Genomic DNA, 56,006 nt, shown 5'->3' with positions numbered 1-56,006 from the left:
TGCCGAGGGCGGCCGCCGCCAGCAGCGCCGCCGAACCGACGAACAGGCCCAGCGCCAACAGGTGCGCGGTGGCGCCCGCGACGTTCTCCGTCGCCAGGTCCAGGCCGCCCAGCCGGACCCCACCCCAGATCCCGAGCCCCGTGAGCCCCGCGACCAGGGCGACGAGCGTCGCCTGCGCCGCCGCCGTCGTGGCCAGCATCCGGGTGCGGGTGGTGGGGGTGGACAGCAGCACGCCGAGCCGGCCCGAACGTTCGTCCGATCCCAGCCGCGACGCCACCGCCGCGCCGGCCAGGATCACGGCGGCAGGGGCCATCAGGCTCATCGTCTCGCCCCAGTAGAACCCGGCGGGGGAGGCCATGTCGGTGGCGCCCCAGACCTGCATGAGCTCGGGCGGCAACGATTTCGACGCCATCTCCAGCTGCGGGGCCATCTGCTCGTACAGCGGACCCATCAACAGGCCCATCACCGCGAACATCACCACGCCCAGCACCAGGAGCAGACCGGTGTGGCGGGAGACCAGGAGGCGGTAGCGGGAGGGTCCGCGACCGGCAGTCGAACCGGTCCATCGGGTTGTGGCGTGCCGGGCCGGGCGTGTCCTGGAGGCTGCCCGACGCAGGTCGCGGACCACCAGGCCGGCGATCCCGACGGCCAGCAGCGCCGCCGCGACGCCGAGCATCAGCGCCAGGTAGCCGCCGTCGATGCCGTTCAGCAGCACCGCCGGTTGGCTGTACCAGTACCACGGGATGAACCGCGCCAGGTCGCGGCCCTCCGACCACTGGGGCAGCAGCCCGGCGAACAACCACCCGAGCCCGAGGACCGCCGAACCGAGCCCCAGCGCCAGGCCGCGGCTCCCGGTCGCACCCCCGATCGCGAACGCGATGCCCCCGTACACCAGGGCGTTGGCGCCCAGTGCCAGGCAGAGCTCCCCGAGATGGGCGTCCCCCAGCGTGAGGTCGAAGGGCAGACTCGCCAGCGCGGCCGCACCCCACAGCCCCAGCGACGTCACACCGACCGCCAGCACCAGCACCGCGGCCTTCGTCACGCCGACGCCGAGCCGGGAGACCGGAAGGCTGAGCAGCAGCGACAGCGTGCCGTCCTTCTCCTCACCGGCCACCAGCTGCGCCCCCACCGCGACGGCGAACCCCGCCACCGCGATCGCGCCCAGGAAACCGAGCATCTGCGTGTAGGACATCACCGGGGCCGAGGCGCCGGCGGGAATCCCGGCCATCGCCAGCAGCGCGGGCGGCAGGGATGCATAGATGTTGGTGTCCATCGACTGCACCATCGCGACCCCCATCAGCAGGAAGGCGAGGATGCACGCGACGATGACGCAGACGGCCTTCCAGCGCGGCAGCAGACCGCGTCCCAACACTGCGAGGGTGGTCATGACTGCTCCTGGTAGAACGCGAGGAAGATCTCCTCCAGGTCGGCGTCGTGGGCGGTCAGGTCGACGACGCGGCGGTCGCCGAGCGAATCGAGCAGGGTTCCGAGCTCCCCGTCGAAGGCCATGCGCACCCGCGGTCCGTCCACGGTGATGTCGCGGGCCCCGGGGATGCGGACGAAGTCGCGCGGGTCGGCGTCGCCGTCCAGGAGCAGATCGACGCGCCGCACCGAGCGCAGGTCCGCGACGTTCTCCACCGCCACCAGGCGGCCCGCGCGGATGATGCCGACCCGGTCGGCCACCTGCTGCACCTCGGAGAGGGTGTGGGAGGACAGGAACACGGTGCGGCCCTCCGCGACGATCTCCCGCAGCACCTGGTGGAACTCGTGCTGCACGAGGGGGTCGAGGCCGGCGTTGGGTTCGTCCATGATGATCAGCTCGGGTTTGTGCATCAACGCGGCGATCAGCCCCACCTTCTGACGGTTCCCCGAGGACAGCTCCCCGACGCGCTTGTCGAGGTTCGCGTCGAATCGCTGCCTCAGCTCGTCGACATGATTCCAGTCGACGCCGCCGCGCAACCGGGCGAAGAACCGCAGCGTCTGCGCGCCGGTCATCGCGGGGTAGAGGGCCAGGTCGCTGGGCAGGTAGCCGAGCCGGCGGTGGATCTCGACGGCGTCGCGGCGGGAATCGAGACCGAGCAGCTGGGCGGTGCCGCCGGTGGCGCGGATCTCGTCCAGGAGGATGCGGATGGTGGTGGACTTGCCCGCGCCGTTTGGGCCGAGGAAACCGAAGATCTCCCCGGTGTGGACCTCCAGGTCGATGCCCTTCAACGCCTCGAAGGAGCCGTACTTCTTCCGGAGCTCCCTCACCTCGATGGCGTTCATTGCTCTTTCTCCTTTCCTTCTGTTTTCTCCTTAAGTTGGGGCCGCAACTGCTCCAGCAGGTGCGGGGTGAACAGGCTCGCGAACAGCGTGAGCTGCACTTGCACGTAGTCCGTGACTCCCGGTTCGGCCGCGATGTCCCCGGCGGTGATGTCGATGTCGAGGAGGCGTTTCAGGTGGCGGCCCAGCACCAGCGAACCCAGCGAGTAGATGGTCAGCATCCGCGCCGCGGCGGGAACGTCGGGGATGGGGGTCATCAGGTTCGCGTCGATGGCGCGGCGGATGTAGCCGGCGGCGTCGTCGGCGAGCTGGTCGACGAGGGCGTCGATGGCGGTGCTGGACTCGGTGAGGCGGTGGGCCAGGTAGCCGAGGATGTTGTCCTGCCCGGTTTCCCGCAGGGTTTCCAGCACGTTGGGCATCGGCCCGCGGATGGCGTCGTTCTTGGCGTTGCGGATCAGCGTGGCGATGTGCTCGTCGCAGGTCAGCAGCAGGCCGTCCATGGTGCCGAAGTGGTGCCGGATCAACCCGATGGACACGTTCGCCCGCGCCGCGACGGAGCGCGCCGTGGGTTTCTCGCCCGCCGCGATGAGCGCGATGGTGGCGTCACGGAGTCGTGCTCGGGCTGTCAGATCATCAGTCATGATACAAGCGTATAGGAAACTGAACGCTTGTACAAGGGGCGGGCGTGTCGAACCCGCTCTCCTGCAAAACCACCAAAATCCGCATCCCTCCCGCGATTCGTGCGCAGGCCGGCTCAACCAGCTTTACGCCTCACACGTACCATTGCGGCGAATGGGTATCAGGAGGGGATGTGGCTGTCGTAACCATCAGGAATCTGCCTGACGCGACTCATCGCGCCTTGAAGGTGCGGGCCGCCCGCAACGGTCGCAGCACCGAGGCGGAGATCCGGGCCATCCTGAACGATGCCGTGATCGAACCGGGTCAGGTGCGGCTTGGAACCCTGCTGCGTGAGATCGGGCGCGATGTCGGTGGGGTCGATCTTGACATCACCCGCGACTCCGCTCCCTAAGAAAGTGCTCTCGGAGGTCCATCCATAAGCGTGCCTGGCGGGTCGTCACGTGGGAGGCCGGAAGTCGGCGCCCTGCGAGGTAGGTTCCGGCTGCGCGCCCATCATGGCGCGCAGCTCGTCGGTGAATCCCTCCACCACGACCTCGCCGTCGAGGCGACGGAACCGGTCGGGGGTGAGTACGACGCGATGCATCTCCACCACCCGTTTCCCGAAGATCTCGACCCTGGTGCCGTTCGGTTCGTAGCCCGCGCTGCGGGAGACCCCGAGTGACGATTCGTTGCCTGTCACAGCCTCCGACTCGGCCCGCTGCGCCCCCAGGTGATCGAAGGCGAAGTGCAGCAGCAGTTTGCGCATCCGCGCGCCCCAGCCTCTGCCCTGGTGTTCCAGCGCCAGCCAGGAACCCGAGTACACCACCCGGCGTTTGGGGAACTCCTCGGAGATGAGGTCCTGGCAGCCGACCAGCACACCACTGACGTAGACCCCGAACGCCAGCGTCCAGGACTCCGGGCGGAATCCGGAACGCCACCCCCAGTGTGCCTGGATGGCGTTGCGGCGCCGCTCGGGAACTGGTGCCTCGCACCACGGGAAAAACCAGTCCACGTTCTCCTCGGCGAAGATCGGGGCGCTCAGCAGGTCGAGGTATTCGGGCATGTCGGCGTCGCGGAACACCCGCAGCGTCATGTCGTCGTGGGTGATGCGCAATCCGAAAGGCGGATAGGCCTCGACGAGGGGGTCGCTCATGATTTCACGACGAACTTGAGTTCCCGCCCGTCGGCCAGGCGAGGCAGCTGGTCCGCCAGCAGGGTGACGATCCGGGGCAGCATGGCGGTGGTGTTGCCGCCGATGTGGGGGCTGATGAAGGCCCCGTCGGCCTGCCACAGCGGATGGTCGTCGGGGAAGGGCTCCGGGTCGAACACGTCGGAGGCCATCCGCAGCCGTCCCGCGACCACCTCGGCGGTGATGGCGTCGGTGTCGACGACGGGGCCGCGCGCCACGTTCACCACCAGGGCGTCGTCGGGCAGCAGCGCCAGCTCCTTCGCGCCGATCAGGCCGCGGGTGTCCTCGGTGAGCGGCACGATCAGCACCAGGATGTCGGTGTTCGGCAGCAGCTCGGGCAGCTCGTCGATGCCGTGGACGTGGCCGTGTTCGTCGTCGCGGGCGGTGGTGGCGACCCGCGTGATCTCGGTCTCGAAGGGAGCCAGCCGCGACCGGATGGCCTCGCCGATGGCCCCCGTCCCGACGATCAGCACCCGCGAGTCCGCGAGCGCCCGGGTGGATGCGGCCTGCCAGCGGCGTTCGCGTGCCCAGCGCGGCAGTTCCCGCTGCGCCGCGAGCATCAAACCGACGGCCAGCTCCGAGGTGGAGGCCTCGTGCACCCCGCGGGCGTGGGCCAGGGCGACGCCGTCGGGGGTGATGTGGAGGAGGTTGTCGTAGCCCGCCGACTGCGCCTGCAGCAGACGCAGCCTCGGCAGGTCCGCCAGCGACCTCCACTCCGGGGCGGGACGGAAGTACGGCAGGACGGTGGCCACCACGTCGTCGGCCTCGTCGCCGAGCACGTCGCGGATGGGGGAGTTCCAGTCCCAGATGCGCAGCTCGACGCCGAGCCGGTCCGCGGGGGTGTGTGAGGTGAGAGCTTCGAGGAGCTGTTGGTCCGGAAGAGTCACGATCATGTATCGAGTCTAGGGCTAGGCTCGATACATGACCGAGATCGATCCCCGGGAAGTGCCGGGTGACCCGCTGGCCCTGCACTGGGTGGTTCGCACGGGCAGCCAGGACGTCGTCGGCGAGGTGGCGGCCGCACCGGGCCCCCTCGGCGCGCTGCTGGAGGACCGCGTGGTGTCGCTGGCCCTGCTGGAGACCGAGGGGATCTGGACCTGGCTGGCCCCCGGGAACACCTGGGCCGACCGCACCGACGAGGTGCGCGAGGCCATCGGTGAATCGCTGGAACTGGACGGCTGGCAGATCCGCGACGACTCCGCCGATCTGCTGCGCCTGATCGCGAACGACGTGATCGACAACGACCTGGCCGATTTCATCGAGGCTGCCGACACCACCGTCGAGGTGATCGAGAACGACGCCCACTGGCTGTTGCTCGACCTCGGCAGGGTCGACGCCCGTGGCCCCGCCGCCAGCGACGAGCTCCAGCTCAGGATCGAGGTGGCGATCCGGGCCCGCTACCCGATCCTGCGGGAGGTCTCGCGGGTGGGCGGTCCGGAGAGCGGTCAGGTCGGCCTGGCCAATGCTCCGCGCAGGGCACTCTGGACGGACGGGTGAACCCGGCTGAAAGTTAAGGTTCGCGACACCAACCCTCGTAAATCTTGTAAGGCAAGGCGTTGCTAAGTTCGCGAGTATGAACGAGACACCTGCTACCGCAAGGACACTCGCCGACCTGAAGGTCGGGGCGAGCGCGCGCATCACCGGGTTCGACAGTGACGACGTGATCAGCCGCCGGCTCTTCGACCTCGGTTTCGCCCCAGGGCTGACGTGCAGGCTGGAGCGTCGCGCCCCGCTGCACGACCCCCTCATGTTCAACGTCGGCGGCACCGAGATCGTGCTCCGCCATTCCGAGGCGTCGAGAGTGCTGGTGGCGTCATGACCTGCCACGACGAACATTCCGCACCGGTCGCAACGGGTCTGCGTCGTTTCGTGCTGGTGGGCAGCCCGAACTGTGGCAAGACGACGCTGTTCAACGCACTGACCGGGCTGCGCGCAAAGACCGGCAACTACCCGGGGGTTACCGTCTCCCGCTACGAGGGCGTCCACAAGCTCGGTGACGTCGAGGCGATCATCGAGGATCTGCCCGGCACGTATTCCCTCGACCCCATCAGTCCTGACGAGGAGGTGGTCACGGAGGTCCTGGACGCGGGTGAATCCGTGCACTCCCCGATCTCCGGGCACATCGTGCTCATGGATGCCACGCAGCTGCGCCGCGGCCTCGGGATGCTGGCCCAGGTGCAGCAGCGCGAACGCCCCACCATCGCGGTGCTGACCTTCACCGACGAGCTGGCGCGGCGCGGCGGTTCCGTCGATGTCGACGCCCTGTCGCGGGCCGTCGGGGTGCGGGTGATCCCCGTCGTCTCCGGCGACAAGCGCGGCGTCGAGGTGCTGTCCAAGGCTTTCACCGAGGTCGACTCGTGGCCTGCGCCGGTCGTGCCCCCACCCACCAGCCACGAGGAGGTCGCGGCCTGGGCCGATTCGGTGCTGGAGAGCGCCAACTACCGCGCCCCGGACATCGACGAACGCACCCGCCGCATCGACAGGGTGCTGCTGCACCCGCTGTGGGGGACGCTGGTCTTCTTCGCGACGATGTACGTGTTCTTCCAGATCATCTTCACCGTCGCGGCTCCCATCAACGACGCCTTCGAGGGTTTCTTCGTGTGGATGGGCGGGATCGCCAAGGACATGATCCCGATCGACTGGCTCGCCTCGCTGGTCGGCGACGGCATCTTCGCCGGTGTCGGCGCGGTGGTGGCGTTCGTGCCGCAGATCACGCTGCTGTTCCTCATGATCGCGCTGCTGGAGGGCAGCGGGTATCTCGCGCGGGCCGCGTTCCTGATGGACCGCGTGATGGGGATGGCCGGTCTGGAGGGGCGCGCGTTCGTCGCCCTGCTGAGCTCGGTGGCGTGCGCGATCCCGGGGATCATGGCCACCCGGACCCTGCCGTCGGCCAAGGACCGGATCGCCACCATGATGGGTGCGCCGCTGATGACGTGTTCCGCGCGCCTGCCCGTGTACACCCTCATGATCGGGATCATGGTTCCCGGCGACCTGTTCTGGGGTCCGTTCCAGGCCCAGGGCACCATCATGTTCGGCCTGTACCTGCTCGGCGCGGTCTCCGCGATGATCGCCGCGTGGGTGTTCAAGCGCATCGTCGGACGCGGTGCCACGCAGCTGCCGTTCTACATGGAGATGCCCTCCTACCGGATGCCCAGCGCCCGCTCCGTCATCATCGCCGTGTGGGATGCCTGCAAGGCGTTCCTGCGGAAGGTCGCGGGGATCATCATGGTGGTCACCATCGTGCTGTGGGCGCTGCTGAACTTCCCCAGCCCGAGCGAGGACGCCATGACCGCCGCCGGCGTGGACGTCGGCGACGAGGCGGCCGTGACGGCCTACACCCTCGACAACTCCTACGCCGCGGCCATCGGCCGCGCGGTCTCGCCGGTCTTCGACCCGCTCGGTTTCGACTGGCGCATCAACATCGGTGTGATCAGCTCCCTGGCTGCCCGCGAGACCGTCGTCTCGACGCTGGGTCAGGTCGCGGCCGCGGAGGACCCGGATGATCCGGGCGAGTCCCTGGAACAGATGACCCACAGCGACGGCCCGCACGCCGGTGAGCCGGTGTTCACGCCGAGCACGATCGCGGCGCTGCTGGTGTTCTTCGTCTACGCGTTGCAGTGCGCCTCCACCCTGGGCGTGATGAAACGCGAGACGGGGACGTGGCGGTGGTCGATCATCGCGTTCGTCTACATGGGCGGGCTCGCGTGGGTGGCGGCGTTCGCGGCGAAACTCATCGTGGGGGCGTTCACGTGACGAGGCCGCTTCCGATCCATCCCGAGGCCGTTCCCGGCGATCCGCAGGCCGTCCGGTGGGTGGTGCCCACCGGCGGCGTGCCCGTCGGGGAGGTGCGCGGCGCGCCCGGCAGCTTCGGGTCGATGCTGGAGTACGGGGTGATCTCCCGGGCCATGGTGGAGGCCGACGGCGTGTGGACGTGGCTGGCCTCCGACCAGGCGTGGAGCAGGGTCGGATCCAAGGTGCGCGACGCCATCGTCTCCTCCCTGGCCGAGGAGGAGGGCTGGGATGTCGAGCCCGGCTCGGCCGACCTGCTGCGGTACATCTCCCGTGACGTCGTGGAGCACCAGCTGGCGGCCTACATCGCCAGCCACGGCGGTCAGATCCAGGTGGCCGACAACGACGCCGAGACGGTGGAGGTCGACTTCGGCGGGGCATGCCAGGACTGCCCCGCCGCCGGCCAGACCCTCCACCAGCGCATCGAGACCACCATCCGGGCCCGCTACCCGCAGCTGAAAACCGTCAAACGGGTGGGCGAGACGGGCAGGAAGAAGCGGGGCATCACCTGGCTGAACCTCCCGGGCCACAACTGCTGAGGTCGCGCGCCCCTGTCAACCGGCAGGGGCGCACCGGGACAGCGTAGTCCGCCACACTTCATGAGATATGACTGTTCGCCTGACGGGAGGTGAATGTTGCGGTGAATTCCTCAAACAAGTATTTGCGGTATCGAGGATTCAGGGGCAACTTTGGTGGTTATAGCGCCCTTGCATTTGGGATTTCTGTAGTTCTCTTTGAACTCTATTTCAGAGGGTTTGGTCTAGTCGATGGAGAGTGTCGCTTAGATAGTGATTTTAGCAAGCTGCTTTTGCCTCAAATACTGTGTGGAGTTCGTGAAACACCTTGGGCCAATTTCAGTGATATACTTCTGGTGTTGACCTTTCTAGCTGCTGCTGCTATAGGGGTTTTTGTCGCCAGCGGGAACAGTCCGAATGTAGAAAATGATAATTCTGCGCATGGACACGCCTTGGGGGTGTCCAGAGTTGATCTGGCTGACGAGGCGGTCGAATACTGCGCATTTTTCGTTGCTGTTTATTTGTGGAGAACGCTGATACTGACTTCTGCAAAAATACTTATGGCAGTCTTCCTGTCGAGAGATTCGGCGCGCGAGGAAGCCCCTGATCTGATAATTTTTGGCGCCTTGGGGGTAGGTATCCTGGGGTGTGGGTGGATTAATAAAGCGCTGATCCCTAAAGTTTATGTGCTCCGTCTCGGCCTCAAGGGAATGGAGCGAAGAAAGTGGCGTCTAGTGCTGCTGGAGGCCGAGCTCAAAAGGAGTCTAGAACTTGATTGCGGCGTCGGCAAACATGTAGTTCCAATGGCGGGAATACATCCTCATTGCGTGTGGATTATTAGATGGCTTCCGGTAGCGCGGGTGTTGCTGGCTATAGTTGTTTTTAGAGCATTCCTGTGGATGTCGGTGGGATATAGCGATAATCAGCTTGAAGAAATGCTTTTCTGGCGGCTAGCAATGATTCCGATCGCCCTCGTGGTCTTTTCCGAATTTATATCGGTTTTCACGGATAAAAGATACCATGAGGTTTATTCACGGGCAACACCTCGGCCAGCGAAACCCCTAGTCAGACAACACTTGAGGACGGCTATGAATAAGCCTCCATGTTGACAGGTGTCTTAAGTGTTTTGTTGAGGGAGCGCGAGCTCCTTCATGGGAGCTCCTCGTTTTCGGTAACGGGCTTCGCGCTGGAACGTTTCTTCTCGGTGGGTTCATATCTTGTTTGATCATTTTGTTCGACGATCATAAATTCTTGTTTCTGGGGGTCCTGTGTCTGGCCTTTGTGATATGGCATGTGGCGGTATCTCTCATTGCCGCGATGCCGGGAATGCATGGGAAAGAAGGACTTTGGGATGCAAGCTGGTGGACTGAATTGAAGGAATGGAAGGAGAGGGACTTGGGGCGTGTGTCCCCCGAACAGGCGCGATGCGCTCTGGTACTTCAGGATTACATGCGCGCGGAAGCAGGGGAACGTTTCAAGTGGCTGCGATCTCCCGTCGAATGGGTGAGAAAATCTCAGGGTCCTGTCGGAAAATCGATGGAATCTATGAAAAACCGAATTGAAAAGTCTTGTGCGCTGCTTGCGGACGCCATTGAGGACATGGGTGGCGGAAAATCCCCAATCCAATGAACATCTCAGGTTTTGAAGCTAACGGCTTGAGAAGCTGATCCTGAGGATGCGCACCATTGAGCCGGTTTCGTAGTGGTAGACATCCGACCAGCTGTCTCTCGCGTATTTGTCCATTCCGCGCAACGTGGTGCACTGGCCTATCGGGGCACTGGATCTCGGTGAAAAGGCGTCGCTGCGGGGAGCCCGGAGCAACGTTGTGCCGCGCTGGGCGGCTTCCGCATTGAATTGCTATCGATGTCACTCGCGTTGGGGTGGGTTGCGGGTGAAGCGGATCGATCGGGTGTGGAGGGTTTCCCCGGTGGGGCCCTTGTAGGGGATCGGCTTGCGGGGGTTCCGACCCCGGATGCCGCTGATGGCGGCGGCCTTGGCCGAGGCTTCCGGGTCGCCTCCGATGCGCTGGCCGTGCTGGTTGGTGAACGTCAGGCCGCCGGGGATGTCGGGGTTGCCGGTGATCGTGTAGCGGCCCTGGTGGTGTTGCCGGTGATGGGTGGGGCAGAGCGAGACCACCGTTTCGCGGTTCGTGGCGCCGCCGTTGCTCCAGTGCTGAATGTGGTGGTTCTCGAGGAACCCGGTGACGGGGCAGCCGGGGTAGCGGCAGCCGCGGTCGCGGTCCTCCACCAGGCGGCGGGTCCGAAGCGGCACGATCCTTTGCGAACGGCCCACGCTGACCGGCAGGGAATCGGTTTCCCAGACCGGGATGAGGACGCCGTCGCAGGTGAACTCGGCCAAGAGGTGGTGCGGCAGGGCGCCCTTCTTCGTGAGCCAGCCCTCGCCGGTGGTGTCGAGGTGCAGGTGGACGCGGTAGTGCTCCTTGCGGCTGCCCGAGATGATCGCCCTGAGGGAGCGGTTCGCCATCTCGAACAACCCGTCGGCGAGGGTGGCCTCGGTGTTGCCGCTGGTGAACAGGGCGTCCTTGGCCTCGCGGATGGCGGTTTCCACCAGGGCGCCGTCGACGGCCGGGGCGCTGAGGCGCAGCTCGAAACGCCCGGTGCGGGAGTTGGTGGTCATGGACAGCTGTGACGCGTCGGCCCGGGCGGTTGCGTGCGGCTCCGGGGAGGGCGTCTCGACGTCCGGGTGGTGGTAGCGCGACAGGGTGCGTCGCAGCTGCGTGACCGTCGCCTTCTCCGCGAACTCGGTGATGCTGGCCGAGTACGACTCGGGCGCGTGCTGGGCGACCACAGCGGCCTGGTCCAGTCCGAGCCGCCCGGCGCCCAGCGCCTCGACCACCTCGGGAAGCTCGCTGGATCGTTGCGCCACCCGCGCCACCGCTGCCGCGTTCGCGGGGGAGAGGCCGACGAAGACCTGCAACCAGTGTTCGATGGAGCGGATCCCGTCCCCCGCCCAGGTGTTGGACGAGAGCAGCTCCTCGGCCAGGGCGACCAGATCGGCGTGGACCACGGCCAGCCTGCCCGCCAGCTCATGGGCTGCGGTCACGCGCCGATGCCAGGCCGCGGCGTTTTCCTCCGCGGGGCCCTCGACGAGGGGGGTGTGGTCCGATCCAGCCATAAGGTAATGGTACATGAGTTCGATTAGATGCGCAAGAGTGATCCCGAAATTAATTGACCCAAGCGGCAGGTCTTCTGGGTGACGGTCGAGTTCTGGCAGCCGGACGGCGAGGTGGTGTCGAGGAACTTCCCGAGGCGGGTGCTCTGACATCGGGTCACTGGTCGGGCGGGGGCTCGACCGTCAGGACCTCGGCCCCGCCAGGCAGACCCGGTTCGTGGATTCCAGGGCTGCGCGTTTGACGTGCGCGTCGCCCCAGTCGGTGACGGTGAGGCCCGCGTCGGGGTGGGCCGCGCAGGATCCGATCACCGCGATGTCGAAACGCATGCGACGGATGACGCCGGCGGTTCCGGAAGCGGTGAAGGAAATATCCGACGGTACGACCGGAAGCAACAACTCCCAGGGGGTTCTCACATGGCTTGAGGGCCGTCTCGGCCTCGCGAACTGAACCGAACCGCGAAACCGGGCGCGGGATGGTTTCGACTCAGCCGTTCGCTTCGCTCACGTGCTGGCTCAACCGGTTTCGATGGGGGTGGTTTCGACTCGGGCTGCTCCTTCGCCGCGGGTCGTCTCCTACCTGCGACCCCCGTGACCCACCAGGTAGCCGAACGCGACCACGGCTCCGGTCCGGGTGAGGCCGAGCCGGGCCAGCCAGTAGCCGTCGATCAGGCCTCCCACGACCACTCCCGCCAGGCCGAGGTCCGCCGCCGTCAGGGAGAGCTGCTGCATCACGGCCCCCGCTTCGAGGAGGGCGAAACGACCTCCCCGCTCCCCGTACTTCGCGGTCAGGCGGTCGGGGAACAGCGTCGCGACCACCAGGCACGCGGGCTCCCCGGCGATGGGGGCGTTGATCCGCGACTGCGCCTCGGGCCATGGCGGGGACGGGTCGGGGAGGGTGACCAGGCCGTGGTCGACGGGGTCGTAGTAGAGCATCCGGCCGGTGTGGTTCTCCACCCGCCAGCCGACCACGAACACCTCCGTCGCGTACGACGCGCCCGCCGACGGGAAGGCGCGATGCTCCGGGCCGCCCCACGCCCGGCAGGAACCGAGCAGCCGCGCCAGGTCCCTGGCCCCGAGGAGTCGCGACGAGAAATCCCGCCCGCTCCTGCGCCGCGCCGCGAGTCTTTCCAGGGGCCGCCCACGGGTGTGGGGCAACGGGTCGGGCGCGAGCGGGTGGTCCAGGCGCAGCTGCCTGCCCTCCGGGTCGTAGGAATCCATCATGCGGGTGAATTCCCCCACGTTGTGGGCATTCAATTCGGAGGCCTGCCAGAAGTCGTCGAAGAATGGTGTGTCCATCACCTCACCCCAGCGGATGTGGTTTCAGATTGGGGAACCGGGATTCCGCACCCCGTCCTGGATAGCGCGATTCCACCATGCCCTCCACCTTGTGCAGGAACGGCCAGGCGTCGTGGGAATGAATCAGCGCCATGTCCGGCGACAACGCCTTCACCACCCGCAGCCCCGCCTGGATGGCGTCGATGGTGCTGACCTCCCGGTAGTACACGCGGATACCGGCGTTCCGCACCGCCTCCCGGACCGCGTCCAGCGCACCTCGCGGCTCCTCGGGGGTCGTCCGCCGCGACGGGGCGTGCAGGACGTCCTTTCCCCGTAGGATCGGCAGCTCCGGCCACAATTCCGGATACAGCGTGTAAATACATCGCGTGTTCGTCGAAGGAATGCAGATCGGTGTCCTTCGGGATCCGGGAAACGTCGGCCAGTTCCCCGTAGACACCCGCGAACAACACCCCCTGATTCCATTCCAGATAGGCCTTGTCGACGGCGGAGTTCCAGTCGTGTTTGCAGGCCACCCCGAGCGAATACCGCCACAGGCCCCGTTTCGGTATCCCACCCATCACCGCGGCGACGGGAAACGGGCTGTAGGCGGGGGTGAGGTCGAGGACGGTGAACCCGCCGCCCAGCCGCGCGACCTCCGAGGCCAGGGAGCCGGGAGGGGCGACGGCGTGCCCGGACAGGCCGTGCAGCCACGTCGTCATCAGGGCGTCGCGTTCGATCAGCTCCTGCACCCCGCGCAGCAGGGCCGCGTGCGCGTCGGGTCCCGCCGCCAGTCCGGAGGAGTTCGGCACCCCGGTGCGGTGCGGGTCCTGCAGCGACACGAAGGGCTGCGGCACCCACACCGGGGAGTTGTCGAGGAGGGAGAAGACCTCGACGTACGGGCATTCGGGATCGTGGATGCGGCCGTGCGGGAAACCGGGCCGGGCGCGCTGATCGGGGGTGAACAACGCGAAATCCTCGGCGTCGATCCGCTCGTCGGACGGGATGTCGCGGCGAGGTCGCGTCGGCAGCCGGACCAGCCCCGAGGCGGTGCGTTCGACGGCCTCCCCGATCGCCGCCAGGCGTGCGTCGCGCTCCCGTCTCGCGACCCCTCCGGAGGCGCTCTCCCAGGGCGAGTCGATCCTCCGCGGCACCCCGTAGTGGACGATGTCGGCGTCGGCCATCGACAGGGGAGCGCGCTGCGGCGGCAACACCATGCCGTGGCGCTGCCCGACGGCCTGCTGCATCAGATGGGCGCTGAAGGTCATGGAGATGGAGGCTGGGAACCTTCGTCGGTCTCCTCCGGTGAAGCGGAGGGGGCGAAGAGACCCTCGGCGACCTTCTCCACGAAACTCTGCCCTCCGCGACGCCAGCGGATCAGCAGCGGGATGGGCGCCAGCGTCCCGACCACCGCGGCTTTCACGCAGTAGAAGGTGATGTCGTCGAGGCCGTTCTTGCCGGGGCGGAGAGTGAAGTCAATCAGGCCGAGTTTGCCCACCATGATGAGTTCGAAAAAGAACAGGAACAGGAGAATGGTGGTTCCGGCGATCGATATCGCGAATGCCTGACGAGACTGCAGTAAATCGAGTATGAACCAAGAGCCGATGAACAACATAAATACGGGTAAAACCAAGACCAGAAACAGGCTCGGCAATCCTGACGGCAACCCGACTGTACTCATGAATAGGGCCATCAGTAGAGCGGACATGGGAAGCAGCAGGGTCAGGAGGGAATAGAACATCACATCCGGTTGATTGACCCGGCCCGTCTTTCGTGTAACCATGACCACGCCCGCGCCGATGACGCCCGCGGCGGCGCACGTCGCTGCGCAGCAACAGCAGCTGCAGCAGCAGGTGGGGGTGGCCACCGTCCTTGGCGCGCCGGCCCCATCGAACTGGGTTCGCAGTGCCTTCATGGTGCGATGCTACCGGGCAGGTCGATCCCGCGGCAGTAGTCGCAGAGAGGGACGGTGAGCAGTTTCTCGCGCAGGACGGAACGGTCGGCGAGGTTCCAGGCGACGGTCCAGCCCACCAGCGACGTATCCCCCTGAAGACAGCGTCGCACCTCCGATGCGAGCAGCGCCGCGACGAGATCGGGATATCGCCTGGCCACCTCGGGGTCGGCGACCGGTCGGCGTTCGCCCCAGCGTTCCCGCAGCCGGCCCTGCAGGCAGGCGACGCACGGGGTTTCGTGCGGGATCACCAGTGGACCGATGGAGACGGTGTGATGAAAGGACATGTCGACGAACAGATGCGGTCGCTCCAGCTCGGATGCCTGCCGGACGATGTCCGACGCGGCAGCGGTGTGACGAACCAGCACCAGCAGGTCGGCGGTCCCGGCGTCCCGGGGCTCGCCTGGCAGCACCGCATCGACGGGGAGAGGATCGCCGATGACCGCCACCGATCCGCGCCGCTCCTCCGCGATCTCGGGACGGATCATCCCCGCCGACAGCAGCTGCTCGAACTCGACCGCTCCCGCGGGGTCGAGGCCGTCGCGGGTCACCGCATCGCCGGCCGCCAACCGTGAAACGAGAGGGCTTGGGTCGAGCTGGAAACGGGCGTCGTCGCCGCCGTAGATCTCGAAACCGTCATTGCGTTCCACGATCCGCCACGACGGGGACAGCCGGTACATGTCCCGGAGAATAGTCGCTCGCTGAAATGGGTCGGGGTCGAGAGCCGAATCCGCATGCGGTGATCGAACTTTCCGCGGTCACTCGTCCCGGGGCCCCGGCTCCGACTCAGGGACCCATCGCCGAAAGACGGCTTCGGAAACGGCGGCGACGACGACCACTCCGGTCGCGCTCCAGAACAGCGGATGCCCGATCATGGGTGCCAGCACGGCCACGCCGGTCAGTGCGTACACCGTCAGGGTGTATGACGCCGAGGCGGATCTGTCGGAGGCGGTGTTGAGCTGGTAGAGATTCACGCCCGTCGTGACCAGCAGAAGTGCAGCGAAAATCAGAATTCCTCTCCACGGGGGAATCCATCCGAGAGCCAACACCAGCAGCACTGCGAGTGCGATGACAATGGCTTTCGCGGCTGTCACCTTGATGAGGACGCCGAGCCGGGTCGGATGCCTACCCATTGGTGATGCTGCAGGCCGCCACGCCCGAGACTAGCCCGCCGACTATACCTGCGACACCGCGGAATGCTACGCGCGGAACCGTTCGGAGCAACCAAGAGGCGACCTGCATGTACTTTCCTCTTTTCAGCCAATTGGCGACTGTTCCATCAACGACCCCGAGGACACCTGAGCCGAAAGACCAGCCAATGACGCATTTCATGGAAAAGTTCTTTCCTTCGGGTCTGTTTGTGTTCGAGTTGTTTCCCGCGGAAAAAAATCTTCTTCAGACTTGGCGGCAGTCTAGGTGGCGTGTTCACTCGACGCAAGCATCTGGTGATGGCTCATGTTGATCGGGTCGGATCGATCGGCTTTCCCGCATGCGGAGAAAGGTGGAGGATGGGGGGCGTGCTAGATGACCTCGGGATGGAGATCGCGCTGGACCGCCCACCCGGGCGGGTGGTCTCTCTGGTGCCGTCGCTGACGGAGGCGATCGCCGTCACCGCGCCCGGTGTGCTCGTCGGCGCCACGAACTGGTGCACCCACCCCGCCGACCTGGACGTCGCGCGGGTGCGGGGCACCAAGAACCCCGACCGCGCCGCCATCGCCGCGCTGCGCCCCGACCTGGTGGTGGCCAACCAGGAGGAGAACCGCCGGATCGACGTCGAACGCCTACGGGCCGCCGGAATCCCGGTGTGGGTGACCCGCATCGACGACATCGACGACGCCCTGGGCAGCCTGACCCGGTTGTTCCGGGAGGGATTCGGGATCCGGCGGGTCGGGTGGCTGGAGGACGCCCGCGAGGTGTGGGACCGCCCGCCGCGGCTGTCGGGAAGGGTGGCCCTCCCGGTGTGGCGGGACCCCTGGATCTGGGTGGGAGGCGGCACCTACCCCGACGACCTGCTGCGCCGTCTGGGGCTGGTCAACATTGTCGATGACATGCGGTATCCGCATCTCAGAATCAACGACACCCTCGGTGGCAACCCCGATTTCGTCATGCTCCCCGACGAGCCCTACCCCTTCACCACCACCGACGGACCGGAGGCGCTGGGTGGGGTGAGGGCGCTGCACGTGAAGGGCAGGTCGCTGTTCTGGTACGGCCCCGCCATGGTCGAGTCGCGCGCCGACCTGGAGGCCGCCATTCCTGAAGTCTGTTGAGTCGGCCTGCTCGCTCCGTGAGCTGGCCAAGCCGGGTTGAAGGAACTTATGGGTAGGCCTTGCTGTCGCGACATGCGGCGAAGTCCATCGCACCCAGTCTTGTGTTCCAGATCCTTACGCCGCCTGCGGGGCGAATCTCATGGCTGGATTGTGGTGATTTCGGGTCAAACCATGATGCGGTCTCGATTTTTGCCGAAGCAAGTGTCAAGGCTTCGTCGAGTGAGGGTTCGAGGTCGGTGTCCTGCGAGCACAGGATTACCAGATCGATGTCAGGATCCCGAGCTTCTCGTATGACGGCGAGGGCCACGAGGACGTCTATGCCCTTCTCCCGGGGTTTTCCGATGGTCAACCAGCGTCCCTGCTGGTCGGTTGCTTTCCGTCCGTGCCCATCGCGTTGGTACTGATATCGCAGTGGTCGGTGGGTTACCCTCACCCTTGGATCGAGCTCCCATTCGGCCTTCTGGGCCAAGTTGCGTCCGTAGGATCGAGGGTCGATGTCCGCGGATGGAAGCCCGCGGTACACCAGCACCTTGGTTACGACAGCGTGGGGAAAACCGGGTCGTTGGCGTTGGTTCCGGCAACCGACAATCCGGTTGGCGTAGTGCAGTGGATGCACGAGATGCTCATGCGGCGGCTGGTGCGGCTCGAACAGTCCCACTCCGGTGAGGTGCACGTTCTGGTAGTCGATGACAAACGCAGCCCGAAGATCAGACACCGTTGCCTCCTGTAGACAAAAACCCCACCAGTCCCGGAGGACGGTGGGGAGCTATGGCCTCAGTCTTCCACGTCTGTGGCTCGTGCGCAATGGTTTCGCGCAGATTTCTTTCCCAAAGCGATGTTGTCATGGGTGGGTCGGGTGCGCCCGTCACGGACGAACAGATCCAGGCCCGGGCGGACCGCGTGACCTGCGTCGGGCTGCGCGGAAATGCTATCGCCGCACCTCTGCGACCGCCTCCGGGGTGATGGAGTAGTCGGCCACGGTTCTCGCGGCCATCCGTCGCACCGCCGCCGGGCGCGCCAGGACCGGGGCAAGTGCGGCGACGAACGGGACGAGGGCGGGCGGGTCCTCCAGGATCGGGGTCAGGACCTCCCGGGCCGGTGCCAGGGGAGCGCGCCCGAGCAGGGCGCGGGCAACGGCCTTCACCACTCCTCGGCGGGTCCCGGTGGTCTCGGCGGCTCCGAGGCCGATGGCAAGCGTCGAGCGGGTCCGCACACCTTCTCGCGCCACCACGGGCTCCTCGTACGGTGGGGCGGCGTCGGCCAGGCCGGTCATGAGGGCGGGGAGATCGACGCCGGCCGCCGCTGCGTTCGCGGGCTCGGAGATGCGGGGGTTGCACTCGATGAAACACGGCCTGCCGTCCTCGTGGAAGTAGTCGAGGCCGAGGCCGCCGTGCCACGACAGGAAACCGCCCAGGCGTTCGAGGGCCGTCACCGCCTCGGGATGATGGACGCTCACCCTCGCGGCCGCGCTTCCCCCGACGCCGGTCGCCAGCAGCTCGCTGGACGCTGCCGCCATCAGCCGGCCGCGGCGGAACAGGCCCTGTACCTGGGCGTACCGGCCGGGCGCCGGGGCCTGCGCCATGACCCGACCCCGTGGGGTGAGCGACGTGAGAGCCGCGGCCGCCCCGTCCCGGGAGGAGACGCGGACGACCCCGCGACCGGCGGTCGAGAACTCAGCCTTGAACCAGACGGGGAAACCCAGTCCCGAGAGATCGTCCTCGATCTCGACCAGTCGCCACGCGGGCTGCGGCAGCCGGAGGTCGTCGAGGAGGCGTGCGAACTCGATCTTCGACTCCACCCGGTCGAATGCGGCGATGTCGGCGACCTCCACCCGGTGTCGCATCAGGTGCCGGCCGGCGGAGAAGAGCCAGGCCTGCTCGTGGGTCGGGAGGAGGGCGTCGTATTCCCCGGAGGTCATCAGCCGGTCCGTCGCCGCCAGATAGCCCAGCGGATCCTGCGACGGGGGCGGGACACGACGAATGGCGCGGCAGTACCTGCTGAACCGTGCGATGGGGGTCCGGACACTGGACATCGCATCGACGACCGCGCCGTCGCGCCCGAGCACCGTCACGAACTCCCGGGCCGTGAGGCTGGAGGCCTCGGAGAGCAGCACCCGGCGTCCTGCGACCGACCTCATTCCGGCCCGGCCCCCGTGGCGCCCGTGCCCCCCGTGACGTGGTGCTGGATGGCGGGGGCGAGGGCGTCGACGAGGGTGGTGAGGTCCATGGTCGCGACCGGGGGAAGCCCCACCACGTAGCGGCCGATCGCGACCCCGAGCAGCTGGGCGGCCGCCAACTGGACGCCCTCCGGGGAGTAGCCGTGGTCGGTGATGCGGTCGTCGCGCAGCAGTGAGGCCTGGACATCGGCGAGCATGCCGGTGAACTCCCCGGACTCGGTCACGGCCGAGCGCACGATGGCGCTCAGCATGGGGCGTAGCCGCGCATCCTCCCACAGGTCCAGGTAGGCGCGGGTGAAACGCCTGCCCGCATCCCCAGGGTCGCCGTCCAGGGCTGGGTAGATGTGTTCGGGAAGCCTGAGCCGGGTGGTGATGGTGGCGGCGAACAATTGCTGCTTGGTGCCGAAGTAGTGGCCGACCAGGGCCGCGTCGACGCCCGCCGCGCCCGCGATCGCCCTGATGGAGGCTCCCTTGAAACCGCGCTCGGAGAACTGGCCGAGGGCCGCATCGAGGATCGCCTCACGGGCGCCGGTCGGCTGGCGGGGGCGTCCTCGGGGCCTGCGGGTCGCGGTTTCTTCGTCGCTGCTCATAGCGACAGGGTACCGCCGCCCCTTGAATAATTCTACAAGTGTTGATTTACTGGTCGTGGAGCACCCGACGGGGCTCGTCCAGGAAGGAGACGTCATGTCAGATCTCAGCTACACGGTCATCATCGACGGGGTGGCGTACACCGATGAACAACTCGCCCACTGCGAGTACGAGCGCACCCTCCACGTCCTCCACGAACTCAAACGTCTCGGCGCCGACGTGCGCGACGGCGGGAGGGTCCTGTCCCACACCGACATCAACTGGCTGGAACCCGAACGCGCCGCGCAGATCTCCCTCGACATCCGCGAGTCGCTGGGCGAGGACGGCGTCACGGAGCTGTTCGCCGACGTGCTTGCCGACTCCGATCGACGCTGGAAGCAGTACAACGAGGGCTACGTGACCGGAGACGTCCACACCGCCGGGATCGAGATCGACGTGACCGGCGTTGGGATTGCCGAGGTCGTGGCGGTCCTCGGTGGGGTCGCTGACCTGCGGGCGGCGCTCGCCGCAAATCCGGAGCACTTCTTCGTCGTCGGTGACATCACCACGGGGCAGCGCGGCATGGAGACCTTCGGGATGTTCGGCGAACCCACGGCCTTCCACGGCGTGGGCAGCTCGGATCCGGACGCGATCCCGGAGGCTATGCCCTTCGGGCCCGACCCCGACTACCCCGTGCGCATCTACGGATCCGCCCTGCTCCTGAGCGACGACACCGACATCCACGTCGGCGCTTTCCACCAGTTCCGGCCCCGCGAGGACGGATTCCGGGTGAAGTCGATCTTCTTCTGCCCCCGGAAGGCCCCCAGGGCCGTCGCCGACGGACACAAAATCCATTTCGCCCTGGAGATCCTGAACTCCGTCAAGACCGCCCACGCCGCGAAGCAGAACGCCTGAAACCCGAACGAGACGACGGCGGAGATGAACATGACCACGGCGCGACTCATGGACCGCCCCGAGGACCTCGAACACCTCGGCCTGGAGGCAGGTGTCGTCCGGGCCTGGGAGGACGGGCGCCGCGACACCGACGAACCGATGCACAACGAGGTCTGGTACTTCGACGCGACCGCCGAGGACGGCACCAAGATCGTCGTCGGATTCCGCCCCAAGATGCCCGGCGACATGGGTAGGGAGGTCGGCAGCCCGAACCTCAACGTCAACGTGACCACCCCCGACGGCCGGGAGTTCGTCGACTTCATCGAGGTCGACCCCGCGGACGCGGAGATGGCCGGCGATCGCTGCCACGTGCGTTACGGCCGGCACTCCGCGACCGGCGACCTGAGGGAATACCGCGTGGTGGTCGCCCCGGTGAACGGGGTCGGGGTCGACCTGCGCTACGAGGCGCTGGTCGAACCGTTCCGCCCCGGGGGCACCGCACACGTGGCGCTCGGCTCCGGCGACGAGTACTACTACACCGACTTCTCGATCCCCAGGAACCGGGTGACCGGCACCGCCACCGCGGGCGGAAGGACCTGGGAGATCGTGGGAAGCGGCTACCACGACCACCAGTGGATGAACATCCATCCCTTCGTGGCCTGGCACCACTGGTTGTGGGGGCGGTTCTACGGTGAACGTTTCACCGCCGTCATTTATGACTTCACCACCTCGGAGAGGTTCGGTTTCACCAACATCCCGATCCTCGGTGTCATGGACGCCGCGGGGAAGCTCGTCCTCGACAACCGCCAACCGGTGGAGCGTGTCGTCGAGACCTACCACGACGAGGCGACCGGCAAGGACTACCCGAGACGAGCCCACTACGTCTTCCACGACGGGGACGTGACGGCCACCCTCGACATCGAGTGGGTCGAGCTGATCGAGTTTCGCGACACCTACGGCGACGCCGACCGGGGTGACCGCTACGGCATGTCCGGTGAGGGCATGAAGGCCCGCTACGATCAGATGGGTATCCAACCCACCTACATGCGCTATTACGCCACCGCGACCCTCCGGATCGACGATGGAAGCGGCGTCACCTCGGAGTCGGGAGACATGATCTATGAGTTCAACCACGTCGGAAGACCCGATCCTCGCGCCGGAATCTGAGGCGGGCCGAGCACGGTGACGGGATCAACCGGTATCAGGCGATCCGTGAGACATCGCACCGAGGCTGAACATCGCAACCACCCTGCGTGACGAGGCCCTCACGGGGCTCACGCGGCAAACTCCGGGGTGTGAGACGCGGCTGCGAAGCGCCGGCGCCTCACCGGCGGCGTGGGCTGGTTCACGCGCTCGACGAGGACGGCCGAAACCCTCCCCGGGAAAGCCCGCGAACATGCTCGCACCGTTCGTCGGGCACAATCCCGGAGTGCCTGCTGAACGTCGCCCCCTGACCCGGTTGCGGTTGTTGCCCGTCCGGATGGTCCAGTTCGCGCTCATCGAGCTGGCCTGCTGCGCCTTCCCGATCGCGATCTTCCTCGGTTTGGCCGTCACCTCCGTGATCTGGGGTCGCGTCGCGATGCCCATCGCCCGGTACGACGCGCTGCTGGTCTACGTGGTCGTCGTGCAGGTGGCGTTCGTGGTCCTGAGGCTGGAGACCTGGCGCGAGCTCTGCGTCATCTGCGCCTTCCACCTGATCGGCCTGGCCCTCGAGGTGTTCAAGGTGCACGTCGGGTCGTGGAGCTACCCCGACGCCGGGATGGTGCGAATCGCGGGGGTGCCGGTGTTCTCCGGGTTCATGTACGCCTCGGTGGGGTCCTACATCTGCCAGGCATTCCGTCGTTTCGACCTGCACGTCGGCGGGTTTCGCTGGGTGTCGGTGAGCCTGCTGGCGGTGGCCGCCTACCTCAATTTCTTCACCCACCACGTCATCGCCGACCTGCGCTGGCTGATCGCCGTCGCCTTCCTCGTGGCGTTGTGGGGCTCCACCGTCCACTTCACCGTCGGCGGCGACCGCTACTGGATGCCGACCGTGCAGGCCTTCATCCTGATCGGCGGTTTCCTGTGGCTGGCGGAGAACGTCGCCACCCTCCTGGGTGCCTGGAGCTATCCCGACCAGCTCGGCGGATGGCATCTCGTGCACGTCGGTAAGTTCGGGAGCTGGGCGCTGCTGATCACCCTCAGCTTCGTGCTCGTCGCGGCGGTCAAGGCCAAGGAAGGGGTGCTCTACGGCGCCGGCGCGCCGCGAGTCACCCGCGACCGGTTGCGTCCGGACGAAACCATCCGGTGAGGCGGACCGGGAGATCCAGAGGCATCGAATTGTCCGTTTCCTGAGACACCCCGATGGTTGCTCTTTCAATTATCTCCGAACTGTGGCAGCGTGACGACTGGAGGCCAGGCCTCGGGGGAGGCGCAACATCCAGAGCCCCGGAGATCGGGGTTCGCAACCAAAAGGAGTGGATATGTCCACCGTTTCCCGTCGTGTACTGCTCGGCGCAGGGGCCGGAGCGCTCGCCGCAGCCGCAGTCAGCCTGCCCACCAGGGCCGAGGAAAGTCCTGATGCGGAATTCGCAACGAAGCTGCTGGCGACGATGTCACTCGAGGACAAGGTGAGCCAGCTATTCGTCCAGCACATCCATGGCACGAGCGCCACCGAGGCGGACTCGCGCAACGAAGCCCTCTATGGGGTAGCTCGACCCGTCGATGTGGTGCAGCAGCTACGTCTTGGAGGCGTCGTCATCACCTCTGAGACGGGCGACTTCGGGGGGTCGGCGAAGAAGGTCCAAGATTTCACGAATGCGTTGCAGAACGCGGCCATGCAGGGCGGTCGACCCGCGCTGCAGGTGGTGACCACGCGCTCCGGCAACGAGCTGCGAGCCCAGGGCATCCCGATCACGGAGTTCCCCAACGAGATGGCCTTCGGGGCCGTCCAGGGGAGCGTCGCCATCGGGTGGGGTATCAACGATTACCAACCCAAGGAAGCCGGAGTCCTGGGAATCAACTCCTACCTGGGAATCGTCGCCGACGTGGAGTCCAATCCCAGCAATCCGGTTCGGGGAGTGCGCTCCCACGGCTCCGATCCCGACATCGTCACCCGGCGGGTGCGCAACTTCGTCGACGGCGCGCAGCTGGGTGGCCCCATCCTGTCGGGCATTCAGAGATTCCCTGGGGGCGGAGACGTCACCCAGGGGCCTGACGGCCTGCCGGTGCTCAACCACTCACGTGAGGACTGGGACCGGATCGATGCCGTGCCGTTCAAGCAGCTCACCAACACCAGCTATGTGAACACGGTGCTCGTCGGACACATCGTCGCTCCCGCCCTCGACCCGTCGGGTCTCCCGGCCTCCCTCAGTGCCCCCATCATCACCGGGATCCTGCGCAAGGAGTTCCGCTACGGCGGCATCGTCATCACCGACGCGCTCACCGAACCCTCCCTGCGGCAGCGCTACGGCGACGCCGAGCTTGCCGTCATGGCCCTCGAAGCGGGTGCCGACCAGCTCCTGATGTCGGCCGATCCGCGCGCCGCGCACGCTGCCGTCGTCGCGGCGGTGGGTTCCGGCAGGCTCACGGAACAGGACATCGACCGCAAGGCCAAGCGGGTGCTGCGGATGAAGTACTCCCAGGGTCCGCGCGAGGAGGAGGACCTCCGCAACATCGGTGGTGAAGGTACCCGCCAGGCGGTCGACAGGGTGGCGACCCGGGCCATCACCCTGGTGCGCAACGACAACGCGCTGCCGCTGTCCGCGAGTGGATCGAAGGTGCTCGTCGTCGGCTCCCGTGCCGGTTTCGTCAAGGAGTTCGGCGAGGCCCTCGGAAAGACCGGGGCGAACGTGTCGGTCGTGACCATCGACGACCACCCCACCGCCGACCAGGCCGCCCAGGTGCAGCAGGCCGCCGGGTCGGTGGACGCCGTCGTCGCGCTGACCTACAACGTCGCCGAGAACACGGAACAGGCCGATCTCGTGAACGCCCTCCACGACGCGGGTCTCAGGGTGATCGCGGTGGCGGTCGGAAACCCCTACGATGTGGGCCGCTACGGCTCCGCCGCGGCGCTGTGCACCTACTCCGACCAGTCGCTGATGGCGGCCCCGCTGGCCACGATCATCACCGGCGGGCAGAAGCCGCAGGGCAAGCTGCCGGTCGCGATCCCGGCCCCGGACGGTGGTTCCATCCCGGTCGGCACCGGCCTCAGCTGGTGACCACCGAGGGCCGCTGACCCTTGTCCGTGCGGGCGGGTCGCGGCCCAACCATCCGGATTGCGGAATATGCCCGTTGATGGAGTAACATGCCCGCATGTCCATGTCGCAACCGGTGTTCTGGATTCTCGTGGTGCTCGCGGGCGGCCGCCGCCACGGGTACCAGATCATGCGGGAGGCCGACCTGGCCTCCGAGGGCCTCGTCGCTCTCAAACCGACCACTCTCTACGCCGCCCTCGAACGGCTCGAACGCGACGGATCGATCCAGCAGGACGGGGAGGAGGTCGTCGACGGCCGGGTGCGGCGTTACTACCGCATCACCGAGGACGGGAAGCGTCTGCTGGCCGCCGAAACCGCCGTGCTGGAGCGGTCCGTGCGAGCAGCCCGCGTCGGTCTGGGTCCCGCGTGGGGACCGGCTCCGCGTCTGACGGGCGCGTGACATGGCCGACGAACAGAAGTACCGGAAGCTGCTGCGGTGGTATCCGAGGCCGTGGCGGGAACGCAACGGCGATGCGCTGCTGGGGGTGATGCTCGACGATGCCGAGCGGCGTGGTCGCACCGTTCCCTCGTGGGGGGAGCGCTGGTCGGCGTTCACCCACGGGGTCGGGACGCGGTTGGATGCCGCTCTGGCGTGGCGTTCCGCGATCGTGGCAGTCGTCCTGAACTCCGGCGGTCTGCTCTGGATCTTCGCCGCCCCGCGGGAGCTGAGGGCCTGGGTCCCGGATCCGGCAGTGCAGTTGATCATGACGACTGCTCCCGTCCTGCTCGTCATCTCGCTCGCAGCAGTGGCCCGGGAACGTGGAATCCTGCCTGATCCCCATGCTCTGCTGGCGACCGTCGCCGGGGCGCTGGCGGCCCTGGCCGGAAGCCTGGCGTGGGTGTCCTGGAGCATCCGGTTCGATGCGGCCGACGCCGACCAGCCCATTCCCCTGGCCGGGCAGCTCTTCCTTCCGTTGCTGCTGTGCGCGGTGCCGTTTCGTGTGGCTGCGGTGAGCATCATCACCGATGGGCTGTCGTGTCTCTAGAGGCTGTCCCGGCCTGTTCGTCTCCTCATCGGAATCGGTGCCGGGGCTCTCATCACCCCTCTCGTCATGGGAATGCCCACGCAGTTGTCCCCCTACGTGACGGTGTTGGCCGCCGGCGCGATGGTGCTGGCGGGCCGGGAGACACGGACGCGGCGCACACCGGCGGACAGCGTGCCTCCTTCCGGGGCGCGCCTGGCGAGGTTCCTCGGGGCCGTGTCCGCCATTCTGGGCGTGGTGGGTGCCGGATGTTTCGTGGCCGGGGTGAGGGATGTTGCCGGGGGCGGCGAGCTCATGGTGCGGGGAGTCCAGATTCTCTGCCTGACCGTGTGGTCCTGCGCGGCCGCCAGTGCGCTGTTGGTGGTGTCGCGTGAGCCTCGTGGCCCCGTGGTCCAGTGCACGTCTGGGGGCCGGCCGTCCTCCTGAGTGTCTCCAGTGCCGTGGTCGCCGTCGCGTTCCAGGTGGTTCCTCCCGGGCCGGGAGATGGCATGGTGCATGCTCTCCAGATCTCCGGGGTGCTCGGAGGTGCGGCGGTCGCGTGGATGCTCATCACCCGGTTGCGGCTTCCCGGGTGCCGGCGGGTGTTGAGCGGCATCGCGGTGGGGCTGGCATACGCGGCGATCGCCTGGATACTCGCCTGGTCGTTGCTCTTTCTGGTGGCACCGGCGCTCGGGGCCGTCATCGCCTTCCAGCGCCTACCGGGGTTGGCGTCGGACAGGTTGCGTCCACGGTGAGCCGGAACCGGCCGGGCATCGAGGTGGGCAGGGCTACGTCCTGATCGGTGCTTTCCTGTGGCTGGCGGAGAACGCCGCCACTCTTCTGGGGGCTTGGAGCTATCCTGACCAGCTCGGCGGATGGCGTCTCGTGCATGTCGGCAAGTTTGGGAGCTGGGCTCTGCTGATCACCCTCAGTTTTGTGCTGGTCGCGGTGGTCAAGGCCAAGGAGGGGGTGTTCTACGGTGATGGCGCACCGCGGGTCATCCGCGACCGGCTGCGCCCGGACGAAACCACCCGGTAATGCAGCACTCAAAGCCGTCAAACCCCGATTTGGCGGTCAAAACGGAGTTGAGTGCTGCAAAACCGTGAAAATCCCGGGATTGCGCCAACCGCCGGTCAGAGGCTGTCGTAGTACTCGTCGGAAACGGGCTCGCACCACTCGTTGCGGGTGTCCTCGCCCGGCACCTCAATGGCGATGTGGCTGAACCACGAGTCCTTCTTGGCGCCGTGCCAGTGCTTGCGATTCGCTGGGATGGTCACGACCGAGCCCGGTTCCAGGCTGACGGGGGCCTCGCCCTCGGCCTGGAACCAGCCGCTCCCCGCCGTGCACAGAAGGATCTGCCCGCCACCCCTCGACGCGTGGTGAATGTGCCAGTTGTTGCGGCAGCCCGGCTCGAAGGTGACGTTGGCCACCGCCACCCCTTCGGTGTTGAGCATGTTCAGGTAGCTCTGGCCCGTGAAGTACTTCCCGAACGCCGTGTTCTTCTCCCCGCGAGGGAAGATGCTGTCAAATGCTGCGTCGCTCATCTGAATCCTCCTCGATGTGGATGATTCACACGCTACCGCTGCATTCCAAAAGGGGAAGCGGTGCCCATCACGAGGCGGAGGGTTCGGGGTCGGGATCCTGGGTGATCTGCAGCCGGTGACGACGGGAGATGATGCGGTCGACGATGGCGGCGATGGCCCCGTCGCCGGTGACGTTGGTGGCGGTGCCGAAGGAGTCGATGGCGATGTAGGTGGCGATCATCAGGCCGACCTGCGCCTCGTTGAACCCGAGCATCGACTGCAACAGGCCCGCCGCGGTGACGATCGCGCCGCCGGGAACCCCCGGGGCGGCCACCATCATGACGCCGAGCATGCAGATGAACCCGATCATCAGCACCGGGTCGATGGGGATGCCGGAGAGCATCATCACGGCCAGGGAGAAGCAGGTGATCTTGATGGTCGACCCGGCCAGGTGGATGGTGGCGCACAGTGGGATCGCGAACGACGCAACCGGCTCCGAGGTCCCCGACTTGATCGACTGGCGCAGCGTGACGGGGATCGTCGCCGCCGACGAGGAGGTGCCCAGCGCGGTGAGGTAGGCGGGCAGCATGGTGCCCAGCATCCGGAACGGGTTGCGTCCGGTGACGGCCCCGGCGACGAGGTACTGGAGCAGCAGCATGATCCAGGTGAGGATGAACACGAACACCACCACACCCAGGAAGGTGGCGATGACGGTCAGCACCTGACCGCCCTGGGTCATGTTGAGGAAGATGCCGAAGATGTAGATCGGCAGCAGCGGGATGATGATCTTCGAGATCACGAGATTGACGACGTCGCGGAACTCCTCGAATCCGCTGCGCAGCGCCCTGCCGTCGATGGCGGTGAGTGCGACGCCGATGACGAAGGCCAGGATGAGCGCGGTCATGACCCCGAACAGCGGCGGTATCTCAATGGAGAAGTAGGGCTTGAGCAGGGCGTCCTCCGGGTTGCTGAGGGCGCCCGTCTCGGCGGGCAGCACCTGGGGCAGCACCAGCAGGGACGCGCCGAGCCCCATCAGCCCGGCGAAGAGGGTGGAGGCGTAGGCCAGACCGGCGGTCAGCGCCAGCCACTTGCCCGCGCCGCGACCCAGCTCCCCGATGGCCGGGGTGATCAACCCGACGATGATCAGCGGGATGGAGAAGCTCAGGAACTGGCCGAAGATGTCGTTGAAGGTGACGAAGATCCGGGTGGCCCAGGTGGGTAGGACCGACCCCAGGAGGATCCCCAGCGCGATGGCAACCACGATCCGGGGCAGGACCCCGAACCTGAACCCGGTGCTCTTCTCTGTGCTCATTCCTGAACCGTAGTGGAAGCCGGTCCGACCGGGGAAGCTGTCCGTGTCCGGCATCGGACCGGCCCCTGGGAATGGCTAGTTTTCTTGCCGAACGTGCCGGGGTCGCGGTCCTCGTAGGTGGAGCTCCGTCCGGTGCCCAGCGCGGCGCGGAGCTTCCGCAGCGTTCGGTTTCGAGAACGAGAACCTCCCTGCGGAGGAGAGCGGTTAGGGTTGGGAGCTTGTGCGCCTCCGATGGCTTCGGCGCTTCGAGGAGCACAGCGGGAGCCCCCCTTGGTGTTTGATGACGGTTGGGAAGAATCTGCGTCTGGCAAGGAATTTCAGGTCGTTAATCCTGACCGAGTTCCGGAACTGCCGGGTCGGGAACTCCGTTTCTGCCAGGACCTGAGTTCCGGTTCTGCCGTCGCCCCGGGACGGAGTCTGTAATATTTGAGCTTCCCTTCAGTAACTCGAAAGGCGGGTGTGATGGGGCGTGGCGACGGGCTGCCGTGGGTGTGGGGCGTGCCCGTGGAACCGGCGGGGTTGCCAACTCCGGAGGTCGCACCCGGCTCGCGGCTCGCGATTCGCGCCGTCGCCATGGAAGCACCGCGGGAGATCGGTTTCCTGTGGCTGTGCCAGATGCGTCGCGCTCCGTACTCCTACGACTGGCTGGACAATTTCGGACGACGCAGTCCGCGACGGGCCGATCCATCGCTGACCGATCTCGCGGTGGGCCAGTCGTTCATGACGATCTTCGAGCTGGTGGACTTCACCGACAGCGAGTCGCTGACGCTGCGGATGAAGGCCGGTCGTCCGACCCGGATCTTCGGCGCGATCACCCTCCACTACCGCGTCGAAACGATCGCCGGGTCTCGCAGCCGGCTGGTCGCGGCGATGTGGATGCCCCCCATCGGTCGGGTGCTGGGACGGCCCCTGAGGTATCTGCTGGCCTGGGGCGACCTGCTGATGATGCGCAAACAGCTGTTCACCATCGCCGCACTGGCGGAACGCGACGCGGGTGGGTCTCGGGGAATCGAAGGGGGTTGCTGAGGGGTGGGTTGTGAAGCGTGACGACGGAGATCCCTGCGCCTTGTCCGCCATATGGCCGACAAAGCGCAGGTCGGTTAGTGACCAACCCGTCATGTTCTTGTCGGTCCCGGTTTCCGGGCTTCAACGCCGGCTTCGTAGCGCGCAGTGGATGAAAGGTGGTGGCGATCTTGGCCAAAAGTTATCTACCTCCTTCCTTGTTGATGATTAGCGTGGTGACGCATACCCATCGACATACGGTTAATGGGTCACTGCAAGGAGGTGACATGTTCATGTCAACAAAACACAAGATCTGGAGTGCTTTCTGTGCGGCGTTGCTGACGCTTGCTGTGGCGTGCTTTGGGAGCATTCCTGCTGTCGCCGACAATCCTGACCCGACAAAGACTTCCGCGGCTGAGGCCGGGCCAAAGGCGTTTGAGGAGAATCTCAAGCGAGTGGCTGTGGCCGATGCGGAGGCATCCGCCAACTTGGAGAAGTTCCATGCACTCACACCTGAGCAGCAGGGGCAGATCGAGCAGGTCGTTTCAGACGGTACCGCAGGGAAAGAGCTGCAAGAAGCGCTCACCGGCTCAAATCCCGAACAGGCCGGAGCGTTGTCGAAGATCACGGTCGACAACGGTGTGGAGAACGAATCGACTGGCGAAAAAGAGGATGCAACCAGCGATCGTCGTTCCTCGTATTCGGTCAAACAGGAGATTTTCGGAATCACCATCACCAAGCTTTCGCAGAGTTTTATCTATCAGGTGCAGGGTGGCTCGGTTGTCGCCACCAAGTCCTGCACTGCGTCCAGCGTCAACTTCAATCTCGCGGTTGCCCTGAGTGAAGACACCAGCCACTGGACGCAGAACTCTCACGGGGTCTGCGAGACGACGTGGCATGGTAACATTTTCTTCAAAGGATTCGGTGTTCGTCTCGACAAGATTCAGCATCTGGAAGTCGATGCCAGAGGCTTTTACAGCGGGTGGCTTGTCAACGCGTGACTCATGGACAAAAATCAGGCAGATCATCACGAGGAGGGACAATGGTGCAACAACACAAGGTCGCGGAGCAGGGTGTTCGAGGACTGTCCTCTCTCACCTGGGTGTGGATCCTTTTCGCCGTGAGTGTTGTCACCCTGATCCCGGCGCTGCCCATTTCCCTGGGTCTCTCTCTGGTGGCATTGGTGTTGGTTTTGCAGACGCGACGTAACGTACCGCACCGGCGCTGGGGGCTGGTGGTGGTCCTGATCTGGATTGGAATTCAATCCGTTGTCACGGCTGCGGGAATTGTTGCGTGGCTGTCATTCCAAGCCTGATGTTGGGGCTGGGGTCGACTACCAAGGGTCGGCCCCAGTCTCACCTTGGTTTCTTCTGCTGGGGTTCTTCGCTATCGACCGTTTTTCGTGGAGCATAGGGGACTCGAACCCCTAACTTCCACCTTGCAAAGGTGGCACTCTACCAATTGAGTTAATGCCCCGGGACCGGGCAAGCATACCCGAGGACGGGGCCTCAGGGGAAGTTCGGGTGGTGGCGGTGGTTTCGACACGGCTGCTCCTTCGTCGCGGCCCGGTTCAACCAGCTTGAGGGAGGGCTTGGCTCAACCGGCTTGGGGAGTGTCGGTTTCCGGGACCGTCGACAGCGCCCAGTGCGGGCCCTGGGCCCAGCCGGTGAACGGGGTCACGGGTTCGCCCCGGTGGCAGCGGGCGAGGTCGTCGAGAATCCGGGTGGCGGGCCAGGTGGTTGCTCCGGGGAGGCTCCGGAGGGCCTCGGCGGCGGTGTCGTCGCCACAGACGGACAGGAAGAACACCGCCTGTCGCCAGGCGTAGGCGGCGTTCTTGATGGTCGACAGCGGCCAGGGGCTGTTCCTTGCGCGCTCCAGCAGCTGGAACGACCTCCTCGCGGCGCGGTGCGCCAGCTCGGCCCAGCTCCGGCCGAGTTGCACGCCGAGCTTCACCAGAACCGCCAGGTTGTGGGTGGTGATGATCTGCTGGCGTTCGATGACCTGGCCGTTCGCCGCGATGTTCCAGCCCACGGGAACCTCCCCCGCGACCATGCGGTCGAACCCACCGACGCTCCCGTGCCCGTCCGGTTCCGGCAGGCTCAGCACGGCTGCGTAGTCGATGCCGTAGTAGCGCTCGTACAGCGACCCGCGCAGCAGCCCCGCCGCCACCTGCGCGGCCCGCTGGAACTTCGGCGCGAACCGGCCCATGAAGATGTCGGCGGCCAGCTCCTCGGTGAGCGGCAGCCGCACCTGCGCCATGTCGAGGAGGGTGCCGTACTCCCGGATGAACCCGTTCGGCAGGATCGTGCCCGGGAACGCGTCCAGCACCACCGACCCGAGCCGCCGCGCCAGCACCAGGGGATCGTCGAGAGGGCCACCGGCCGTGAGCACCTGGAGGGCCGCCACCCACGGCAGCTCCTTGAACCGCACCTGGGATTCCAGGTCGAGCAGCAGCAGACTCCGGCGCCGCCGGAACGCCCGATAGGTGGCGGCGAGCAGCGCGCCGACCAGCGGATCATCCGCCGACGAGGCCACCTGCCCGGCGGTGAGCTGCGGGATCAGCGACGCCAGCACCTCCGCCGACGGCACCACCCCGAGCGCGATCAACTCCTCCAGATCCGCCACGAGCCCCAGCCGCAGGGTGCGCAGCACCGACGCCGGCAGCGGGGTGCCGGCGGGCACCACGTCGGTGGCCTCGTCGTCGGAGATCGGCGCGGAGGCGGCGGGAAAATCGGTCAGGCCGACGTCCCCGCGCAGCTGCGCCACCCGGTCCGCGACGACCACCGCCACCTCGGCGTGCAGGGGCCGGGAGGCCGCAACCGACTGCCGGGCGCGCAGGTCGTCGGATCGTCGGCTGCCGGGCAGGCCGCGTTTCGCCTCGATCCGCGCCAGGACGTGCCTCACCCGCCCGGGCGGCCAGGCCCCCGGCCGCCCGTCGATCACCTGCCGCAGCGCGTCGATCAGGATCGGCAGGTTCTCGCCCGGCCGGCGGTACTTGCGGCAACGGGTGTGCTGCTGTGCCGCCCGGTCGTAGTCGGCGATCAGCGCACGGGCCTCGTCGATACGGCCCTCGTCGAAGGCGGGCGCCTCGACGATGCCCGCCCAGAACGCGACCACCCGGTCGGTCAGCGGCAACCAGACGGTCAGGGCCTCGCGCTCCGCCGCGACCCGCGGATTGACGCGGGCGCGTTCTAGGGATCCCGCGACCTGCCGGGCCGTCCACCGCGACACCTGGTCCGGGCGCAGGGGCGACGGCGTTCCCGGATACGGCGAGAACCGCAGCGACCCGGCCAGCGGCGAGACCTCGTCGAGCAGCGCCCGGGCGGAGTCATGGGCGCCGTGCCTCAGCAGGGCCGCGACGCTCAGGAGGACGGCGTGTTCCGGGAAACCGACGTTGTAGGCGCCGGTTTCCAGCAGGACCTCCAGCTCGGCCAGGCCCTCCGGGGTCAGCCACGATTCGAAGATCGCCCGGCGGGTGACCTTGATGCCCAGCTGTTGGGCGCGGAGCCTCTCGTCCTCGGCCGGCGGGATGGCGGCGGCTGCTTTGCCGGTGGCGAACCCGCCCCGCACCACCCTGGGGGTCACCCAGGTGGGAAACCCGACGAGCGGCATGCGGCTGCCGATCCTCAGGGTGCCGTCCATCACACCGGCGATCACCTGCTGCCATCGTTTCACCCGCTCCAGGGCGGCCTCCCGGACGGCCGGGTCGGGGTGGTCGGCGGCGGTGTGCATCGCCTGCAGGAGCTGGTGGTGGGCGTACTGACTCACGATGTCCCTCCGGGCGGCGACACGAACCTGGCCGGCGTGGCAGGTGCTGCCCCTGCGCCTTCCGGGTCCATAGCCCGGTGCTCTACTACTGAGCTACACGCCGTGGCAACGAGTGTAGAAGACCCGAGCGGCGGGCGTCGAGAGCGGTCCGGTTGCGTCGCTCACAAGGTCTGGGCGCGGTTGAACGCCATGCACGCATCGACCCAGAAACGCAGGCGGTCGTCGTCGGCGATCGCATCCGCCGACACCTGGATCCAGCCGGGACCCATCTCGCGCCCCGGGCCCATCTCGGCGGGCGAGGCGCCGGGTTCCCCGGCAAGCTTCGCATCCTCGGCGGGGTCGGCGTGGGCCAGCAGGTGCCCGCCCTTGAGGGCGCAGCACACCATCTTGTCGCGCACCATGAAGGCACGCGACCCGAACATCGGGACCACGCGGGTGGTGGGTTCGTCGTCCAGGATCCCGTGGAGCCGGGCGACGAGCTCGGTCTGCGCTGCTTTGGGGTCGGTCATGGTGCGCTCGGCGAGGCGAAGGAGAGCCTGTCGAAGACGAGAACACTGCCCGTGATCAGGCCGTCCTCGACGGTGAAGCATTCCGCGGCGGGGGCGATGTCGGTGATGGCCGTCTGTGGGTAGTAGAACAGGGCGACGCGGTTTCCGTCGGAGAAACTGGCGATGTCGACCAGGCCGGTGAGGTTCGGGGCGAATCCCGCGATGAACTCGCGGTACTGGGCCTTGCCCGTGAGATCGACGCCGGGAGCCCGGCACGTGATGTCGTCCGCGACCAGTTTCATTGCGGATTCGATGTCCCCGCTGGTCCAAGCGCGGTGATAGCGGTTGACGATGTCGAGTGGTTCGGTCATGGATGATGCTCCTCGATCGGGTGGATGATCACCGGGGCTCCAGAAATCGGGACCCGGTGGCGTGCCCCGGGATGTCTGGTGCAGGCGGGGCAGGAAATGGTTCCAGCCCTTGGTGTGACCGGGAACCTCGCTGTCGGGCAGGTCCGAGTGGGTGATTTCCACGCGGGTTCCGCCGTTGATCTCGATCAGCCGGAATTCGACGGTGGAGGCTCCCGGCGGTAGCACGTCGCTCCCTGCGAAACCCCAGGAGACGATCACTCGCGAATACGGTTCGACGTGCAGGTACTGACCACGAACCGGATGACCAGCGATACTTACCGAGAATTCCCCGCCGGGGTGCGGTTCCAGATGGGCGTACTGGCCCATCCAGGAGGTCAGGCCTGCTTCCGTGGTGAGGAAGCCGAAAACGATGTGCGGGGGAGCGTCGATGTCCACCGAGTCGGTGAATTCAGCCATGGTGGGCCTCTTCCGCAGCTGCTTTCAGGGCCGCCAGCTTGGTGGGCCAGAAACCATCGAGATATGAACGCACCGCCGCCAGGCCGTCAGTGTTCAGGACGTAGAGATGCCGGGTCGCGTTCCGAGTGCTGGTTGCCAGGCCGGCGCGACGCAACACCCCCAAGTGGTGGGAGGCCGCCTGTTGGGACAGTCCGACCTTCTCCGCAACCGATCCGACCTGAAGGGGTTCCGAGCGGATGGCACGCAGGATGGCGCGACGATTCCCGTCGGCGAGAGCTCTCAAGGCGAGATCGATGGTCGCGGGTTCGGCGGTCATGGAGACCACCATACACAAGCAAATTTTTGTACTCAAGAGGACTTGTGGAGCTTGTCTGTCGCCAGACCGTCCACGGGTGCGGGAAACTTTTTCCATGGGTTGGATGGTGTTCGCGGTGGCGATGGTCGTGTTCCTGGGGTCGGTGGTGCTGCTCCTCAGGCGGATCCTCGCCTCGCACGACGAGATCTACGACGGCCTGACGCCCGGTGTCCTGCCGTCGCGGGAGGAACGGAAGACGACCCCCACCAGGCGGCTCCGGTCCACCGAGTACAAGGGTCCCTTCCCCGTCGCCTTCACCCCGCCGCGCGACGTCACCCCGGGGCTGATCGGGATGGTCATCGACGGGGTGGTGGATCCCCGCGACCTCACCGCGACCATCGTCGATCTCGCAGCCCGCGGGTTCCTGCGCATCGAGGTGCTCGACGACGGCAAGGGCGGGCGACGCGGGAAGGACTGGCTGCTGCACCCCGTCGACGGGCCCCGCTCCAACCTGATGCGCTACGAGAGGACGTTCCTGCAGGGGGTCTTCCCGCGGGGGCGGGCGACGCGGATGTCGGAGCTGGTGCGCAGGCACAAGAAGGTGTTCCGGCAGCTCACCGCCGACATCTACGAGGAGGCCAGCCGCCGCGGCTGGTACCGGCAGAACCCGAACCCGGGCGGCCGGCGTCACAGGTTCTGGCGCGTGGCGGCCGGGGCGGTGGCGGGTTTCGCCGCGCTGGTGATGGCCGGAGGGGACACCGCGGGCCTGCTGGCCGCCGCCCTGTTCGTCGCGACGGGAGTCGCCGCCGCCTTCGGGCCGAGACGTCGCGTGCCCCGCACCGGCGCGGGCACGGCCACGCGCATCCAGGCCCTCGGGTTCAGGCAGTACCTCGCGACCGCCGAGGCCGGGCAGATCCGCTTCGAGGAGGCGGCGAACACCTTCAGTCGCTACCTGCCCTACGCGATGGTCTTCGGGGTCGCCGACCACTGGGTCAAGGTTTTCCGCGAACTCGCCATCGAACGAAACGTCGAATGGGACTTCGACTGGATCGACGTCGGCGCCGACGTGGCGGGGGAGCTGGTGTTCCAGTTGCTCGCCTCGGATCTCCTCGACGGCGCCGACGGCCTGTTCGACGGCATCGGCGGCCTGTTCGAGGGCTTCGATCTGGGGGATTTCCTGGACGGAATCGACTTCGACATCGACTTCTGAGGACACTCCGCCCGCGACTTCCCGGTTGTGCGGTACTCAATGCGGTTTGCGGCGTCCGAAAGAGGTTTTTCGTGTTGGGATGGAGGCGCTGACCTGCAAGGGCGAATGTACCGACACCGCATCACCCGGCGAGCCCACAACCTACATCTCGGCCCATCAGTACCGACAGCCCAGACGAGTCACGCCCCGGCACCAAAACCGCCCTGTCAACTCACAGGGGAGCGTTTTGATTCTCTTCACTTCGACACCAGAGTGGAACGAAACGCAATCAGCTATTATTAGCTGTAGACATTTCGTGCCGCCCGAGTTGAGGTGAGGCCATGACACCGATCACCCCGTCAACCGCTGACCGTGCCGGACTGTCCCGCTCCGGCCTCTACCGGGCAGCCTGCGCTGGCGGCCTGACCCGGGTCGCACGCGGCATCTACCTCCCCGCGGACGCGCCGGCCATGGACTGGGGCCTGGTCGAAGCCGCGACCCGGCGATCCGACGCAACGATCTGCCTCACTTCTGCGCTCGCCCACCATGACCTGACCGACGCCATTCCTGACACTCTCGATGTCGCGATCCCCCGTGGCGGGCGCTCCCCCGCAACCGAGCACGCGATCACCTGGCACCAGTTCGATGCCGCCACCTTCGACCTCGGTCGCGACGAGATCCCCATCGAAGGTACGGACCTATCGATCGGGATCTACTCCCCCGAACGCTGCATCGCGGACGCGTTCCGCCTGCGCGGCCAGCTCGGCTACGAGAGCGCACGAGACGCCCTCAAGGAATGGCTGCGCCGCGGCGGGAAACCCAACACCCTGATGCGGATCGCCCTGCAGCTCCCCCGAGCCAGGACTCCGCTCCTTCACGCCCTGGAGACGCTGTCATGACGCGCGGCGAAGAAGTCTTCACCATCCTCCAGTCCAAGGCCCGATCCACTGCGAGCAGAACCGGAGGGCCGGCACCCACCCAGGAATACCTGGTTCGACACCTACTCGAGTCCTTCCTGGACCGCCTCGTCCGCAGCGAGCACGGGGATGACTTCGTGCTCAAGGGCGGAATCCTGCTCGCCGCGTACGGCGTTCGTCGTCCCACCAAGGACGTCGATGCGAACGCGATCAACGCCGATGTCACTCCCGAACACCTCACAGTCGTCGTGACCGAACTCGCCGAGGCGTTATCCGACGACGGGGTCACCTTCGACATCAGCAGCATCAGCGTCCAGGAGATTCGGGAACATGCCGACTACCCCGGCTACCGGGTACGTGTGAAAGCATCCATCGGACCGTGGAGGGGCACCTCGGCATGGGACGTCTCCACAGGAGATCCCATCATTCCAGCACCTTGCCTCGTCTCGATCGAACGAGTACTCGGTGAGCCATTGCAGCTACTGGGATATGCGGCCGAGACAGCCATCGCCGAGAAGGCTGTCACCATCCTGGAGCGCGGCATCACCAGCACCAGATGGCGCGACTACGTCGACATCGTCCAACTCTGCGGTCAAGGCTTCGACCCTCACGAGCTGCGACGATCCGCCGAAGCCGTCGCCCGCTACCGTGGCGTGACCCTCGAACCTGTCGGCCCTCATTTGAAGGGCCATGGCGCCACCGAACAGGCCAAGTGGGCCGCTTGGCGGCGCAAAGAGCATCTCGAAGAGGTCTGCGAAGCCCAGCTCGCCGACCAGGTCACCTTCGTCGCCCGCTTCATTGATTCCGTTTTCGCATCCACACCCCAGTGATTAATTGCGCAAGGCCAAGGCCACATGTCTTTTCGCGTCTGCACTACCGCGGTCGGCGCCAAGCTAGCTGAGGCAACCTCACTGACCAGCTTCGGACTCGTGGCGCCGTGTGACCTGCTCATCTCGACGAGTGCTGCAGAACCGGGGTTTCCTGCGGATCACTCAGCGGCGACGATCCGCCGCGCCACCCTCACTGCCTTGCTGCCGCCCTTCCGCGCGGCCAGCGCCGCGATGTTGGGCAGGTCCGGCTTCCCGGGCACCTCCGGCAGGAGATGGAGCACCGATTCCAGCACGGTCGCGACCCCGGTGGGGAGCTTCTCCGCCCCGGCCAGCTCCTCCGAGATACTCGTCAGCAGCGGCCACGCCAGGGCCAGGCCGCCGGCCTCCGCGATGCTCGCGAGCATCGCCGCCACCTTCACGGGGGCGATGTCCTCCCGCCACTCCCTGCGCCACGAACTTTCCCAGGCCGCGACGAGCACCTCCGGGCCCAACCGGGACTCGTCCCACGCCGCCAGCAGCGCCCCCGCGATCTCGTCGCGACCCTGCGGAGAGGCCCCGCTCGCGAAGACGAAGGCGAGGAGAGCCATGGGCGGGTCCACGTGGAGCACGGATGCGACCGCCTCGGTGATCTCCCAACCGGAACTGCTGCCGAAGGGCAGGTTCACCTGGGCGGCAGTGGTTGCCCACATGGGGTGTGCCGGAAGCAGGGTGCTGCCGATGCTGTGTTCCCCGCTGCGCCCCGGTGCCCGGTGTGTCTCGTCCCACGGTCCCGCGACCCCGAGAATCCTCGCGACCACGGGTTCGTCGCCTTCCATGCGCACCCTGTGGCAGGGCTGGTCGCGCTGCTCGTTTCCGGGGTCGCTGGTGGGGGGAACGAAACTCATCCGGCCCGGTTCGGCGGGGGTTTCCAGCCAGAGATCGACGACCTCCTGCACGGTTCGTCCCCCGGCGACGCGTCCCGGCAGGTCGCAGGGCGCGGCACTGGCGCGGTCGATCCGTCCCAGGGCGACGAACAGGTCGATGGGCAGCACCTCCGCGCCTTTCTCGGCACAGCGGCGCAGCCGGTCCCGGAACCTCTCCCAGGCAACCCGATTGTTCTTGTGGGTGGGAGCGGACAACAGGCACGGTATCCGCCCGATGGCGTCCAGGACATCGTTGCAGCGTCGAATCGCGACCCGCGTGAGTGCCGCACCCCGGGGTGACCTGCCTCGTTCCTTCATGCCGGTCACCCGCTGCATCCAGCGCTGCACCAGCTGCTTCCACACCCCGTGTGCGTTCGCGTCGTGGGTCAGTTTGTCGCGCAGTACCTTGACGACGGCGTCGCGGCCCTCGGCCCACCCCAACGCGACCAGCGCCGCCAGGCCGCGTTCGTAGGCCTCGACGGGTGCCCAGTTCCCCGGGGCATCGCTGTCCAGCCTGTGGATCAGCTCGTCGAACTCCACCTCGTCCAGCACCCGGTCCAGGTCGTCGAGGGGCTCGGGCGGGATGCCGAGCGGGTCGCGCCACAGCCTCAGCGACTCCGCGGGCCCGGCGGTCGCGCCCCAGCCGTCGAGGAGCTCCCGGGCCAGTCCGGCGGTGGTGGAGTCGGGGTCGGTGGTGATCGCGGTGAGCGTCTCCACCAGGTCCTGCGACGGGTAGTCCACCGTGCGCAGCGCCTTGAGGACGGCGCGTTTGACGCCCTTCTCCTTGCGGGCCAGCACGTCCAGGGCCAGCGTGGTCAGTTGGTCGTCGCCCAGGCCGAGGGGCAGCAGCTGTTCGACCGCGAACTTCACGACGACGGGATCGGCGTTCGGCAGGGCCGCCAGGAATCGGTCGCTGTGTTTTGCCAGCAGGGGGGTCAGGCCCAGGCCAGTGATCTGGATCAGGGCGAACCGCTGCGAGGGGCGGTTGTCGCCGCGTTCGAACACCTGGAGGAGCGCCAGCAGCAGGGCCTCGTCGTCGGTGGGTTCGGTCACCCGCAGATCCGCGACGGCCTCCCGGATCCGAGCCTGGACCTGGGGGCGCTGATCGGCGATGAGGTACTGGCCGAAGGCGTTCGGGGCGGCGCAGGCGGCGACGAGGTGCTCTTCCCAGCGGCGTCCCGGTCTGGGGGAGGAGCCGTTTCCCTTCGCCCAGCCCGTCAGGAAACCGGGATCGTCGGGAATCGGCAGGTCGAGGGCGAGAACGAGTTCGTCGATCAGCTCGGTGTAGGTCCCGTCGGTGCTGCGGCGTTTCAGTAGGCGCGTGATGAGATCGCCGGCCCAGTCCGGACCGTTGCTGACCAACCAGGGGAGCAGCCGGTCGCGGGTGATGGGCAACCGCATCAGTTGCCAGACATCCCAGGGGAAGAAGACGGTGGCGCACTGCGCGGGGGTGGCGCCGACCGCCGCCGCCAGCAGGATCAGACGCTGGCCGCCCGCACGAACCTCCTCCATGCGTCGCCGCAGGGCGGGAAGGGCCCTGCCGAGGGCCTTCCGGATCGCCGAGCGGTCGGCCTCGGTGAGATCGTCGAGGACGGTGACGAGGTCCTTGAACGACTCCGGCTCGGTGAGCAGAGCGGCCAGGGCGTCGGCATTCCAGGTCATGGAATGAACCTATCGGCGGTGGGTGACTGAACTGCCATGGGTTGTGTGGACGGTGGACGAGGTGTGGCACGCCACCAGGTCTTCTGCCGCATGAGCCGGCATGCTGCCTCCGGAGTGGTCCTTGCCGCCATTGCGTTCCACACGGCTATTCGTTTATTCGTTGTTCTCGGCACTTGGCATTTGGTACTGGCGGATACCTCAATCAACGGGATGGGGGTCCGGGAGTTGGATGATGGCCCAGCCGTCCTCGAACTCGATGCCGATGGTGCCGTCGGGTAGGGCTGCTGCTTTCCAGAGTGAGAGCATGTGGCTGCCGAGGTCCAGATCCTGAAGTTGGCCGGCCTGCTCGTCCCAGATGCGCAGGTGGTTGTGGTTGTCGCCCGTGACCAGACGGGGCTGCTCGTCGGCAGTTGGTAGGACGTCGAGTGACAGGAACGCAGTGAATTCGCTCGGGTTGGTCACGTACTCGTACAGAGCGGCGGCATGGAGGCGTTCACCGGTTGCGGGGTCCCAGATGGTGAGGAAGTGATCATCGGTGACGGCGGCGATCCTGGCCGCGCCTTCGTGGGTGGTGAAGGCGGCCGTCTCTTTGATCTGGTCGGGATGGATGCTCAAAGACGCATAGGCTTGGCGACTCTCGGTGGCCTCGATGGTCTCGTCACACGGGAAGGAGGCATTGCGGGGCACCTCGGTGAGTGGGTGCGGCTTGTCCTGGGTGAGGTGAAAGACGGGATCCCAAATCCGTACCGTGTCGTCATTGTTGGCTGTTGCCATCAGACAGTGGTTCTCTGGCCCGGCGAAGAAAACGATGCCATTTCCGCCATGGATATTTCCAAACATTGGCCGGCTCAAGGACTCCTGCGTTGTCGGATCCCAGAACTGGATCATGTCGTCTTCGCCGATGGAGACCAGCAGGGTTTTCTCGTCTTGTTTGAAGGGTGTGAGTGCACGGGCCGGAAGAAGGCCATGACCTTGGATGGCTGCCCCGGTGTGATGCCCGGATACAGGGTCGAGGATGTGCAATGTCCCATGAATTCCTGTTGCCGCCAGCAGGGGATCATTGTCATTCCATGCGGTGCCTTGGTGTCAAGTGGTGGAAGCAACGAGTTTGGCGTTCGTGTGCTTCGCGTGGAGTTGGGCCATTCCTGGGGCTGTTCTGGGACATCCACCCAAGCTCTTCAGCGATGGCACCCTGTTGCCACGACCCTATGACACCGCCTACATGTTTCATGAAAAGCGACGAGAACAGGTCTAATTGAGGCTTATTCATAGCCATCCTCAAGCGCGCTCTGGCTAGGGGTTTCGCTAGTCGATGCACCGCCCGTGAATAAGCTTCATTGAATGCGTGAGCAGTGCCATGGGGTCATGGCAGCAGCGCCTGCTGTGGAGGATCACGGGGGTGAACCGTGGGGGTGTTGCGTGGTCGCACCGACCGGTGAATCCTCAGGACCTCTGAAGCTCGACGATTCGCCTCGCGACCGTCACCGCCTTGCTGTTGCCCTTCCGGGCGGCCAGTGCGGCGACGTTCGGCAGGTCGACGGCGATTCCCGCGGCCCGCACCTCCGGGAGGTGGTGCAGCACCGCCTCCAGCAGGCCGAGCGCAGAGGCGGGGACCTGTTTCAATCCCGCCAGTTCCTCGCACACCTCCACCAGCAGCGGCCACACGAGGGCGAGGCCGCCCGTGCCCGCGATGTGGTCGAGGGTCTTCACCAGCCGGTGGGGCGGGGTTTTCATGCGGGTCCGCCACGGGTTCCGCCAGGCCGCGACGAGGTCGCCGGGCAGCAGACGGCCGTCGTTCCAGGCGTCGATCAGGAGAACGGCGGCCTCGTCCCAGGCGTCGGGAGGCAGCTGTGCGCACGCCCCGATGACCGCCAGCGACGGCACCGGCCCGAACGACCGGGCCGTTCCGGCGAACCTCTGCAACACCCGCAGGGCCTGCCATCCCCGGTTTCCCTCGGCGCCGGTCAACACCTGCAGGGCCTGCAAGGCCGGGACGGCCGGGAACGTGGGGAACAGCTGGAGGGCGAACGGGCGCTCCGAGCTGGTCCAGTGGGTGGCCGGTTCCGCGGGCTGGTCGGCCGGCGGCAGCCCCAGCAGCTCGAAGGCGAGCGGTTCCCCGCCGACGACCCGGGCATCGAGGAACGAGGACCCGTCCTCGGCCGGGGCGAGTCCGGCGGGCGGTGCCGGGTGGTCGCGCCATGCTGCGAGCACCTCGGACAGTGAAACCCCGGCCTCCCCGACGGGCTGCTCGAGGTCCGTGAGGTCCTCGGGGATGGGGCCGTCGAGCCGGGTCAGGGCGGCCGCGACATCCACGGCGCCCAGCTCCAGGCCCGCGTCGCGGTACCGGCGGGCGCGGTCGGTGAAAACCTCCCAGGAGATGCGCAACGCGCTGTGGCTCGGGGTCGCGAGCAGGCACGGCAGGTCGCCGAGACGCTCCAGCGCCGCCGTGACCCGGGCGGTCGCCAGCCTCGACAGCCGGGACTCATGCGCCAGCCGCCACGACTTGTTCACTGGGCGTCCCAGGAACCGGGCCAGCGCCTCCTGCAACAGCGTGCTGGGTTCAAACCTGCCCAGGTTCTCGAAGGCCGCCGTCACGACCTCGCGACCCCTGGCGTGTGCCGTCGCGACGAAACACGCCAGGGCGTGCTCGTCCCCGGTGGCGTCGTCCTGGTAGGGCTTCAAGGCCTTGGTCAGCACGTCGGTGAGGGTGAGGTCGTCGAGCACCAGCGCCGGATCGGTGAACTCGGGGAGCGGGCCGGGGTCCGGGCCGGAGGGGTTACACCACAGACCGGAGACCTCGGCCTCGGGCCTCGACTCGCCCCAGCCGTCGAGCAGCGAATGGGCCAGCCCGGCCGCGACGGAATCCTGCCCGGATGCGATGAACCGAACCGTCTCCAGCAGCTCCGGTGTCGGTGATCCCACCCGCGACAACGCCCGCAGCACGTCGCGGCGGGGTTGTTTCTCCTGCCGGGGCAGCACCGCGACGGCGATGTCCGCCAGTTCGCCGGGCGTGGTTCCGGGTCGGATCAGCGCATCCAGGACGCGGGCCAGGACGTTGGGCTGGACGGAGGGGAGGGCGGCGATCAGGCGGGCGCGTTCCTCCCAGAGCTGCGGGGCCAGACCCAGCCCGATGAGCCAGTCCAGGGCACCGCGCTGCGCGTTGCGGTTGTCGCCGCGCTCAAGGATCTGGATCAGCGCCCTGCTCACGGTCGCGTCGTCGAATTCGCCGAGGTCGCGGAGCTGCGCGACACGGGTGCGGACGTCGCCGGCCCTGGTCTCGTCCGCCCAGAAATTGGTCTGGAACCGGAACGCGTTCTGGGCGGTGCAGGCGATCAGGAACTGTTCCGTCCACCGCACCCCGGGGCGGGGCAGGAAGCAGTGCCTCAGCCAGTCCTCCAGGTAGCCGGCGTCGGCGGGTAGGGGCAGCTCGTGGGTGGTGACGAGCGGGTCGACCAGCGCAGCGGCGAACCGGGCGATGGACCGCCGTTTCATCACGGCGGCGACGAGCCGGCCGGTCCAGTCGCGGCCGCGCGCCAGGAACCGGGTCAGGACGTAGTCGCGGGCCGCCGCGTCGCGGGCCAGCAGGGGCATCGACCACGGGGTGAACGTCGCGAGGGTCTGCTTGACGGAGCAGTCGAGGGTGGTCGCGAGCAGCGAGAGTCGTTCACACGCGTTCGGGCCGCGCAGCCTCTGGCGCAGTTCGGGCAGGGCCTTCCCGAAAGCCCGGCGCGTGGAGGTGCGGTCGGTCTCGGGTAGGGCGGTGAGCCGCGCGAGGAGGTCGGCGATCGAGTCCGGCTCCATGATCAGCCCTGTGAACTTGTCAGCATCCCAGGTCATGGGGTGAACCTATCGGTGGCGAGTGACAAAGCGACCACCCTCACGCCCGGGCGCGCACCCGGCGCCTTCAGGGTGAGGTCCTCACGCCAGCCCCGCCCGCACTGATCCTGCACGGCGCGCGGGATGAGTCCGCGCCGATTCAGCTCTCACAAATACTCCGAGACGCACACCCGGCCCTCGTCGGGTTGGAGACGTTCGCCGTTGGGCACACGCTCTCGTGGAAAACTGACCTTGGTGGCTGGCGGGCCACGATCACATCCTGGCTCGGAGCGCGCGTCTCGGGTTGGCGGCCCGAGGAGAGACTCCGCTCGACACTTACTTCATCCGGTCATGCCCGGACAAACCCAACTCAAGCCGTACCTCCGCCGGTATCATCGGGGGTGATCATCGGGGGTGTTGGCCTTGTTTGGGCCATTGAGCGAGGGAGGACCAACGTGGCTGAGTCGTGGCTGTCCGCAGACGACATCGTCGCCCACCTCGGGATCACAAATGGCGCCGTCTACACCTGGACCGCCAAGAGGGCCACGCCCGCCCACAAGGTCGGGCGCCTCTGGAAGTTCCAAGCCAGCGAGATTGACGATTGGGTGCGCCGAGACGACGCTTCGGCCTCGATGCGCGACGAGGTTGTCGAGTAGTCGCATGCGGATCATCAACAACGTCAGCGACCTCCTGGGCGACGACCTCAAGAACGAGATCGCGCCAGGCTCGAAGGTCCGTATCGCCGCATCGACATTCTCAATCTTCGCGTTCGAGGCGCTCCGCAAGGAGCTGGAGAAGGTCTCCGAGCTGGAGTTCATCTTCACCTCACCGTCGTTTGTGACTGAGAAGGTCTCAGATAAGCTCCGCAAAGAGCGCCGCGAGTTCTTCATCTACGGCGGTCAGGCTGAGTCAAGCCTTGCCGGTTCCGAGTTCGAGATCAGGCTGCGCAACAAGCTCACCCAGCGCGCGATCGCCCGGGAGTGCGCGGACTGGGTTCGCAGGAAGGTCACCTTCCGCTCGAATGCTACGGGTAACCCGATGCAGCAGTTCGCGGTGATAGACGACAGGGCCGCCTACACTCAACTCCAGGGATTCACCACCGCCGATCTCGGCTACGAGCGGGGCAACGCCGTCTCCAGTTTCGTGAACCGACTCGACGAAGCTCCGATGACCGAGCAGTACCTGCATCTGTTCGACCAGATCTGGAACAACCCTCAGCAGGTCAGCGACGTCACGCAGGCCGTCCATGACCATATCGCCAGTGTGTACACCGAGAATTCCCCGGCACGCATCTACTTCCTGATCCTCTACAACCTGTTTGCAGAGTTCCTCGACTACATCAACGAGGACGTCTTACCGAACGACCGCACGGGCTACCCGGAGACGAAAGTCTGGCAGAACCTGTACAACTTCCAGCGCGACGCAGCGACGGGCATCATCAACAAGTTGGAGACCTACAACGGCTGCATCCTCGCCGACTCCGTTGGTCTGGGAAAGACGTTCACTGCGCTCGCGGTCATAAAGTACTACGAGTTGCGTAACAAGTCAGTACTGGTGCTGTGCCCGAAGAAACTCGCCGAGAACTGGACGAACTACAACGCCAACCTCACGACCAACATCTTCGCCTCCGACCGCTTCAACTACGACGTGCTCGCCCACACTGATCTGGCGCGCACCAAGGGTGAGTCGCTCGGCCTGCGGCTGGATCGGATCAGCTGGGGCAACTACGACCTCGTCGTGATCGACGAGTCCCACAACTTCCGCAACGCCGACTACGCCGAGGAGAAGGAGTCGCGCTACCAGCGCCTCATGCGCCAGGTCATCCGCGAGGGAGTCAAGACCAAGGTGCTGATGCTCTCAGCCACCCCGGTGAAAAACCGTTTCAACGACCTCAAGAACCAGCTCCAACTCGCCTACGAGGGCGAGTCAGAGAATCTCGCCCAACACCTGAGTTTGTCCACCACGGTCGAGAAGGTGTTCTCTGACGCCCAGCGCGTGTTCAATGAGTGGTCCAAACTCGACACCGAGCATCGCACCACCGACCGCATCCTCCAGATGCTCGACTTCAACTTCTTCGAGCTGCTCGACTCCGTCACCATCGCCCGATCACGCAAGCACATCCAAGCCTTCTACGACACCACCGAGATCGGCGCCTTTCCGGAGCGACGCCCACCCCTGTCCATTCGCGAGCCGCTCACGGACCTGCCGGAGGTCCCCGGTTTCAATGACATCTTCGAGCAGCTTCAGGCACTGACCCAGGCCGTCTACACCCCGCTCGCGTACGTGTTCCCGAGTCGTCGCTCCAAGTACGAAGACCGCTACAATGTCACCGCAGGGAGCGCCCGCTCCAACCTCGGACAGGCAGGTCGTGAACAGGGCTTGAAGAAGCTCATGACCGTCAATCTGCTCAAACGCCTGGAGAGCTCAGTTGATGCCTTCCGACTTACCCTGGCGAAGATCGAGGACTCCGTCACTCACACGCTGGGTCGGATCAGCAACCATGCCGACGACCTCGCAGACCTGGGCCCGGAGCCCGCCGGGCTCGACTTCGATGTCGACGACGAGGACGACGCGAACATCGAGGCGCTGTCCTTTGGTGAGAAGATCAAGATCGACCTCGATGACCTCGACATCGAGTCCTGGCAGCGCGACCTGCGCCACGACCGCGAGATCCTCAAGGATCTCCTCGGCGAGATGCGCAAGATCACGTCCGAGCATGACCTCAAGCTGGCCAGACTCAAGCAGCTGATTGCGGACAAAGCCCGGCACCCGATCAACAAGGGCAACCGCAAGGTGCTGGTGTTCTCCGCGTTCGCTGACACCGCCGACTACCTCTACCGAGAACTCGCCCCCACACTCGCCAAGGTCGGCCTTGACATAGCTGTCATCACGGGAGGCAGCCATGGTGCGAAGACGACCCTGGGAGTAGGCTTCGATTTCCAACAGGTCTTGTCACTGTTCTCACCTCACTCGAAACAGCGCCACCTCACGATGCCCCGAGAAACGCGCGAACTGGACGTGCTCATCGGAACCGACGTGATCAGCGAGGGCCAGAACCTCCAAGACTGCGACTACCTGATCAACTACGACATCCACTGGAACCCCGTGCGCATCATCCAGCGTTTCGGACGCATCGACCGCATCGGCTCCACCAACAGCCAGATTCAGCTCGTGAACTTCTGGCCCGACATCTCCCTCGACGAGTACATCAACCTCAAGGAACGCGTCGAGAACCGCATGGTCATCGCCGACCTCGCCAGCACTGCCGATGACAACGTCCTCACCCTCGAAGACTCCGACGCCGCCTTCCGCAAGGAACAGCTACGCAAACTCCAAGACGAGGTCATCGAACTCGAAGATGTCCGAACCGGCGTCTCGATCACAGACCTTGGGCTCAACGATTTCCGCATGGACCTACTTGGCTACATCAAGGACAGCGGAGACCTGAGCACGGCCCCGCGGGGGCTGCATGCTGTGATCCCGTCCGACCCCAGCAAGGGGCTACGCCCTGGCGTGATCTTCGCTCTCCGGAGCGTCGCCGCCGACGAGCACATCAACCGAGGCAACCGGCTCCACCCGCACTACCTGGTCTATCTCGACAATCAGGGCGAGGTCATCGTGAACCACACCGAAGCCAAACACCTCCTCGACCTGCTCCGCGCCGGCTGTCGCCCCCACGAAGAGCCCATCACTGATGTCGTCGCCGCGTTCAACGCCGCGACCAGTGAGGGAGCGCAGATGAGCAAGTACTCCGCCCTGCTCACCGACGCGATCCACTCCATGATCGATGTCACCGAAGAACGCGACATCGACAGCCTCTTCACCGGAGGCAGCATCACCGCCCTGACCCAGACCATCGCTGGCCTGGACGATTTCGAGCTGACCGCGTTCGTCGCCGTCGTGGACCCCGCCGAAGGCGGTGCCGATGACTGACATCCTCTACCGCTGGCCCGAAGCAGCCAAGTTCGGCAGACGAGTGCCCAAAGAGAAATTCTACGAGCACGGCGCCGTCAACGCTACAGTTCGTGAGAAGTTCGTCTCTGAACTTGCACGCATCACTTGGTCCTACAAGCTCGCCGAGTCCACCATCAACCTTCCCGAGACCTCAGCCGTGCCCGAGGTGCAGGTCTTAACGCTGGACGCAAAGACCGATGACGTCGGCGAGGCCGTCCTCAACACCATCGACAGAGCCATCCCGTTCCCGATCATCTTCGAGATCACTCGCAGCACTGCCGAGCAGCCCGAGGTGCGGACCGTGGCCGCACACAAGCAGCTCGGAGCCGGGGCTCCCAAGCTCAGCGCCTACTACTCAACCGGCTGGCAGCCGGGAGACGCGCAACGCCAGCCCCTGCCCACGGCGATCAATCTGCCCGCGCTCTACGCCGCGCTGCTGCAACCGCTGACGCCGATCACCGCCCGGCCAGGCGAAGAAATGTCAGACGTCGCCGACAGGCTGGCCACGGTGCGCAAGCTCGAACGAGAGATCGCAGCCTTGGAGCACAAGCTCCGAACAGAGCCACAGTTCAACCGCAAGGTCGAGCTACGCCGTACGCTCAAGACGAAACAACACGAACTGGAACAGCAGAGATAGCCCGTGGAGAGACTACGCATGACATCACCCGACCTCACGCAGGCCAATATCGACAAGATCGCCGAGCTGTTCCCCAACGTCATGACCGAGAGCCTAGACGCCGACGGTAACCCCAAGAGAGCAGTCGATTTCGACCTGCTGCGCCAAGAACTTTCTGATCACATCGTCGAGGGGCCGCAGGAGCGGTACCGCCTCGATTGGCCCGGCAAGCGCGCGGCAGCCTTTGCGGCGAACGCGCCGATCGCCAAGACCCTCAGGCCCGTTCGCGAGGAGTCGGTGAACTTCGACACTACCAAGAACCTCTTCGTTGAGGGCGACAACCTGGACGCGCTCAAGTTGCTGCAGGAGTCATACCTCGGCAAGGTGAAACTGATCTACATCGACCCGCCCTACAACACCGGCAATGATTTTGTCTACGAGGATGACTTCGCAGAAACCAGCGCCGACTACCTCGCCAGGTCCGGCCAGAGATCAGAAACAGGAGACCGCCTCGTCGCGAATACCGAGGCAAACGGTCGCTTTCACTCAGACTGGCTCAGCATGATGTACCCGCGATTGAAGCTGGCAAGAAAATTGCTCGACGAATCAGGCATCATAGCAATCTCAATAGATGACAACGAGGTGTCCAACCTCCGCCTTGTCTGTGACGAGGTGTTTGGCAGGCAGAACTTCGTCGCACAGTTCGTATGGACGACTAAGAACGCCGCCCGCGGAGTTCCTCCGAAGACGCTTCTAATGTCGAATCATGAGTACATCGTCGTATACGCACGGACCGTCGACAGTGTGCGGTTCCAGGGGCTAGATCGTAACGAAGCCGATTTCTCCAATCCGGACGGCGACCCCCGGGGTCTCTGGCGTTCAGAAAGCATGAAAGCAACTGGGGCACAAGACAACTTCTTCACGATCAGTGACCCCAGGACAGGGAATGAGTTCCATGCGAACTGGGCGTTTTCTCGCAGTCGAGTTGCCGAGATGGTTGCTGATGGCTTGGTTCTCTTTCCGGACTCTCCGGATGGGACACCTCGACAGAAGAAGTTCATCGACTCCTATGTCAACGACCGTAAGGCGTTCGTTACCAGCTTGGGTTGGTACTCGACTGAAAATGCAACGAAGTCATTGATGGCCCTCTTTGGGGGCGAGAAGGTATTCGACTTTCCCAAGCCGCTGGAGTTGTTGACATTCTTGATTCGCCAGGCGACTTCCGTTCATAACGAAGATCTGGTCATGGATTTGTTTGCTGGGTCCGGGTCGTCTGCGGCTGCGACGATGAAACTGAATGCAGAGGACGGCGGTAATCGCCGGTTCGTAATGGTCCAACTGCCTGAGCCGATTCCCGAGCGAGGGGCCGCTGGTCGCATCGGTCTCAGGAACATTGCAGACCTTTCCCGAGAACGAATCCGGCGTACGGCCCTCGGAATTGACGACAGAGCTGGTCTTGTCAGTGCCGGGTTTGATCTTGGTTTCCGCTCCCTACGCGTCGATAGCAGCAGCAGGGCAGATGTGCGGAAAAGTGCGGATGACACAGAACAGCTTGGTCTCGACGATCTGGCGCCGAGTATCAAGCCGGACCGTTCCGGTGAGGATCTATTGTTCCAAGTGCTCCTTGACTGGGGACTTGAGCTGTCGCTACCAATGACGCGCGAGCACATAGATGGCCGAGAGATACTTTCTGTTGATGCCGATGCGCTGGTCGCGTGTTTCGCGGAGTCTGTGACTCCCGAGGTCGTGCGGGGGATCGCAGAGCGCGGGCCACTACGCGCGGTATTCCGTGACGATGCCTTCGCTTCCGACGCCGCACGGATCAACGCGGAGCAGGTGTTCCGCGAGGTATCGCCCGCGACTGAGGTACGGACTATCTGAGGAACGACATGACCTTGACGAGCGACGAACTCACCGGACTCCTCGACCGGCTGTTGGCTGGTTGGGAGAACGAGGTTGTCGAGTTCAAGGAGGCTACACGTCAGTTCTCGGCTGACAAGACCGGTGAGTACGTCTCGGCGCTGAGCAACGAGGCCAACCTGCGCGGCCTCGCGTCGGGGTGGCTCGTGTTCGGCATCTCGAACGCTCGCGAGGTCGTCGGCACGTCGCATCTCCTCGACGTGCAGCAGCGTCAGGCGTTGAAGCATCACATCCATCAGTCGATCGACCAGGGGCTGACAGTCCGCGAGGTCTACGAAGTCATGCACTCCGGCAGGCGCGTGGTGCTGCTGGAGGTGCCGGCGGCACCCCGCGGTATCCCGATCTCATGGAAGGGTGACTACCGTGCCCGTGCGGGTGAAAGCCTGGTGCCGCTGTCACTGGACAAACTGGATGAGATTCGCCGGCAGACCATTGGCGCGGACTGGTCCGCGGTTGTCGTTCCTGAGGCCACGCTCGCTCATCTCGATCCTGCGGCGATCACCCGCGCACGTCAGGGGTTCACCGAGCGGTACACGTCTCGTATCCCTGCTGCCGACATCGACGCATGGGACGACGCGACCTTTCTGGCCAAGGCCCGGTTGACCCGCGACGGCCAGATCACCCGGGCCGCGCTTCTCCTGCTCGGGGCCGATACCTCAACGCATCTACTGACGCCCCACCCCGCGCAGATGACGTGGAAGCTGGTTGGCGAACAGCGAGCACACGAGCACTTCCGGCTGCCGTTCTTGCTGAACACCACGGCGCTGGCGAAGCGTATCCGTAACGTGCAGCTCCGGCTCCTGCCCCCTGACGAACTGATCTATCGAGAGATCAGCAAGTACGACGAACGGAGCCTGCTCGAAGCGCTCTACAACTGCATCGCGCACCAGGACTACACGCGGAACTCTCGCATCGTCGTCACCGAGCACGCCGACCGCATCGTCTTCGAGAGTGTGGGCGAGTTCTTCGACGGTGCGCCCGACGACTATGCGCTTGACGAACGCACCCCGCGTCAGTACCGCAGCCCGTTCCTGGTGGAGGCAATGACGGAACTGAACCTCATTGACCAGATGGGCTACGGAATCCATCGGATGGTGCAGGATCAGGTGCGTCGTTTCCTGCCGCTGCCGGACTACGATCTCAGCACCACCGGCGAGGTGAAGCTCACGATCCCGGGCGCTGTGATCGACGAGTCCTACTCTCAGTTGCTCATGGTCCGCACCGATCTCCCGCTTGAAGACGTGCTTGCGCTGGATCGGGTCCAGAAGAGGCTCGACATCAGTGAGAAGGCCGCCCGCCACCTGCGCAGAGCCGGGTTGATCGAGGGCCGCAAACTCCATCGCCGGATCACTCCTCGCGTCGCTGCCGCGACCGGAGCGATGGCTGACTACATCCGTACCCGACCCCAGGCGGATGCGCACTACGCGGCGCTTCTGACTGACTTCCTCCGAGTTCAGGGCCACGCAAACCGCAGCGACGTGGAGGCGCTGCTCCGGCCCGCGCTCAGCGAAGCGCTCACCGAGCAGCAGAAGGCGACCAAGATCACGAACCTCCTGACGAAGCTGCGGCGCCACGGTGTCATCGTCAACCGCGGCACCCGCACGAAACCACGCTGGGAGCTTTCTTACGCAGGCGACGAAAGTGTGCAGTCCGAGCCCCCGCGCAAGAAGGATGACGACGCCAGCGGTACCGCCAGAGGCCCGGGATCAGCGTGAGCACACGCATCCCGGCCGCCTACACCCTTCTAGCAGCGACGACGAACAGCGCCGGTTGCAGAAAGAAAGACACTCGATGAAGCTCCAGTTCAAGGTCCAGCAGTACCAGACTGATGCCGTCGATGCTGTCGTCGAGACCTTCGCCGGGCAGCCGAAGTATGACGGCATCTCCTACCGGATCGACCCCGGCAAGGTTGGCTCCGTGACCGCCCCGGCGCTGTTCGAGGTGGTGGAACGCCCGGACGCCGGTCTGCGCAACGCCGAGATCGTCCTGTCGAGCGCACAACTGCTGGAGAACGTGCACGCGGTGCAGCGCTCGCGGAACCTCCCGCTGTCGGCGAAACTCGCCTCCAGCGCCGCCGCGCCGGGCGCCCCGAACCTTGACGTGGAGATGGAGACAGGTACCGGCAAGACCTACGTCTACATCAAGACGATCATGGAGCTGCACAAGCGGTACGGCTGGTCGAAGTACATCGTCGTGGTGCCGTCGGTCGCCATCCGCGAGGGAGTGAAGAAGTCATTCGACGTGACCGCCGAGCACTTCCAACAGCTCTACGGCACCAAGCCGCGCTCGTTCATATACAACTCGTCCCAGCTGCACGAGCTGGAGCGGTTCAGCTCCGATTCCGGGGTGCAGGTGATGATCATCAACATCCAGGCGTTCAACGCCACCGGCAAGGACAACCGGCGCATCTACGACGAACTCGATGACTTCCAGTCCCGCCGCCCGATCGATGTCATCAGCGCCAACCGCCCGATCGTGATCATCGACGAGCCGCAGAAGATCGGCGCACCCAAGTCGCTGGAAGCGCTGTCACGGTTCAACGCCTTGATGCTGCTCCGGTACTCCGCCACACACAAGGTCGAGCACACGAAGGTGCACCGACTCGACGCGCTGGACGCCTACAACCAGAAGCTCGTGAAGAAGATCGCCGTGCGGGGCATCACCGTGAAAGGACTCGCCGGATCAACCGCCTACCTGTACCTGGACACCATCGAGATCGCGAAGGGCGCCAAACCGCGCGCGAGGATCGAGATCGAGGTGCAGACGGCAACGGGCATCCGGCGGCAGGTCAAGCGTCTCGACGTGGGCACGAACCTTCACGATCTCTCGAACGGGATCGAGGCCTACAGGGGATTGTTCATCACCGAGATCGACGCGAACCGCGACGTGATCGAACTAAGCAACGGCGATGTGGTCGCGGCAGGGCAACTGGCCGACCGGGACGTCACCGAGGAGACCAAACGGCGCATCCAGATTCGTGAGGTCGTTCGCGCCCACCTGAACAAGGAACGGGCGCTGTTCAGCCAGGGCGTCAAGGTGCTCTCGCTGTTCTTCATCGACGAGGTTGCCAAGTACCGCGACTACAGCCGTGAGGACACTCTTGGCGACTATGCGCGGATGTTCGAGGAGGAGTACGCCGCGATCCGTGAGGAGGTGCTCGGCGAACTCGCCATCGATGCGGCGACCGAGGAGTACCAGACCTACTTGCGCCGCGACGACGTACGGCAGGTGCACGAGGGCTACTTCTCCATCGACAAGAAAACCAAGCACCAGATCGACGGCAAGGTCTCCCGACGCGGCGACGACAAGGGCCAGTCCGCTGACGCGGATGCCTACGATCTGATCCTGAAAAACAAGGAACGGCTACTCTCGTTCGCTGAACCAGTGCGGTTCATCTTCTCCCATTCGGCGCTACGCGAGGGATGAGACAACCCCAACGTGTTCGTCATGGGGATGCTCAAGAAGAGCGACAACACCGTCTCCCGCCGCCAAGAGATCGGACGGGGCCTGCGGCTGTCCGTCGACCAGCACGGAGAGCGGATGGACAACCCCGTAACCGTTCATGACATCAATGAGCTGACCGTCGTGACCGACGAGTCCTACACGGACTTCGTGACCGGCCTCCAGTGCGAGATCTCCGAGTCGTTGGCCGCGCGGCCCCGCAAGGCCAGCGTCACGTTCTTCGTCGGCAAAACAATCCAGACGCCCTCGGGCGAGTCGGTCATCGGGAAAGCCGTTGCCCAGGCGCTCTACAAATATCTGGTCGAGAACAACTACGTGAACGAGGACGACACGATCGCTGATGCGTACGAGCAGGCCAAGGAGGAAGGGACGCTCGCCGCGCCGACCTCTGAGGTGCTCAAGCCAGTCATCGACTTCGTGTGGCCCCTGATCGACATCCTCTACCTCGATCTGCCGGTGCCCACCGATGACCGCAAGCCGAAGAAGATTCCGCTGAACGAAGCCAACTTCGCGCGCAAGGAGTTCCAGGAACTGTGGGGTCGGATCAACCATCGGGCCGTCTACCAGGTCGAGTTCGACTCCGCCGAGCTGATCCGTAAGGCGATCGCGCACCTTGACGCGCACCTCAACGTCGCCGCACTGCAATACGTCGTGCAGGCTGGCCAGCAGCGGGAGCAGCTGGAGGCTGACGACCTGACCAGCGGCTCCGGCTTCGCGGTGCAAACCACGCAGACGCACACCGAGACCGTGAGCGTCGGCTCGCAGGTGAAGTACGACCTTCTCGGCGAGATCACCGAGAAGACCCAGCTCACTCGCCGCACAGTCGCCACGATCCTCGGCGGCATCACACCAGGGACCTTTGCGAAGTTCCGCCTCAACCCGGAGCAGTTCATCACCGAAGCGGCGCGGCTCATCAACGAGCAGAAGGCCACCGTCATCGTCGAGCACCTCACCTACGACGCGCTCGAAGACCGATTCGATTCCGCGATCTTCACCGAGAACCAGACTGCCCAGGATTTCTCAAAGGCCGGGTCGAAGCTCAAGAAGCACATCTACGACTACGTGGTCACCGACTCCAAGATCGAGCGCGAGTTCGTTACTGAGCTCGATACCAGCCACGAGGTCGCTGTCTACGCGAAACTCCCACGAGGGTTCTTCATCCCGACGCCAGTCGGTGACTACAACCCTGACTGGGCTATCGCGTTCACCGAGGGCAGCGTCAAGCACGTCTACTTTGTCGCCGAGACCAAGGGCTCGTTGTCCACACTCCAGATCAAGGGCGTCGAAGATGCCAAGATTGAGTGTGCTCGCAAGTTCTTCGCGTCACTCAGCGAGAAGAACGGCAACGATGTCACGTACGACGTCGTGACTGATTACACCGAGTTGATGCAGCTCGTCACCTCGTAGGAGGTCTGGAGTGCTACACGTTTCGTGGACAGTGACGAGAAACAGGTCTACTTGAATGCGTGGGCGGTGCCATGGGGTCATGGCAGCAGCGTCTGCTGTGGAGGATCGCAGGGGTGAACCGTGGGGGTGTTGCGTGGTCGCACCGACCGGTGAATCCTCAGGACCTCTGAAGCTCGACGATTCGCCTCGCGACCGTCACCGCCTTGCTGTTGCCCTTCCGGGCGGCCAGTGCGGCGACGTTCGGCAGGTCGACGGCGATTCCCGCGGCCCGCACCTCCGGGAGGTAA

General features: G+C 65.7%; 54 protein-coding genes and 2 tRNA genes (1 of these 56 running past the window's edge). 30 read left to right on the top strand and 26 right to left on the bottom strand.

The annotated features are described in order from the left end of the window. The 3 genes in view from E0E39_RS14850 to E0E39_RS14840 are tightly spaced (each overlapping or abutting the next) and all read right to left on the bottom strand, a layout consistent with a single transcriptional unit that may run on beyond the window. Nucleotides 1–1,387: the 5' portion of an ABC transporter permease subunit gene (locus E0E39_RS14850; protein WP_130875454.1), read on the bottom strand. Its footprint begins 245 nt before the window's first position; the window shows 1,387 of its 1,632 coding nt (coding positions 1–1,387); the start codon lies at nucleotides 1,385–1,387; its stop codon lies beyond the left edge, outside the window. Further along, complete coding sequence (locus E0E39_RS14845; RefSeq protein WP_130875453.1) at nucleotides 1,384–2,265, bottom strand: ABC transporter ATP-binding protein; 882 nt, start codon at nucleotides 2,263–2,265, stop codon at nucleotides 1,384–1,386. The genes E0E39_RS14850 and E0E39_RS14845 overlap by 4 nt, the downstream gene beginning before the upstream one ends. Continuing rightward, complete coding sequence (locus E0E39_RS14840) at nucleotides 2,262–2,903, bottom strand: TetR/AcrR family transcriptional regulator (RefSeq protein WP_130875452.1); 642 nt, start codon at nucleotides 2,901–2,903, stop codon at nucleotides 2,262–2,264. Before E0E39_RS14840 ends, E0E39_RS14845 begins: the two co-directional genes overlap by 4 nt. 170 nt (nucleotides 2,904–3,073) lie before the next feature. Between E0E39_RS14840 and E0E39_RS14835 the strand changes: the two genes are divergently transcribed. Further along, nucleotides 3,074–3,292, top strand: a complete 219-nt coding sequence (locus tag E0E39_RS14835) for a FitA-like ribbon-helix-helix domain-containing protein (protein WP_130875451.1) — start codon at nucleotides 3,074–3,076, stop codon at nucleotides 3,290–3,292. A 45-nt stretch (nucleotides 3,293–3,337) separates the two neighbouring features. Here the strand turns inward: E0E39_RS14835 and E0E39_RS14830 are convergent, their stop codons facing one another. Beyond that, complete coding sequence (locus E0E39_RS14830) at nucleotides 3,338–4,033, bottom strand: GNAT family N-acetyltransferase (protein WP_130875450.1); 696 nt, start codon at nucleotides 4,031–4,033, stop codon at nucleotides 3,338–3,340. Continuing rightward, entirely contained in the window at nucleotides 4,030–4,962 is a 933-nt protein-coding gene (locus E0E39_RS14825; protein ID WP_245988370.1) for a 2-hydroxyacid dehydrogenase, read from the bottom strand. The genes E0E39_RS14830 and E0E39_RS14825 overlap by 4 nt, the downstream gene beginning before the upstream one ends. Before the next feature lie 28 nt (nucleotides 4,963–4,990). Here E0E39_RS14825 and E0E39_RS14820 point away from each other — a divergent pair, with 28 nt between their 5' ends. The 6 genes from E0E39_RS14820 to E0E39_RS14795 all read left to right on the top strand — a co-directional run bounded on the left by E0E39_RS14820 (nucleotide 4,991) and on the right by E0E39_RS14795 (nucleotide 10,002). Then, entirely contained in the window at nucleotides 4,991–5,566 is a 576-nt protein-coding gene (locus E0E39_RS14820) for a hypothetical protein (protein ID WP_130875449.1), read from the top strand. 76 nt (nucleotides 5,567–5,642) lie between these two features. After that, on the top strand, nucleotides 5,643–5,888 hold the full coding sequence (locus tag E0E39_RS14815) for a FeoA family protein (protein ID WP_130875448.1): 246 nt from the start codon (nucleotides 5,643–5,645) through the stop codon (nucleotides 5,886–5,888). A gap of 56 nt (nucleotides 5,889–5,944) precedes the next feature. Then, nucleotides 5,945–7,822 carry a ferrous iron transporter B gene (feoB, locus tag E0E39_RS14810; RefSeq protein WP_207302566.1) on the top strand — a complete coding sequence of 626 codons (1,878 nt, stop codon included), beginning with the start codon at nucleotides 5,945–5,947 and terminating at the stop codon, nucleotides 7,820–7,822. Then, nucleotides 7,819–8,397 (top strand): NifU family protein, encoded by a 579-nt coding sequence (locus E0E39_RS14805; RefSeq protein ID WP_130875446.1) that lies wholly within the window; start codon nucleotides 7,819–7,821, stop codon nucleotides 8,395–8,397. The genes feoB and E0E39_RS14805 overlap by 4 nt, the downstream gene beginning before the upstream one ends. An 89-nt stretch (nucleotides 8,398–8,486) precedes the next feature. Then, on the top strand, nucleotides 8,487–9,482 hold the full coding sequence (locus tag E0E39_RS14800) for a hypothetical protein (protein WP_130875445.1): 996 nt from the start codon (nucleotides 8,487–8,489) through the stop codon (nucleotides 9,480–9,482). A gap of 112 nt (nucleotides 9,483–9,594) precedes the next feature. Continuing rightward, nucleotides 9,595–10,002 carry a hypothetical protein gene (locus tag E0E39_RS14795; protein ID WP_130875444.1) on the top strand — a complete coding sequence of 136 codons (408 nt, stop codon included), beginning with the start codon at nucleotides 9,595–9,597 and terminating at the stop codon, nucleotides 10,000–10,002. A gap of 237 nt (nucleotides 10,003–10,239) precedes the next feature. Here the strand turns inward: E0E39_RS14795 and E0E39_RS14790 are convergent, their stop codons facing one another. From E0E39_RS14790 to E0E39_RS14760, 7 genes are all read right to left on the bottom strand, one after another. Continuing rightward, nucleotides 10,240–11,508 carry an HNH endonuclease signature motif containing protein gene (locus E0E39_RS14790; RefSeq protein ID WP_165444830.1) on the bottom strand — a complete coding sequence of 423 codons (1,269 nt, stop codon included), beginning with the start codon at nucleotides 11,506–11,508 and terminating at the stop codon, nucleotides 10,240–10,242. A 180-nt stretch (nucleotides 11,509–11,688) separates the two neighbouring features. Beyond that, on the bottom strand, nucleotides 11,689–11,898 hold the full coding sequence (locus tag E0E39_RS14785) for a DeoR/GlpR family DNA-binding transcription regulator (protein ID WP_130875442.1): 210 nt from the start codon (nucleotides 11,896–11,898) through the stop codon (nucleotides 11,689–11,691). A 180-nt stretch (nucleotides 11,899–12,078) separates the two neighbouring features. Beyond that, on the bottom strand, nucleotides 12,079–12,801 hold the full coding sequence (locus E0E39_RS14780; protein WP_130875441.1) for a SagB/ThcOx family dehydrogenase: 723 nt from the start codon (nucleotides 12,799–12,801) through the stop codon (nucleotides 12,079–12,081). Beyond that, nucleotides 12,801–14,045, bottom strand: a complete 1,245-nt coding sequence (locus tag E0E39_RS14775; RefSeq protein WP_130875440.1) for a YcaO-like family protein — start codon at nucleotides 14,043–14,045, stop codon at nucleotides 12,801–12,803. Before E0E39_RS14775 ends, E0E39_RS14780 begins: the two co-directional genes overlap by 1 nt. Further along, the gene (locus tag E0E39_RS14770) at nucleotides 14,042–14,692 is read right to left on the bottom strand and encodes a hypothetical protein (protein ID WP_130875439.1); all 651 of its coding nucleotides are present in this window, start codon (nucleotides 14,690–14,692) and stop codon (nucleotides 14,042–14,044) included. The genes E0E39_RS14775 and E0E39_RS14770 overlap by 4 nt, the downstream gene beginning before the upstream one ends. Next, nucleotides 14,689–15,408 (bottom strand): hypothetical protein, encoded by a 720-nt coding sequence (locus E0E39_RS14765; RefSeq protein ID WP_130875438.1) that lies wholly within the window; start codon nucleotides 15,406–15,408, stop codon nucleotides 14,689–14,691. Before E0E39_RS14765 ends, E0E39_RS14770 begins: the two co-directional genes overlap by 4 nt. A gap of 78 nt (nucleotides 15,409–15,486) precedes the next feature. Then, nucleotides 15,487–15,861 (bottom strand): hypothetical protein, encoded by a 375-nt coding sequence (locus E0E39_RS14760; RefSeq protein ID WP_130875437.1) that lies wholly within the window; start codon nucleotides 15,859–15,861, stop codon nucleotides 15,487–15,489. Nucleotides 15,862–16,245: 384 nt separating this feature from the next. On the opposite strand from E0E39_RS14760, the gene E0E39_RS14755 reads away from it, so the two are divergent. Continuing rightward, nucleotides 16,246–16,995, top strand: a complete 750-nt coding sequence (locus tag E0E39_RS14755; protein WP_207302519.1) for a helical backbone metal receptor — start codon at nucleotides 16,246–16,248, stop codon at nucleotides 16,993–16,995. 46 nt (nucleotides 16,996–17,041) lie between these two features. On the opposite strand, the gene E0E39_RS14750 is transcribed toward E0E39_RS14755, so the two are convergent. From E0E39_RS14750 to E0E39_RS14740, 3 genes are all read right to left on the bottom strand, one after another. Then, nucleotides 17,042–17,710, bottom strand: coding sequence for a PIN domain-containing protein (locus E0E39_RS14750; RefSeq protein ID WP_130875435.1), 669 nt, complete (start codon nucleotides 17,708–17,710; stop codon nucleotides 17,042–17,044). A gap of 213 nt (nucleotides 17,711–17,923) precedes the next feature. After that, nucleotides 17,924–19,132, bottom strand: coding sequence for an ATP-grasp domain-containing protein (locus E0E39_RS14745; protein WP_130875434.1), 1,209 nt, complete (start codon nucleotides 19,130–19,132; stop codon nucleotides 17,924–17,926). Then, nucleotides 19,129–19,761, bottom strand: coding sequence for a TetR/AcrR family transcriptional regulator (locus E0E39_RS14740; RefSeq protein ID WP_130875433.1), 633 nt, complete (start codon nucleotides 19,759–19,761; stop codon nucleotides 19,129–19,131). Before E0E39_RS14740 ends, E0E39_RS14745 begins: the two co-directional genes overlap by 4 nt. 94 nt (nucleotides 19,762–19,855) lie before the next feature. On the opposite strand from E0E39_RS14740, the gene E0E39_RS14735 reads away from it, so the two are divergent. The 9 genes from E0E39_RS14735 (at nucleotide 19,856) to E0E39_RS16660 (ending at nucleotide 26,867) form a co-directional block, all read left to right on the top strand. Next, nucleotides 19,856–20,653 (top strand): hypothetical protein, encoded by a 798-nt coding sequence (locus E0E39_RS14735; RefSeq protein WP_130875432.1) that lies wholly within the window; start codon nucleotides 19,856–19,858, stop codon nucleotides 20,651–20,653. A gap of 30 nt (nucleotides 20,654–20,683) precedes the next feature. After that, a complete protein-coding gene (locus tag E0E39_RS14730) occupies nucleotides 20,684–21,799 on the top strand; it encodes a lipocalin-like domain-containing protein (RefSeq protein ID WP_130875431.1) in 1,116 nt (371 codons plus the stop codon). A gap of 262 nt (nucleotides 21,800–22,061) precedes the next feature. Continuing rightward, on the top strand, nucleotides 22,062–22,922 hold the full coding sequence (locus E0E39_RS14725) for a DUF817 domain-containing protein (protein ID WP_245988368.1): 861 nt from the start codon (nucleotides 22,062–22,064) through the stop codon (nucleotides 22,920–22,922). Nucleotides 22,923–23,094: 172 nt separating this feature from the next. Continuing rightward, entirely contained in the window at nucleotides 23,095–24,831 is a 1,737-nt protein-coding gene (locus tag E0E39_RS14720; protein ID WP_130875429.1) for a glycoside hydrolase family 3 N-terminal domain-containing protein, read from the top strand. A 94-nt stretch (nucleotides 24,832–24,925) separates the two neighbouring features. Beyond that, the gene (locus E0E39_RS14715) at nucleotides 24,926–25,267 is read left to right on the top strand and encodes a PadR family transcriptional regulator (RefSeq protein ID WP_130875428.1); all 342 of its coding nucleotides are present in this window, start codon (nucleotides 24,926–24,928) and stop codon (nucleotides 25,265–25,267) included. Between the two features lies 1 nt (nucleotide 25,268). Further along, nucleotides 25,269–25,853 (top strand): hypothetical protein, encoded by a 585-nt coding sequence (locus tag E0E39_RS14710; protein ID WP_130875427.1) that lies wholly within the window; start codon nucleotides 25,269–25,271, stop codon nucleotides 25,851–25,853. 72 nt (nucleotides 25,854–25,925) lie between these two features. Then, on the top strand, nucleotides 25,926–26,276 hold the full coding sequence (locus E0E39_RS16195; protein ID WP_207302518.1) for a hypothetical protein: 351 nt from the start codon (nucleotides 25,926–25,928) through the stop codon (nucleotides 26,274–26,276). A 62-nt stretch (nucleotides 26,277–26,338) separates the two neighbouring features. Then, nucleotides 26,339–26,584 (top strand): hypothetical protein, encoded by a 246-nt coding sequence (locus E0E39_RS14700; protein ID WP_130875425.1) that lies wholly within the window; start codon nucleotides 26,339–26,341, stop codon nucleotides 26,582–26,584. 40 nt (nucleotides 26,585–26,624) lie between these two features. Then, complete coding sequence (locus E0E39_RS16660; protein WP_342770218.1) at nucleotides 26,625–26,867, top strand: DUF817 family protein; 243 nt, start codon at nucleotides 26,625–26,627, stop codon at nucleotides 26,865–26,867. A gap of 95 nt (nucleotides 26,868–26,962) precedes the next feature. Here the strand turns inward: E0E39_RS16660 and E0E39_RS14690 are convergent, their stop codons facing one another. Beyond that, nucleotides 26,963–27,373, bottom strand: a complete 411-nt coding sequence (locus E0E39_RS14690; protein ID WP_130875424.1) for a cupin domain-containing protein — start codon at nucleotides 27,371–27,373, stop codon at nucleotides 26,963–26,965. Nucleotides 27,374–27,440: 67 nt separating this feature from the next. Then, entirely contained in the window at nucleotides 27,441–28,664 is a 1,224-nt protein-coding gene (locus E0E39_RS14685) for a dicarboxylate/amino acid:cation symporter (protein ID WP_130875423.1), read from the bottom strand. Between the two features lie 462 nt (nucleotides 28,665–29,126). Between E0E39_RS14685 and E0E39_RS14680 the strand changes: the two genes are divergently transcribed. The 3 genes from E0E39_RS14680 (at nucleotide 29,127) to E0E39_RS14670 (ending at nucleotide 30,981) form a co-directional block, all read left to right on the top strand. Next, a complete protein-coding gene (locus tag E0E39_RS14680; RefSeq protein WP_245988364.1) occupies nucleotides 29,127–29,690 on the top strand; it encodes a hypothetical protein in 564 nt (187 codons plus the stop codon). Nucleotides 29,691–29,953: 263 nt separating this feature from the next. Next, complete coding sequence (locus tag E0E39_RS14675; protein WP_130875421.1) at nucleotides 29,954–30,667, top strand: hypothetical protein; 714 nt, start codon at nucleotides 29,954–29,956, stop codon at nucleotides 30,665–30,667. Between the two features lie 41 nt (nucleotides 30,668–30,708). Next, a complete protein-coding gene (locus E0E39_RS14670) occupies nucleotides 30,709–30,981 on the top strand; it encodes a hypothetical protein (protein ID WP_130875420.1) in 273 nt (90 codons plus the stop codon). A gap of 88 nt (nucleotides 30,982–31,069) precedes the next feature. On the opposite strand, the gene E0E39_RS14665 is transcribed toward E0E39_RS14670, so the two are convergent. From E0E39_RS14665 to E0E39_RS14640, 6 genes are all read right to left on the bottom strand, one after another. After that, a tRNA-Ala gene (locus E0E39_RS14665) sits at nucleotides 31,070–31,142 on the bottom strand. Between the two features lie 120 nt (nucleotides 31,143–31,262). After that, nucleotides 31,263–33,434 carry a transcriptional regulator gene (locus E0E39_RS14660; protein WP_130875419.1) on the bottom strand — a complete coding sequence of 724 codons (2,172 nt, stop codon included), beginning with the start codon at nucleotides 33,432–33,434 and terminating at the stop codon, nucleotides 31,263–31,265. 28 nt (nucleotides 33,435–33,462) lie between these two features. Then, nucleotides 33,463–33,537 (bottom strand) — tRNA-His (locus E0E39_RS14655). A 58-nt stretch (nucleotides 33,538–33,595) separates the two neighbouring features. Then, entirely contained in the window at nucleotides 33,596–33,943 is a 348-nt protein-coding gene (locus E0E39_RS14650) for a TfoX/Sxy family protein (RefSeq protein ID WP_130875418.1), read from the bottom strand. Then, nucleotides 33,940–34,749 (bottom strand): SRPBCC domain-containing protein, encoded by an 810-nt coding sequence (locus E0E39_RS16495; RefSeq protein WP_130875417.1) that lies wholly within the window; start codon nucleotides 34,747–34,749, stop codon nucleotides 33,940–33,942. Before E0E39_RS16495 ends, E0E39_RS14650 begins: the two co-directional genes overlap by 4 nt. Next, a complete protein-coding gene (locus tag E0E39_RS14640; RefSeq protein WP_130875416.1) occupies nucleotides 34,742–35,065 on the bottom strand; it encodes an ArsR/SmtB family transcription factor in 324 nt (107 codons plus the stop codon). The genes E0E39_RS16495 and E0E39_RS14640 overlap by 8 nt, the downstream gene beginning before the upstream one ends. Nucleotides 35,066–35,159: 94 nt before the next feature. Between E0E39_RS14640 and E0E39_RS14635 the strand changes: the two genes are divergently transcribed. The 3 genes from E0E39_RS14635 (at nucleotide 35,160) to E0E39_RS14625 (ending at nucleotide 37,980) form a co-directional block, all read left to right on the top strand. After that, nucleotides 35,160–36,254: a DUF2207 domain-containing protein gene (locus tag E0E39_RS14635; RefSeq protein ID WP_245988362.1), complete on the top strand. Its 1,095-nt coding sequence runs from the start codon at nucleotides 35,160–35,162 to the stop codon at nucleotides 36,252–36,254. 320 nt (nucleotides 36,255–36,574) lie between these two features. Then, nucleotides 36,575–37,132 (top strand): type IV toxin-antitoxin system AbiEi family antitoxin domain-containing protein, encoded by a 558-nt coding sequence (locus tag E0E39_RS14630; RefSeq protein WP_130875414.1) that lies wholly within the window; start codon nucleotides 36,575–36,577, stop codon nucleotides 37,130–37,132. Further along, complete coding sequence (locus E0E39_RS14625) at nucleotides 37,129–37,980, top strand: nucleotidyl transferase AbiEii/AbiGii toxin family protein (RefSeq protein WP_130875413.1); 852 nt, start codon at nucleotides 37,129–37,131, stop codon at nucleotides 37,978–37,980. The genes E0E39_RS14630 and E0E39_RS14625 overlap by 4 nt, the downstream gene beginning before the upstream one ends. Nucleotides 37,981–38,138: 158 nt before the next feature. On the opposite strand, the gene E0E39_RS14620 is transcribed toward E0E39_RS14625, so the two are convergent. The 3 genes from E0E39_RS14620 to E0E39_RS14610 form a co-directional block, all read right to left on the bottom strand. Beyond that, nucleotides 38,139–40,544 (bottom strand): hypothetical protein, encoded by a 2,406-nt coding sequence (locus E0E39_RS14620; protein WP_130875412.1) that lies wholly within the window; start codon nucleotides 40,542–40,544, stop codon nucleotides 38,139–38,141. Nucleotides 40,545–40,742: 198 nt separating this feature from the next. Further along, nucleotides 40,743–41,567 (bottom strand): WD40 repeat domain-containing protein, encoded by an 825-nt coding sequence (locus E0E39_RS14615; protein ID WP_130875411.1) that lies wholly within the window; start codon nucleotides 41,565–41,567, stop codon nucleotides 40,743–40,745. Nucleotides 41,568–41,987: 420 nt separating this feature from the next. Further along, nucleotides 41,988–44,381 carry a hypothetical protein gene (locus tag E0E39_RS14610; RefSeq protein WP_130875410.1) on the bottom strand — a complete coding sequence of 798 codons (2,394 nt, stop codon included), beginning with the start codon at nucleotides 44,379–44,381 and terminating at the stop codon, nucleotides 41,988–41,990. 434 nt (nucleotides 44,382–44,815) lie between these two features. On the opposite strand from E0E39_RS14610, the gene E0E39_RS14605 reads away from it, so the two are divergent. The 7 genes from E0E39_RS14605 (at nucleotide 44,816) to E0E39_RS16485 (ending at nucleotide 55,719) form a co-directional block, all read left to right on the top strand. Next, nucleotides 44,816–45,016: a helix-turn-helix domain-containing protein gene (locus tag E0E39_RS14605; RefSeq protein WP_130875409.1), complete on the top strand. Its 201-nt coding sequence runs from the start codon at nucleotides 44,816–44,818 to the stop codon at nucleotides 45,014–45,016. A gap of 4 nt (nucleotides 45,017–45,020) precedes the next feature. Next, complete coding sequence (locus E0E39_RS14600) at nucleotides 45,021–48,293, top strand: helicase-related protein (RefSeq protein WP_130875408.1); 3,273 nt, start codon at nucleotides 45,021–45,023, stop codon at nucleotides 48,291–48,293. Next, nucleotides 48,286–48,951 (top strand): DUF4391 domain-containing protein, encoded by a 666-nt coding sequence (locus E0E39_RS14595; protein WP_130875407.1) that lies wholly within the window; start codon nucleotides 48,286–48,288, stop codon nucleotides 48,949–48,951. Before E0E39_RS14600 ends, E0E39_RS14595 begins: the two co-directional genes overlap by 8 nt. A gap of 18 nt (nucleotides 48,952–48,969) precedes the next feature. Further along, the gene (locus E0E39_RS14590) at nucleotides 48,970–50,811 is read left to right on the top strand and encodes a site-specific DNA-methyltransferase (RefSeq protein WP_245988360.1); all 1,842 of its coding nucleotides are present in this window, start codon (nucleotides 48,970–48,972) and stop codon (nucleotides 50,809–50,811) included. An 8-nt stretch (nucleotides 50,812–50,819) separates the two neighbouring features. Then, a complete protein-coding gene (locus tag E0E39_RS14585) occupies nucleotides 50,820–52,565 on the top strand; it encodes an RNA-binding domain-containing protein (protein WP_130875405.1) in 1,746 nt (581 codons plus the stop codon). 76 nt (nucleotides 52,566–52,641) lie between these two features. Further along, nucleotides 52,642–54,276, top strand: a complete 1,635-nt coding sequence (locus E0E39_RS16490; RefSeq protein WP_245988359.1) for a DEAD/DEAH box helicase family protein — start codon at nucleotides 52,642–52,644, stop codon at nucleotides 54,274–54,276. 21 nt (nucleotides 54,277–54,297) lie between these two features. Next, a complete protein-coding gene (locus E0E39_RS16485; RefSeq protein ID WP_245988357.1) occupies nucleotides 54,298–55,719 on the top strand; it encodes a restriction endonuclease in 1,422 nt (473 codons plus the stop codon). The last annotated feature ends 287 nt before the right edge of the window (nucleotides 55,720–56,006 follow it).

The sequence above is a fragment of the [Pseudopropionibacterium] massiliense genome (assembly GCF_900607225.1).
In the GTDB taxonomy this organism is placed as follows: domain Bacteria; phylum Actinomycetota; class Actinomycetes; order Propionibacteriales; family Propionibacteriaceae; genus Arachnia; species Arachnia massiliensis.
Note: the sequence above shows the minus strand (reverse complement) of the source record. Positions and strands in the feature narration are given on the sequence as shown.

Coding starts and splice junctions, on each gene's coding strand:
- E0E39_RS14845 (WP_130875453.1), bottom strand. CDS start 2,265: ATGAACGCCATCGAGGTGAGGGAGCTCCGGAAGAAGTACGGCTCCTTC.
- E0E39_RS14840 (WP_130875452.1), bottom strand. CDS start 2,903: ATGACTGATGATCTGACAGCCCGAGCACGACTCCGTGACGCCACCATC.
- E0E39_RS14830 (WP_130875450.1), bottom strand. CDS start 4,033: ATGAGCGACCCCCTCGTCGAGGCCTATCCGCCTTTCGGATTGCGCATC.
- E0E39_RS14825 (WP_245988370.1), bottom strand. CDS start 4,962: ATGATCGTGACTCTTCCGGACCAACAGCTCCTCGAAGCTCTCACCTCA.
- E0E39_RS14820 (WP_130875449.1), top strand. CDS start 4,991: ATGACCGAGATCGATCCCCGGGAAGTGCCGGGTGACCCGCTGGCCCTG.
- E0E39_RS14815 (WP_130875448.1), top strand. CDS start 5,643: ATGAACGAGACACCTGCTACCGCAAGGACACTCGCCGACCTGAAGGTC.
- E0E39_RS14790 (WP_165444830.1), bottom strand. CDS start 11,508: ATGGCTGGATCGGACCACACCCCCCTCGTCGAGGGCCCCGCGGAGGAA.
- E0E39_RS14780 (WP_130875441.1), bottom strand. CDS start 12,801: ATGGACACACCATTCTTCGACGACTTCTGGCAGGCCTCCGAATTGAAT.
- E0E39_RS14775 (WP_130875440.1), bottom strand. CDS start 14,045: ATGACCTTCAGCGCCCATCTGATGCAGCAGGCCGTCGGGCAGCGCCAC.
- E0E39_RS14770 (WP_130875439.1), bottom strand. CDS start 14,692: ATGAAGGCACTGCGAACCCAGTTCGATGGGGCCGGCGCGCCAAGGACG.
- E0E39_RS14765 (WP_130875438.1), bottom strand. CDS start 15,408: ATGTACCGGCTGTCCCCGTCGTGGCGGATCGTGGAACGCAATGACGGT.
- E0E39_RS14760 (WP_130875437.1), bottom strand. CDS start 15,861: ATGGGTAGGCATCCGACCCGGCTCGGCGTCCTCATCAAGGTGACAGCC.
- E0E39_RS14745 (WP_130875434.1), bottom strand. CDS start 19,132: ATGAGGTCGGTCGCAGGACGCCGGGTGCTGCTCTCCGAGGCCTCCAGC.
- E0E39_RS14740 (WP_130875433.1), bottom strand. CDS start 19,761: ATGAGCAGCGACGAAGAAACCGCGACCCGCAGGCCCCGAGGACGCCCC.
- E0E39_RS14735 (WP_130875432.1), top strand. CDS start 19,856: ATGTCAGATCTCAGCTACACGGTCATCATCGACGGGGTGGCGTACACC.
- E0E39_RS14730 (WP_130875431.1), top strand. CDS start 20,684: ATGACCACGGCGCGACTCATGGACCGCCCCGAGGACCTCGAACACCTC.
- E0E39_RS14720 (WP_130875429.1), top strand. CDS start 23,095: ATGTCCACCGTTTCCCGTCGTGTACTGCTCGGCGCAGGGGCCGGAGCG.
- E0E39_RS14715 (WP_130875428.1), top strand. CDS start 24,926: ATGTCCATGTCGCAACCGGTGTTCTGGATTCTCGTGGTGCTCGCGGGC.
- E0E39_RS14710 (WP_130875427.1), top strand. CDS start 25,269: ATGGCCGACGAACAGAAGTACCGGAAGCTGCTGCGGTGGTATCCGAGG.
- E0E39_RS16195 (WP_207302518.1), top strand. CDS start 25,926: ATGCCCACGCAGTTGTCCCCCTACGTGACGGTGTTGGCCGCCGGCGCG.
- E0E39_RS14700 (WP_130875425.1), top strand. CDS start 26,339: ATGGTGCATGCTCTCCAGATCTCCGGGGTGCTCGGAGGTGCGGCGGTC.
- E0E39_RS14690 (WP_130875424.1), bottom strand. CDS start 27,373: ATGAGCGACGCAGCATTTGACAGCATCTTCCCTCGCGGGGAGAAGAAC.
- E0E39_RS14685 (WP_130875423.1), bottom strand. CDS start 28,664: ATGAGCACAGAGAAGAGCACCGGGTTCAGGTTCGGGGTCCTGCCCCGG.
- E0E39_RS14680 (WP_245988364.1), top strand. CDS start 29,127: ATGGGGCGTGGCGACGGGCTGCCGTGGGTGTGGGGCGTGCCCGTGGAA.
- E0E39_RS14675 (WP_130875421.1), top strand. CDS start 29,954: ATGTTCATGTCAACAAAACACAAGATCTGGAGTGCTTTCTGTGCGGCG.
- E0E39_RS14670 (WP_130875420.1), top strand. CDS start 30,709: ATGGTGCAACAACACAAGGTCGCGGAGCAGGGTGTTCGAGGACTGTCC.
- E0E39_RS14650 (WP_130875418.1), bottom strand. CDS start 33,943: ATGACCGACCCCAAAGCAGCGCAGACCGAGCTCGTCGCCCGGCTCCAC.
- E0E39_RS16495 (WP_130875417.1), bottom strand. CDS start 34,749: ATGGCTGAATTCACCGACTCGGTGGACATCGACGCTCCCCCGCACATC.
- E0E39_RS14640 (WP_130875416.1), bottom strand. CDS start 35,065: ATGACCGCCGAACCCGCGACCATCGATCTCGCCTTGAGAGCTCTCGCC.
- E0E39_RS14635 (WP_245988362.1), top strand. CDS start 35,160: ATGGGTTGGATGGTGTTCGCGGTGGCGATGGTCGTGTTCCTGGGGTCG.
- E0E39_RS14630 (WP_130875414.1), top strand. CDS start 36,575: ATGACACCGATCACCCCGTCAACCGCTGACCGTGCCGGACTGTCCCGC.
- E0E39_RS14625 (WP_130875413.1), top strand. CDS start 37,129: ATGACGCGCGGCGAAGAAGTCTTCACCATCCTCCAGTCCAAGGCCCGA.
- E0E39_RS14620 (WP_130875412.1), bottom strand. CDS start 40,544: ATGACCTGGAATGCCGACGCCCTGGCCGCTCTGCTCACCGAGCCGGAG.
- E0E39_RS14610 (WP_130875410.1), bottom strand. CDS start 44,381: ATGACCTGGGATGCTGACAAGTTCACAGGGCTGATCATGGAGCCGGAC.
- E0E39_RS14600 (WP_130875408.1), top strand. CDS start 45,021: ATGCGGATCATCAACAACGTCAGCGACCTCCTGGGCGACGACCTCAAG.
- E0E39_RS14595 (WP_130875407.1), top strand. CDS start 48,286: ATGACTGACATCCTCTACCGCTGGCCCGAAGCAGCCAAGTTCGGCAGA.
- E0E39_RS14590 (WP_245988360.1), top strand. CDS start 48,970: ATGACATCACCCGACCTCACGCAGGCCAATATCGACAAGATCGCCGAG.
- E0E39_RS14585 (WP_130875405.1), top strand. CDS start 50,820: ATGACCTTGACGAGCGACGAACTCACCGGACTCCTCGACCGGCTGTTG.
- E0E39_RS16490 (WP_245988359.1), top strand. CDS start 52,642: ATGAAGCTCCAGTTCAAGGTCCAGCAGTACCAGACTGATGCCGTCGAT.
- E0E39_RS16485 (WP_245988357.1), top strand. CDS start 54,298: ATGGGGATGCTCAAGAAGAGCGACAACACCGTCTCCCGCCGCCAAGAG.